This is a genomic window from Polaribacter sp. KT 15 (assembly GCF_900143115.1).
Taxonomy (GTDB): Bacteria; Bacteroidota; Bacteroidia; order Flavobacteriales; family Flavobacteriaceae; genus Polaribacter; species Polaribacter marinaquae.
This window is the reverse complement of the sequence record NZ_LT670850.1, coordinates 675,387-733,057: the sequence shown is the minus strand read 5'-3', so window position 1 is coordinate 733,057 and position 57,671 is coordinate 675,387. Positions and strand designations below refer to the sequence as shown.

General features: G+C 30.6%; 49 protein-coding genes, 1 tRNA gene and 1 pseudogene (2 of these 51 cut by a window edge). 29 read left to right on the top strand and 22 right to left on the bottom strand.

Annotation, left to right across the window (positions count from 1 at the left end; translation table 11 throughout):
* Positions 1-1,579, bottom strand: partial view of a M56 family metallopeptidase gene (locus B5464_RS03385; RefSeq protein WP_079737194.1) — the 5' portion only. The gene continues 545 nt to the left of window position 1, outside the view; 1,579 of the gene's 2,124 nt are visible here — the first part of the coding sequence; the start codon lies at positions 1,577-1,579; the stop codon falls past the left edge of the window.
* Entirely contained in the window at positions 1,576-1,947 is a 372-nt protein-coding gene (locus tag B5464_RS03380) for a BlaI/MecI/CopY family transcriptional regulator (RefSeq protein ID WP_079737193.1), read from the bottom strand. The genes B5464_RS03385 and B5464_RS03380 overlap by 4 nt, the downstream gene beginning before the upstream one ends.
* A 126-nt stretch (positions 1,948-2,073) precedes the next feature.
* Here B5464_RS03380 and B5464_RS03375 point away from each other — a divergent pair, with 126 nt between their 5' ends.
* On the top strand, positions 2,074-2,703 hold the full coding sequence (locus tag B5464_RS03375; RefSeq protein ID WP_079737192.1) for a peptidylprolyl isomerase: 630 nt from the start codon (positions 2,074-2,076) through the stop codon (positions 2,701-2,703).
* A 32-nt stretch (positions 2,704-2,735) separates the two neighbouring features.
* On the opposite strand, the gene B5464_RS03370 is transcribed toward B5464_RS03375, so the two are convergent.
* The 3 genes from B5464_RS03370 to B5464_RS03360 are packed head-to-tail and all read right to left on the bottom strand — an operon-like array spanning position 2,736 to position 8,109.
* A complete protein-coding gene (locus tag B5464_RS03370) occupies positions 2,736-4,373 on the bottom strand; it encodes a M1 family metallopeptidase (protein ID WP_079737191.1) in 1,638 nt (545 codons plus the stop codon).
* Positions 4,374-4,376: 3 nt separating this feature from the next.
* On the bottom strand, positions 4,377-6,704 hold the full coding sequence (locus B5464_RS03365) for a DPP IV N-terminal domain-containing protein (protein ID WP_079737190.1): 2,328 nt from the start codon (positions 6,702-6,704) through the stop codon (positions 4,377-4,379).
* A 16-nt stretch (positions 6,705-6,720) separates the two neighbouring features.
* On the bottom strand, positions 6,721-8,109 hold the full coding sequence (locus tag B5464_RS03360; RefSeq protein ID WP_079737189.1) for a dipeptidase: 1,389 nt from the start codon (positions 8,107-8,109) through the stop codon (positions 6,721-6,723).
* A 105-nt stretch (positions 8,110-8,214) separates the two neighbouring features.
* On the opposite strand from B5464_RS03360, the gene B5464_RS03355 reads away from it, so the two are divergent.
* Positions 8,215-8,296, top strand: a tRNA-Leu gene (locus B5464_RS03355).
* Positions 8,297-8,347: 51 nt separating this feature from the next.
* Here B5464_RS03355 and B5464_RS03350 read toward each other — a convergent pair.
* Together B5464_RS03350 and B5464_RS03345 are read right to left on the bottom strand one after the other, a co-directional pair.
* On the bottom strand, positions 8,348-8,791 hold the full coding sequence (locus B5464_RS03350) for a thioesterase family protein (protein ID WP_079737188.1): 444 nt from the start codon (positions 8,789-8,791) through the stop codon (positions 8,348-8,350).
* 66 nt (positions 8,792-8,857) lie between these two features.
* A complete protein-coding gene (locus B5464_RS03345) occupies positions 8,858-10,984 on the bottom strand; it encodes a carboxy terminal-processing peptidase (RefSeq protein WP_079737187.1) in 2,127 nt (708 codons plus the stop codon).
* A 225-nt stretch (positions 10,985-11,209) separates the two neighbouring features.
* Here B5464_RS03345 and surE point away from each other — a divergent pair, with 225 nt between their 5' ends.
* The 5 genes from surE to B5464_RS03320 are packed head-to-tail and all read left to right on the top strand — an operon-like array spanning position 11,210 to position 15,914.
* Positions 11,210-11,980 carry a 5'/3'-nucleotidase SurE gene (surE, locus tag B5464_RS03340; RefSeq protein ID WP_077809985.1) on the top strand — a complete coding sequence of 257 codons (771 nt, stop codon included), beginning with the start codon at positions 11,210-11,212 and terminating at the stop codon, positions 11,978-11,980.
* On the top strand, positions 11,968-12,255 hold the full coding sequence (locus B5464_RS03335) for a hypothetical protein (RefSeq protein WP_079737186.1): 288 nt from the start codon (positions 11,968-11,970) through the stop codon (positions 12,253-12,255). Before surE ends, B5464_RS03335 begins: the two co-directional genes overlap by 13 nt.
* 1 nt (position 12,256) lies before the next feature.
* Positions 12,257-13,366 carry a lipid-A-disaccharide synthase gene (gene lpxB, locus B5464_RS03330; protein ID WP_079737185.1) on the top strand — a complete coding sequence of 370 codons (1,110 nt, stop codon included), beginning with the start codon at positions 12,257-12,259 and terminating at the stop codon, positions 13,364-13,366.
* Positions 13,367-13,377: 11 nt separating this feature from the next.
* Positions 13,378-13,869 carry a C40 family peptidase gene (locus B5464_RS03325; RefSeq protein WP_079737184.1) on the top strand — a complete coding sequence of 164 codons (492 nt, stop codon included), beginning with the start codon at positions 13,378-13,380 and terminating at the stop codon, positions 13,867-13,869.
* A gap of 26 nt (positions 13,870-13,895) precedes the next feature.
* Positions 13,896-15,914 (top strand): ComEC/Rec2 family competence protein, encoded by a 2,019-nt coding sequence (locus B5464_RS03320; RefSeq protein WP_079737183.1) that lies wholly within the window; start codon positions 13,896-13,898, stop codon positions 15,912-15,914.
* Positions 15,915-15,916: 2 nt separating this feature from the next.
* On the opposite strand, the gene B5464_RS03315 is transcribed toward B5464_RS03320, so the two are convergent.
* The 3 genes from B5464_RS03315 to B5464_RS03305 form a co-directional block, all read right to left on the bottom strand.
* Positions 15,917-16,435: a DUF255 domain-containing protein gene (locus B5464_RS03315; protein WP_079737182.1), complete on the bottom strand. Its 519-nt coding sequence runs from the start codon at positions 16,433-16,435 to the stop codon at positions 15,917-15,919.
* Positions 16,436-16,540: 105 nt separating this feature from the next.
* Complete coding sequence (locus B5464_RS03310; RefSeq protein WP_079737181.1) at positions 16,541-18,055, bottom strand: peptide MFS transporter; 1,515 nt, start codon at positions 18,053-18,055, stop codon at positions 16,541-16,543.
* A 2-nt stretch (positions 18,056-18,057) separates the two neighbouring features.
* Entirely contained in the window at positions 18,058-20,277 is a 2,220-nt protein-coding gene (locus B5464_RS03305) for a S9 family peptidase (protein WP_172830852.1), read from the bottom strand.
* Between the two features lie 142 nt (positions 20,278-20,419).
* On the opposite strand from B5464_RS03305, the gene B5464_RS03300 reads away from it, so the two are divergent.
* The 6 genes from B5464_RS03300 to B5464_RS03275 all read left to right on the top strand — a co-directional run bounded on the left by B5464_RS03300 (position 20,420) and on the right by B5464_RS03275 (position 25,600).
* On the top strand, positions 20,420-22,147 hold the full coding sequence (locus tag B5464_RS03300) for a hydroxymethylglutaryl-CoA reductase, degradative (protein ID WP_079737179.1): 1,728 nt from the start codon (positions 20,420-20,422) through the stop codon (positions 22,145-22,147).
* Positions 22,147-23,076, top strand: a complete 930-nt coding sequence (locus B5464_RS03295) for a GYDIA family GHMP kinase (protein WP_079737178.1) — start codon at positions 22,147-22,149, stop codon at positions 23,074-23,076. Before B5464_RS03300 ends, B5464_RS03295 begins: the two co-directional genes overlap by 1 nt.
* 72 nt (positions 23,077-23,148) lie before the next feature.
* Complete coding sequence (locus tag B5464_RS03290) at positions 23,149-24,363, top strand: NAD(P)/FAD-dependent oxidoreductase (RefSeq protein WP_079737177.1); 1,215 nt, start codon at positions 23,149-23,151, stop codon at positions 24,361-24,363.
* A gap of 34 nt (positions 24,364-24,397) precedes the next feature.
* Complete coding sequence (locus B5464_RS03285; RefSeq protein WP_079737176.1) at positions 24,398-24,952, top strand: thioredoxin family protein; 555 nt, start codon at positions 24,398-24,400, stop codon at positions 24,950-24,952.
* Positions 24,953-24,990: 38 nt separating this feature from the next.
* Complete coding sequence (locus B5464_RS03280; protein WP_079737175.1) at positions 24,991-25,317, top strand: nucleotide pyrophosphohydrolase; 327 nt, start codon at positions 24,991-24,993, stop codon at positions 25,315-25,317.
* 1 nt (position 25,318) lies between these two features.
* A complete protein-coding gene (locus B5464_RS03275) occupies positions 25,319-25,600 on the top strand; it encodes a hypothetical protein (protein ID WP_079737174.1) in 282 nt (93 codons plus the stop codon).
* Here the strand turns inward: B5464_RS03275 and B5464_RS03270 are convergent.
* Together B5464_RS03270 and B5464_RS03265 are read right to left on the bottom strand one after the other, a co-directional pair.
* Positions 25,597-26,205, bottom strand: a complete 609-nt coding sequence (locus tag B5464_RS03270; protein WP_079737173.1) for a type IV pili methyl-accepting chemotaxis transducer N-terminal domain-containing protein — start codon at positions 26,203-26,205, stop codon at positions 25,597-25,599. The two genes, B5464_RS03275 and B5464_RS03270, sit on opposite strands and share 4 nt — an antisense overlap.
* A 94-nt stretch (positions 26,206-26,299) precedes the next feature.
* A complete protein-coding gene (locus tag B5464_RS03265; protein ID WP_079737172.1) occupies positions 26,300-29,404 on the bottom strand; it encodes a glycosyl hydrolase in 3,105 nt (1,034 codons plus the stop codon).
* A 54-nt stretch (positions 29,405-29,458) separates the two neighbouring features.
* On the opposite strand from B5464_RS03265, the gene B5464_RS03260 reads away from it, so the two are divergent.
* From B5464_RS03260 to B5464_RS03240, 5 genes are all read left to right on the top strand, one after another.
* On the top strand, positions 29,459-30,688 hold the full coding sequence (locus tag B5464_RS03260; RefSeq protein ID WP_079737171.1) for a 3-phosphoshikimate 1-carboxyvinyltransferase: 1,230 nt from the start codon (positions 29,459-29,461) through the stop codon (positions 30,686-30,688).
* Positions 30,689-30,760: 72 nt separating this feature from the next.
* The gene (gene queA, locus B5464_RS03255; protein ID WP_079737170.1) at positions 30,761-31,810 is read left to right on the top strand and encodes a tRNA preQ1(34) S-adenosylmethionine ribosyltransferase-isomerase QueA; all 1,050 of its coding nucleotides are present in this window, start codon (positions 30,761-30,763) and stop codon (positions 31,808-31,810) included.
* 119 nt (positions 31,811-31,929) lie between these two features.
* Entirely contained in the window at positions 31,930-32,970 is a 1,041-nt protein-coding gene (gene rlmN, locus B5464_RS03250) for a 23S rRNA (adenine(2503)-C(2))-methyltransferase RlmN (RefSeq protein WP_172830893.1), read from the top strand.
* 25 nt (positions 32,971-32,995) lie between these two features.
* Entirely contained in the window at positions 32,996-33,973 is a 978-nt protein-coding gene (locus B5464_RS03245) for a polyprenyl synthetase family protein (protein WP_077809967.1), read from the top strand.
* A 61-nt stretch (positions 33,974-34,034) separates the two neighbouring features.
* Positions 34,035-35,918, top strand: a complete 1,884-nt coding sequence (locus tag B5464_RS03240; protein ID WP_079737168.1) for a hypothetical protein — start codon at positions 34,035-34,037, stop codon at positions 35,916-35,918.
* Positions 35,919-35,924: 6 nt separating this feature from the next.
* Here the strand turns inward: B5464_RS03240 and B5464_RS03235 are convergent, their stop codons facing one another.
* The gene (locus tag B5464_RS03235; protein WP_079737167.1) at positions 35,925-37,433 is read right to left on the bottom strand and encodes a GH3 auxin-responsive promoter family protein; all 1,509 of its coding nucleotides are present in this window, start codon (positions 37,431-37,433) and stop codon (positions 35,925-35,927) included.
* Between the two features lie 82 nt (positions 37,434-37,515).
* On the opposite strand from B5464_RS03235, the gene B5464_RS03230 reads away from it, so the two are divergent.
* Genes B5464_RS03230 through B5464_RS03215 form a run of 4 tightly spaced genes read left to right on the top strand, consistent with a single transcriptional unit; the run spans position 37,516 to position 40,300 of the window.
* Positions 37,516-38,307 (top strand): DUF2797 domain-containing protein, encoded by a 792-nt coding sequence (locus B5464_RS03230; RefSeq protein ID WP_079737166.1) that lies wholly within the window; start codon positions 37,516-37,518, stop codon positions 38,305-38,307.
* Positions 38,308-38,317: 10 nt separating this feature from the next.
* Positions 38,318-38,899: a hypothetical protein gene (locus B5464_RS03225; RefSeq protein WP_079737165.1), complete on the top strand. Its 582-nt coding sequence runs from the start codon at positions 38,318-38,320 to the stop codon at positions 38,897-38,899.
* Between the two features lie 22 nt (positions 38,900-38,921).
* Positions 38,922-39,875, top strand: a complete 954-nt coding sequence (locus tag B5464_RS03220) for a carbon-nitrogen hydrolase family protein (RefSeq protein ID WP_079737164.1) — start codon at positions 38,922-38,924, stop codon at positions 39,873-39,875.
* A 2-nt stretch (positions 39,876-39,877) separates the two neighbouring features.
* A complete protein-coding gene (locus tag B5464_RS03215) occupies positions 39,878-40,300 on the top strand; it encodes a secondary thiamine-phosphate synthase enzyme YjbQ (protein WP_079737163.1) in 423 nt (140 codons plus the stop codon).
* Positions 40,301-40,303: 3 nt separating this feature from the next.
* Here the strand turns inward: B5464_RS03215 and B5464_RS03210 are convergent, their stop codons facing one another.
* From B5464_RS03210 to B5464_RS03185, 6 genes are all read right to left on the bottom strand, one after another.
* Positions 40,304-41,107, bottom strand: a complete 804-nt coding sequence (locus B5464_RS03210) for a Cof-type HAD-IIB family hydrolase (RefSeq protein ID WP_079737162.1) — start codon at positions 41,105-41,107, stop codon at positions 40,304-40,306.
* Between the two features lie 4 nt (positions 41,108-41,111).
* A complete protein-coding gene (locus B5464_RS03205; protein ID WP_079737161.1) occupies positions 41,112-42,140 on the bottom strand; it encodes a LacI family DNA-binding transcriptional regulator in 1,029 nt (342 codons plus the stop codon).
* A 66-nt stretch (positions 42,141-42,206) separates the two neighbouring features.
* Positions 42,207-43,595: a mannosyltransferase gene (locus B5464_RS03200; RefSeq protein WP_079737160.1), complete on the bottom strand. Its 1,389-nt coding sequence runs from the start codon at positions 43,593-43,595 to the stop codon at positions 42,207-42,209.
* Positions 43,595-45,085 (bottom strand): cellulose synthase family protein, encoded by a 1,491-nt coding sequence (locus B5464_RS03195; RefSeq protein WP_079737159.1) that lies wholly within the window; start codon positions 45,083-45,085, stop codon positions 43,595-43,597. Before B5464_RS03195 ends, B5464_RS03200 begins: the two co-directional genes overlap by 1 nt.
* Complete coding sequence (locus B5464_RS03190; RefSeq protein ID WP_079737158.1) at positions 45,085-45,777, bottom strand: glycosyltransferase family 2 protein; 693 nt, start codon at positions 45,775-45,777, stop codon at positions 45,085-45,087. Before B5464_RS03190 ends, B5464_RS03195 begins: the two co-directional genes overlap by 1 nt.
* Positions 45,777-46,238, bottom strand: coding sequence for a toxin-antitoxin system YwqK family antitoxin (locus tag B5464_RS03185; protein WP_231963639.1), 462 nt, complete (start codon positions 46,236-46,238; stop codon positions 45,777-45,779). The genes B5464_RS03190 and B5464_RS03185 overlap by 1 nt, the downstream gene beginning before the upstream one ends.
* A gap of 175 nt (positions 46,239-46,413) precedes the next feature.
* Here B5464_RS03185 and B5464_RS03180 point away from each other — a divergent pair, with 175 nt between their 5' ends.
* The gene (locus tag B5464_RS03180; RefSeq protein WP_231963638.1) at positions 46,414-47,283 is read left to right on the top strand and encodes a hypothetical protein; all 870 of its coding nucleotides are present in this window, start codon (positions 46,414-46,416) and stop codon (positions 47,281-47,283) included.
* A gap of 26 nt (positions 47,284-47,309) precedes the next feature.
* Positions 47,310-48,311 carry a fasciclin domain-containing protein gene (locus tag B5464_RS03175; protein WP_079737156.1) on the top strand — a complete coding sequence of 334 codons (1,002 nt, stop codon included), beginning with the start codon at positions 47,310-47,312 and terminating at the stop codon, positions 48,309-48,311.
* Between the two features lie 225 nt (positions 48,312-48,536).
* On the opposite strand, the gene B5464_RS03170 is transcribed toward B5464_RS03175, so the two are convergent.
* Positions 48,537-50,159 (bottom strand): 4Fe-4S dicluster domain-containing protein, encoded by a 1,623-nt coding sequence (locus B5464_RS03170; RefSeq protein ID WP_079738963.1) that lies wholly within the window; start codon positions 50,157-50,159, stop codon positions 48,537-48,539.
* A gap of 4 nt (positions 50,160-50,163) precedes the next feature.
* Entirely contained in the window at positions 50,164-51,513 is a 1,350-nt protein-coding gene (locus B5464_RS03165; RefSeq protein ID WP_079737155.1) for an NAD(P)/FAD-dependent oxidoreductase, read from the bottom strand.
* A 173-nt stretch (positions 51,514-51,686) separates the two neighbouring features.
* On the opposite strand from B5464_RS03165, the gene B5464_RS03160 reads away from it, so the two are divergent.
* The 5 genes and pseudogenes from B5464_RS03160 to B5464_RS03140 all read left to right on the top strand — a co-directional run bounded on the left by B5464_RS03160 (position 51,687) and on the right by B5464_RS03140 (position 57,057).
* Positions 51,687-52,556, top strand: a complete 870-nt coding sequence (locus B5464_RS03160; protein ID WP_079737154.1) for a transporter — start codon at positions 51,687-51,689, stop codon at positions 52,554-52,556.
* 27 nt (positions 52,557-52,583) lie between these two features.
* Positions 52,584-53,585: a glycoside hydrolase TIM-barrel-like domain-containing protein gene (locus B5464_RS03155; protein WP_154066921.1), complete on the top strand. Its 1,002-nt coding sequence runs from the start codon at positions 52,584-52,586 to the stop codon at positions 53,583-53,585.
* Positions 53,575-54,984, top strand: a complete 1,410-nt coding sequence (locus B5464_RS03150) for a hypothetical protein (protein WP_079737153.1) — start codon at positions 53,575-53,577, stop codon at positions 54,982-54,984. Before B5464_RS03155 ends, B5464_RS03150 begins: the two co-directional genes overlap by 11 nt.
* 43 nt (positions 54,985-55,027) lie before the next feature.
* Positions 55,028-56,260: a POTRA domain-containing protein gene (locus B5464_RS03145; protein WP_079737152.1), complete on the top strand. Its 1,233-nt coding sequence runs from the start codon at positions 55,028-55,030 to the stop codon at positions 56,258-56,260.
* A gap of 71 nt (positions 56,261-56,331) precedes the next feature.
* Positions 56,332-57,057: pseudogene (locus B5464_RS03140) on the top strand (metallophosphoesterase family protein).
* Between the two features lie 100 nt (positions 57,058-57,157).
* On the opposite strand, the gene B5464_RS03135 reads toward B5464_RS03140, so the two are convergent.
* A protein-coding gene (locus tag B5464_RS03135; protein WP_079737151.1) for a pyruvate carboxylase crosses the window boundary here: on the bottom strand, positions 57,158-57,671 show its end. 2,942 nt of this gene lie beyond the right edge of the window; only the last 514 of its 3,456 coding nucleotides appear in the window; its start codon lies off the right edge, out of view; it ends in the stop codon at positions 57,158-57,160.

Here is a 57,671-nt window from a genome sequence, read left to right as displayed (position 1 = left end):
TTTCTTCTTTGTTATAAGTGATTTTTAAAGCATTTACATCTTTTAACTTTAGGCGGATATCTTTAATTGTGCCAGTATTAGTTTCTTTTTCTGCTTTAATAGTTGTGGTTAAAAAAGGTATTTCTTTTGAAATGCTTTGTTTAGAACCTGGGTAATTTTTAATAATAGGAGCATCTATTAAGACATTTTTATTTTTTTTATCCTCTACTATTTCAATAATTTCTTTTTTGTAATTTTTTTTATAATCCTCAAATTCTTTAACTCTTTTTGCATTTTTAGCTTCAAAATATTTTGTAGTTTCTAAATTCGCTTGATTTTCTTGAGGAAAACGTTTGCTACGAGCATTTTTATATACAAAACTGTTTGAATATGTAGCAAAGTCTGTGTGCTTATAATTATTAAGTGTTTCATTTTTAACCACTTTTCCATCTAGCCAAACAGCAAATTTGCTATTGTCTTTTAAAGCTTCAAATTGTTTTTCTGTTGGAACAATCTTTTTTGATCTTAATGGAGGAGGTGGTATTAATCTTGCTTTTTCTTTTTCATTTAAATCATCATAAGTTTTCTTTATTTTATTTCCATTTTTATCTTTAAAAATAAAATGTCCGTTTCTATGAAAATACTTTTTATAGACTTCATTTTCTGTTATAATATTTTTTTTAGGTTGTTTTTCAAATACTTCAATAACCTCGATAATTTCTTCTTTTTCTTGTGCTTCAACTCTTTCTGCAAATAGAAAAACAAACCCTGCTAAAAGCGGAATTACCGCGAGCTTTTTAATCCATATTTTGGATTGTGAACTTTGTGTTGTCATCATTTTTAATCTTTTTTTAGTAAGTGAATAATTCAAATTACTGGCCAAGTAATATTCGTTGTTCCAAGCAGCTTTATTCAATAATAAATGCTGATATTGAAATGTATTTTTATGTTGATGTATAACTTTTTCGTCTGCTAAAAATTCATGATTTAATTGTACCGCTTTTTTAAGAAATATAAATAGCGGATTTATCCAAAATAGAATTTGTAAAAACTCAATTAAAAGTACATCAATGGTATGTTTTTGAGTAACGTGTGTTAATTCGTGTGTAAAAAGTTCTTCTTCGATATTGCCATTTTCATATTCTTTTTTATTGATAAAGATAGCTTTCCAGAAAGTGTGTGGTAAAATTTGATCATCAACCAAAACTAAGGTTGCTTTATTGTACTTTATTTGTTCATTCAGTCTAATTTTCTGAATTATTTTGAATAAATTTCTTCCAAAACGAATTAATAATAAAGAGGATATTAATAAGTAAAAGCTAACAAAGTATTTGGTATAATCGATTACTTCTTCAACCTCTATTGTTTCTAAAGTATCAGCACTAAATTCTGGTTGTTTTATTTTTATTAGTGTATTTGCTATGGCATCTGTAGGGACATAAGTGGTAATTGTTGCAAACGGAATTACTAAAGAAATTATAACGCCAATTAATAAATAGTACCTATTAAAATTGTGCATTTTTTCTTTTTCTAAAATAAAATGATAGAAACATAGCAGTAATGCTAAACAACTTGCAGACTTTATAAGATAGCTTATCATTTTTGTTGTTTTTTAATTTGACTATCAATTACTTTTTTCAAATCTTCTAATTCTTCTGTAGATAAATTGGTTTCTTTGGTGAAAAAGGAAGCAAATTGGCTCGCAGAATCGTTAAAGAAATTTTTTATCAATCCGTTTACATGGTTAGAAAAATAGTCTGTTTTTTTAATTATCGGGAAATATTCTCTTGATTTACCAAACAGTTTATAATCTATAAAACCCTTATCTGATATTCTTTTTAATAAAGTAGCAACGGTTGTAGTAGCTGGTTTTGGATCAGGGAAATCTTCTAATAAATCTTTTAAAAATGCCTTTTTACGTTTCCATAAATATTGCATTAATTGTTCTTCGGTTTTAGATAACTGCATACTCTGATTATTTTTTACTCTACAAACATAGAATAAAAAAATGAATTCTACAAACGTAGAGTTAAAATGGAGTGGTGCTTTTTGTTATATTTGTTGAATTACTTAGAGATATTCAAAGAAAAATAAATGAAAAATAAAATTATATTATTACTTGGTATTGTGCTTTTTACATCTTGTGCTACAAAAAAGTTTAAAGAAAGATGGTTAAAAAAAGAAGCACCAGAAATGTTTAAAGCAAGGTTTGAAACAACCCAAGGTAATTTTGATATAGAGGCAAAAAGAGCTTGGTCTCCGGCAGGTGTAGACAGATTATATCAACTAATTAAATACGAATATTATAAAGATGTTGCTATTTTTAGAGTTGTACCAAATTTTGTTGCTCAGTTTGGTATTCACAACGATTCTATAATCAATAAAAGTTGGTCAAATAAAGGTTTTGTTGATGAACCTGTGATTATGAAAAACGATTCTATGACAATTGCTTTTGCAAGAAGCGGAGTTGAAACAAGAACGAATCAAATTTTTATTAATTTAAAGAAGAATGCTAGATTAGATACAATAGAATATTCTGGCGTTAAAGGTTTTCCGGTAATTGCTAAAGTAATAGCGGGTAAAGAAAACGTTTTAAAGTTTTATGATGGTTACGGTGATAAATTAGGAAGACAACAAGGAAAGATAAATAAACTTGGTAATGCCTTTCTAAAGGAGAAATATCCGAAGGTAGATTATATTTTAAAAGCCTATTTAATAAAATAAAAAAAGCCGCATATTGCGGCTTTTTCTTTATCTTATTTTTTAACAGAAATATAAAAATTTGAATCAATTTTAAAATCAGTTTCTCTATCTTTTAAAATGATTTCTTGTTTTTCTGTAGAAGGATAAATCCACTTTTCTTTATCATTTAAATAAACTTTTAAGGGCATATTAAAATTATCTACAACATTAATCCAATTATAAGTTAGGGTGTTATTTTTAATTTTATAAGTCAGCGTCGGTATTTTTTTATTTCTTAAATATTGGTCAAAAAAAGTTTCTAAATTGATTCCTATTTCTTTACTTAAAAAATTTTCAATCTGTTTTGTAGTTACAGTTTGATGATAAAATACTTTATTCATTTTTCGTAAAATACTGCGCCATTTTTCATCATTATTAACTAATTGTCTTAAAGTATGTAACATGTTGCCACCTTTATTATACATGTCTCCAGAACCTTCTTTGTTAACATTGTATTTGCCAATTATTGGTGCTTTATTACTGATAGAATTTCTTAAACCAATTACATATTCTGATGCTGCTTTTTTACCGTAATAATAATCTATAAATAAACTTTCAGAGTAATTTGTAAAGCTTTCATGAATCCACATATCTGCAATGTCTTTATTTGTAATGTTGTTTGCAAACCATTCGTGACCAGCTTCATGAATTATAATAAAATCAAACTTTAAACCCCAACCTGTACCAGATAAATCTCTACCTAGGTAACCTTGTTTGTATTGATTGCCATATGTAACAGAACTTTGATGTTCCATACCTAAATAGGGTACTTCTACCAATTTAAAACCATCTTCGTAAAAAGGATACGGACCAAACCAATGTTCAAAGGCTTTCATCATTTTTGGAGCATCTTTAAAATGCTTTTTAGCTTTTTCTAAATTGTATTTTAAAACATAGTAGTCCATGTCAAGATCTCCCTTTTCACCATCAAAGACTTCAGAAAAATGTGTGTAATCTCCAATATTTACATTAACACCATAATTATTTATTGGATTATCTACGTACCAATTATAAGTAGTGTATTCGCCATGTTTTTTTACGCTTTCTAACCTTCCGTTAGAAACATCCATTAAATTACTTGGTACTGTAACACTAATTCGCATGTTTTCTACTTCATCATACATATGGTCTTTACAAGGCCACCAAACACTTGCGCCTAAACCTTGGCAAGAAGTTGCTACAAAATGATTACCATTTTTATCTTTTCTCCACGAAAATCCACCATCCCAAGGTGCTCTAATTGCTTCTTTAGGATTTCCTTTATAATGTACAATAATACTATCCGTTTTGCCAATAATTTGCTTTTTTAAAAGCTTTACAAAGTGAGCATTTCCATCATGTATAACTTCTAATTCTTTTTCATCTTGGGTAACCTTTGTAATCTTTAAAGGAGCCTGTAAATCTATTTGCATTGTATTATGAACACTTAAAACTTTATATTTTATGGTGTTTTTACCAGAAATAAATTTTTTGTCTGGATTTACTTTTACATCTAAATGGTAATACGTTAAATCCCACCAAATTCTCTCTAGTGTAATACTTCCTCTTAAAGTATCTTGCCTTGTAAAATTGTTTTTTTCGGTCATTAAACCTTGAGCTTTACAAGAAAAAAAGCTCAAAGAAAGAAAAAGAATTAAAAGTATTTTTTTCATAAATTATTTAATTTTAAAACCTTTTGCTGGTTTGGCATCTAATAAATGAGTTACAAAATAATCCCATCGTTTTCTAGTCATGTAGTTTGTCATGTTGCCATAACCATGCCTTTTATTCGGGTATAAAATCATATCGAAATCTTTGTTTGCATTTATTAAAGCTTCTACAACTAACATTGTGTTAGATGGCGGTACATTATTATCCATAGAACCATGGGTAATTAGTAATTTACCTTTTAAGTCTTTTGCAATTAATTGATTTGCCTGATTATCGTAATTTGTTGTTCCGTCTGCTTTACCTTCAATATTACCTTTTTGTAAAAGACCTTGCCATTTTTCGCCCCAATCTGCCTCGTAATTTCTGTTATCATGATTTCCAGCTCCAGAAACTGCAACGTCATAAAATTCTGGGTAAGCAAAAACTGCTCTTGTAGAGGCAAAACCACCACCAGAATGTCCCCAAATTCCAACTCTTTCAGTATCCATTCCTTTATATTTTTTTGCCAATTGTTTTATTGCAGTAATATTATCTGGTAAACCATTATCGCCCATGTTACCATAATATGCATCATGAAAAGATTTAGAGCGCATTGGTGTACCCATTGCATCTACAGCTACAACAACAAAACCTAATTCTGCAACAGCCTGAAAATCTCTCCAGACAGGTCTAAAACCGTAATTACCAACAGAACCAGATTGCGGACCAGGATAAATGTAGTTTAAAACCGGATATTTCTTAGATTCGTCGTAATGGCTAGGTAAACACATTATACCGTAAATATCTGTGTTCTCGTCTCTAGCTTTTACAGAAAATTCTACAGGTGCTTGCCAGTTTCTTTCTTTTAATTTAGAAATATCAGCAGTTTCTAAATCCATTATTTTTTCTCCGGAATTATCTCTCAAAACAGAAATAGGAGCAGAGGTTGTTGTAGAATAAGTGTCTACAAATAAACTATAATCGTTATTAAAACTTACATTGTGAGTTCCTTTAGAAGGAGTAAGATTCACCATATTAGATCCGTCAAAATTAATTTTGTAGTAGTAGTTATGATAAGGATTACCTTCTTCTTTACCTCCTGCAGAAAAGTAAATAACTCTATTTTTTTCGTCGATATTTTTAACTTGTTTCACCAACCAATTTCCTGTTGTAATTTGATTTTTTAACTTTTTAGTTTTTAAATCATATAAGTAGATATGTCCCCAATTTGTTTTTTCTGAATACCAAATAAACTCATTTGAATCAAATAAAACTTTCCAGTTTTCTGCGTTTACACCAGATTCGTAATAAGTATCTACTTCTTCTTTATGTATAGAAGTTACTTTACCTGTATTTGCATCTGCAATTTGTAAATGTGCAATTTTGTGATCTCTAGAACTAGAAACAAAAGCAAATTTTGTACCTTCTTTGTTCCATTGGGCATCTAACAATTCGTTATTTCTACCGGCAATATGGTCTGTAGTTGTTCCTCTTTGAAAATCTTTACCCATTTTTAGGCGAACCGTTTTGGGTTTGTTATTTAAATGGATGATTACACGTTCTATCGTAAAGATTTTTTCGTCGCCAGGTAACGGATGTTTCCATGCTTCTAATCTTGGGTGCCCCACATTGGTAGAGGTTAAATACATCATGCCAACGCCTCTTGCGTCTTGCTGAAAAGTTGCAATTTTATCTGAGTTAGGAGACCATTTTAAAACAGCGCCATCACTTTTAATCCAACCTGCGTTGTTTGTGGCGTAACCATAATCTTTTTCACCATCAAAAGTAACTTGGGTTTTTTTATTGGTTTCTAAATCTCTAATCCAAAGGTTATAATTGTCTATGTAAGCAACTAATTTCCCGTTTGGAGATACATGCTCATTTCTGCTATATTTTTTGGTGTTTCCTTGTTTTTTAGTCAAAGATTTTTCATCTATATTATAGCTGAATTTTTTATTAGAAGTAGAGAAATTTATATTTTCTAAATCTTCTGAAATAGTTACATTATAAATTGGTAAAGCAGTTGCTTTAATTTCTTTATCTAATTCTTCTGATAATAAAGAAGCTAAGTTTTCATGGTCGAATGCAGTTGCTTTCGTTTTAGAAGTTGCATCTGTTAAAACATATCGTTTACCATCTTCAGTATTTGTAGAGTAAATTAACTTATTACCATTTGCAAAAGAAACGTTAGAAACTTGGTTGTGCACAAGACGGTACAAACTTCTGTCCATATGTTTTGCTGCAGCTTCATATTCTGCAATAGTAAATTGTTTTTGTTCTTCGGTTTTAGAACAATTAAATAGTAATGCAGTAAAAATACTACAAACTAAAAATTTGGTTAAGGTAGATTTCATATTGAGTTTAATTATGTTAGTTAGATAATTCTGTAAAATATTTATAGAAATAAGGTATTGTTTCGATTCCTTTTAAATAATTCCAAACACCAAAATGTTCATCTGGAGAATGTATTGCATCTGAGTTTAAACCGAAGCCCATTAAAATAGTTTTGCTTTTTAGTTCTTGCTCAAATAAAGCTACAATTGGTATACTACCACCACTTCTTTGCGGTATTGGAGTTTTATTAAATGTAGTTTCGTAAGCTTTACTTGCTGCTTTATAAGCAATATTATCAATTGGTGTAACATAACCTTGCCCACCATGATGAGGTTTTACAACTACTTTTACAGATTTAGGAGCAATACTTTCGAAATGAGTTTTAAATAACTCGGTAATTTCCCTCCAATCTTGATTTGGTACCAAACGCATCGAGATCTTTGCATATGCTTTACTAGCAATTACCGTTTTTGCACCTTCACCGGTGTAACCACCCCAAATTCCGTTTACATCTAAAGTTGGTCTAATAGAATTTCTTTCGTTTGTAGAATATCCGTTTTCTCCATACACATCATTTATATCTAAAGCCTTTTTATAATCATCTAAAGAAAACGGAGCTTTAGCCATTTCTGCTCTTTCTGCTTCTGATAAATCTTCTACTTTATCATAAAATCCAGGAACCGTAATATGATTGTTTTCATCATGTAAAGAAGCAATCATTTTGGTTAAAATATTAATAGGATTTGCTACTGCGCCACCATATAAACCAGAATGTAAATCTCTATTTGGACCTGTAACTTCTACTTCTACATAACTTAAACCACGTAAACCTGTTGTGATTGACGGAATATCGTTTGCAATCATTCCGGTATCAGAAATTAAAATAACATCGTTTGCTAATTTTTCTTTGTTTCTAGGGACAAACCAAGCTAAACTTTCTGAACCAACTTCTTCTTCTCCTTCAATCATAAACTTAACGTTACAAGGCAAGTTTCCTGTTGATGTCATATACTCTAATGCTTTAACATGCATATACATTTGGCCTTTATCATCACAAGCACCTCTTGCAAAAATGGCTCCTTCTGGATGAATTTCTGTGTTTTTTATCACGGGTTCAAAAGGAGGTGAGGTCCATAATTCGATAGGATCTGCTGGCTGAACATCATAATGTCCATAAACTAAAACAGTTGGTAAATTTTTGTCTATAATTTTTTCACCATAAATAATAGGATATCCTGGTGTTTCACAAAGTTCTACTTTGTCGCATCCTGCTTTTTTTAAGCTTTCTAAAACAAAATCGGCAGTGTTTAAAACGTCTTTTTTATATGCGGTGTCTGCGCTTATCGAAGGAATTTTTAGTAAACTAATTAATTCGTCTAAAAATCTTTTTTTGTTGTCTTGTATGTATGTTTGAATTGTATTCATGAAGTTTTTTTTAATTTCTTACTCAAAAATAGAAAAATTATTATGAACAAGTTTGTAGTTTGGAACTATTGTTTATATTTGCATCCCGAAATAACGGGAAAAGTTGCAGGCGTGGTGGAATTGGTAGACACGCTAGACTTAGGATCTAGTGCCGCGAGGTGTGAGAGTTCGAGTCTCTCCGCCTGTACAAACAAAAAAAGCTGAAGTAATTTACTTCAGCTTTTTTTTGTTTTAAGAATTATCTAGTTAAAGAAATTACTTCAAAATCTTCTGCTCTTTGTGCGTGCTCGAACATTTCTTTTGTTTCTTCTGGCGGAGTTCTAAGTTTTCTCTTAGTTAAATCTATCCAAGCGCCATATACTTTTATAATCGCAGATAATTTACCTTGTTCATTAAAAACTTCGTGTACTATTTTCCAACGTTCGTTGTTTTCAGACAAACCTTGTAACTTAAGGTTTACTGTAATGTTTTCTCCTAAATGAATTTCTTTTCTAAAAGAGGTTTCTTCTGTAAATAATATCGGACCTAAATTATGCTTCGTAAACTCTTCGATAGAAAAATTGTATTTCGCAAAATAGCGTACTCTAACTTCTGCAGCATAATCGTTATATGCTGTATGTCTCATGTGTCTGTTTGGGTCAAAGTCAGACCACTTTGTGTTAAAAGTTACTTTAAAACTCATATGTTTATAATATAAAAATACCTGATAAACTTAATTTATCAGGTATTTAAGGTTAATTATTGATGTTTAGTTTTTTACAATTTCTGAAGAAGTTTTAACTTTTAAATCTTTTAAAACATTTAAAGCCTCAGAAACATATATATCTTTTGATAAGTTTTTATGCCACGCTTTTCTTTTATTAGCTAAAACACTATCTTTTTTAATTAAAGGTAATTCGTATTTAGGTGATTTAAAACTAAGATTAGATTCGTATTTAAAAACGTTTGCATATTTTTTAGAAGCATTTTCTACTACTTTACTTTCTCTAGAAAATTGCTTTAAATTTAAAGAATAGGTTGTGTCGTCTTGCTTTTCTTTTAGCCACTTTGCATAATCGTTTATCAATTTAAAATTAGCATCAGAAGCAATTCTATTTTTACTATTATTTACAACGTCTGCAAAGTTTTCGTAAGTATTTGTTTTTGTATATTTTGCTTGTGGTACTTTATCCCAAACAAGTGCGCCGTCTAAATCTCTTTCACCAAATTTCATATAACTATATCTATCTGGCATTGCAATATCAGAATAAACACCTTCTATTTGAGTAGAACCACCGTTAACTCTATAAAATTTCTGAATTGTCATTTTAATAGCTCCTAAATCTTTTTCGTACTTCGGATAAAAATTGTTGATAGGAATTACACTTTGTACGGTTCCTTTACCATAGGTTTGGTTTCCGCCAATAATTACAGCTCTTCCATAATCTTGCATTGCTGCTGCAAAAATTTCTGATGCAGAAGCAGAAAGTTCGTTTACCAAAACAACCACAGAACCATCCCACTGCATTTTAGGATCAACATCATTTTTAACGATTGGATCTTGTCCTCTATATTTTACTTGTACAACAGGTCCTTGTTCTATAAACAAACCAGCAATTTCTATGGCTGTTTTTAAAGATCCACCACCATTATTTCTTAAATCAATTAACAAGCCAGAAACATTTTCGCTTTTTAAACGCTCAATTTCTTTTTCCATGTCTTTTGCAGAGTTTCTTGCATTTGCATCAGAAAAATCAATATAAAATCTCGGTAAATCTATTAAACCATATTTTTTTCCATCTTTTTCTACAATCGTAGATTTTACAAATGTTTCTTCTAATTCTACAACATCTCTAATAATCGAAATTACTTTCGTAGAACCGTCGAGTTTCTTTTTTACCGTTAACCTTACTTCTGTTCCTTTTGGACCTTTTATAAATTTGATCGCATCGTCTAATCGCATACCAACAATATCTACTGGTTCTTTATCACCTTGTGCAACTTCTAAAATGATGTCGCCCGCTTCTAAGTCTCCTTGTTTCCAAGCAGGTCCACCAGATACTAATTCAAAAATTTCAGTATAAATTCCTTTTTTTAGTAATCTAGCACCAATTCCTTCTAATTTACCAGACATATCTTGGTCAAAACGCTCTTTAATTCTTGGCGCCATATATGTTGTATGCGGATCGAATGCACCCACAACACTATTTAAAAAAGTAGAAAACCAGTCTTCGTGTTCTAATTCTTCAATTCTTAAATAAAGTTCGTCCATGTTTTTAGAAACTTCTGCTCTTGCTTCTTTTTCTAAGGTTTTAAAAGATTTTTTCTTAAAATTCTTATCTTTCTTTATTTGAGATTCTTGCTTATCTAATTTGTCTTGTATTCTACTTAAAACGTTTAGTTTTAATTGTTTTCTCCAATAATCAATTAATTCGTTTTCATTTTTAGCAAAAGGCACGTTATCATAATCGATATCTATAATTTCGTCTTTTTTAAAGTTGAAAGGACTTTCTAATAATTCTGCGTAATAAGACTCAGCATTTTTAATCTTATCTAAAAAATTACTGTAAACAAGGTTGTAAAAAGAAACATCGTCTTTTAACAATTGATTGTCAATTTCATATTTATATTTCGAGAATTTTTTAATGTCTTTTTGAGTAAAGTATCTTTTATTTGGGTCTAAACCATCAATAAAACTATTAAATACTTGCTCAGAAAAATTGTCATTCATGTCTTTTACTACAAAATGACCTCTTGTTAAAATGTTTTTTAAAACATATACTAAGATTTTATCTTTTTCTGGATCTGGTTCACTAAACTTAGTATTTGCTTGTAAGCTACTAAATAGCATTAAAAATGCTAGAAACGATATTTTAATTCTAAATGCTTTCTTCATAAACCTTCTGTCGTGTGATGTTTTGTATAATTACTGTTGTGCTGCTACTAAACTACTAAAATAATGCCAAATATTTAAAGTTACTAACGCTAATGTTAATTTTTACTTTTAGCACTAAAATTTATTAGTTACAAATTTAACCAAATGTAAACGCTTAGATTCTTTACAAATTGTTAAAAAGAAACTCCTATAAATAAATTACATTTGTATTTAAATTTTACAATTATGCAAGAAAAGCCTTTAATTTTAGTTACAAATGATGACGGAATTACTGCTCCTGGTATTAGAGCATTGATAAAAATAATGAATAAAATTGGTGATGTAGTTGTGGTTGCGCCAGATAGCCCGCAAAGCGGAATGGGACATGCAATTACTGTTGATAATGTTTTAACTTGTAACCCAATTACTATAGATGAAGGGCCTCAATTAGAATATACTTGTTCTGGTACGCCTGCAGATTGTGTAAAAATGGCAATTAGCGAAATTCTAAATAGAAAACCAGATTTGTGCGTTTCTGGGATAAATCATGGCGCAAACTCTTCTATAAATGTAATTTATTCTGGAACAATGAGTGCAGCGATAGAAGCAGGAATAGAAGGTGTACCGGCAATAGGTTTTTCTTTGTTAGATTTTAAATGGCATGCAGATTTTAAACCATCAGAAGAATTTGTAAAAAATATTACTTTAAATGCTCTTTTAAACGGAATACCAGAAGGTGTGGTTTTAAATGTAAATATTCCTGATTTAAAAAAGGAAGAAATAAAAGGAGTAAAAGTTTGTAGACAGGCTAGTGGTTATTGGAAAGAAGATTTCGACAAGCGTAAAAGTCCTTTTGGTAAAGAATACTATTGGCTTTCTGGGCAATTTGTTAATAAAGATAAAGGGCAAGACACAGATGTTTATGCGTTAGAAAATGGATATGTTTCTGTAGTTCCTGTTCAATTTGATATGACAGCACATCATATGATTCAAAAACTAAATTCTTGGGAACTGTAAAAAAAGATATTTTAATAGGATTTTTAGTGGCCCTATTTGCCACTTTTGGTGGTGTTTTTTTGTATTTAGAATACTTTTCTAAATTTAGTTTTGATGATACCTTAAAAATGATTGAAGAAGGAAAGTTATATGGTAAAGTTTTGTCTTTAGCCGCAATACCTAATTTATTTGTCTTCTTTGTTTTTATAAAAAAGAAACAAGATCATAAGGCAAAAGGTGTTTTATTAGCAACAATTCTTATTGCGTTAACAACATTATTATTAAAGTTTTTCTAAAATGAAATATTATATAATTGCTGGTGAAGCTTCTGGAGATTTACACGGTTCTAACCTAATGAAAGAACTGTTGAAAAAAGATGCTGCTGCAGATATTCGTTTTTGGGGAGGCGATTTAATGAAAAATGTTGGCGGAACTCTTGTAAGTCATTATAAAGAAAGAGCTTTTATGGGTTTTTTTGAAGTTCTAAAAAACCTTTCTAAAGTTTTAGGATTTATAAAAGATTGCAAAAAAGATATTGAAAAATTTAATCCGGATGTAATTGTTTTTATTGACAATTCTGGTTTTAATTTGCGAGTTGCTAAATGGGCAAAAGAAAAAGGTTTTAAAACTAATTATTATATTTCTCCGCAAGTTTGGGCAAGTAGAGCAAGCAGAGTTAAAGATATTAAAAGAGATGTAGATCAATTATTTGTAATACTTCCGTTCGAAAAAGAATTTTACAAAAAATACGATTACGATGTTACGTTTGTTGGGCATCCTTTAATAGATGCAATTGCAAATAGAGAGCGAGTTTCTGAAAGAGATTTTCGTAAAGAACACAATTTATCTGATAAAAAAATTATTGCTTTATTACCTGGTAGTAGAAAACAAGAAATTACAAAAATGCTTTCTGTAATGTTGTCTTTGGTGTCAGATTTTTCTGAATATCAATTTGTAATTGCAGGTGCGCCAAGTCAAGATTTTTCTTTTTATCAGCAAATAATACAAGATAGAGAAGTAGCGTTTATCAATAACAAAACCTACGATTTGTTAAGTAATTCTTATGCAGCATTGGTTGCGTCTGGTACAGCAACTCTAGAAACAGCACTATTTAAAGTTCCGCAAGTTGTTTGTTATAAAGGTGGTTATATTTCTTACCAAATAGCCAAAAGAATAATTACTTTAAAATTTATTTCTTTGGTAAATTTAATTATGGATAAAGAAGTGGTAACAGAATTAATTCAAGAAAACTTTAATAAGAAGAATTTAAAAAAGGAATTAGATCTTACTTTACAAGAAGCATCTAGAGAGCAAATGTTTTTAAATTATTTTGAATTAGAAAAAAAATTAGGCGGTAAAGGAGCATCTAAAAACGTAGCTACGGCAATTGTAAATTCATTAAAATAAAAAGTTTGAAGATGAGAAATTGGTATGTTGTATTACTGTTATTATCTTTTGTAATTACGTCTTGTTCGTCAACTAAAAATGTAAGTAATTCAGCAAAGAAATCAGTAAATAAGCCAATTTCTAAAATAGATAGAGTTGTTGCCAATGCTTTAAAATACAAAGGTGTTAAATATCGATTTGGCGGTACAACTGCCAAAGGTATGGATTGCTCTGGTATTGTTTATGTTTCTTACTTAGACGAAAATGTACAATTGCCTAGAATTTCTAGAGATATGGCAAAAAGAGGAAGGAAAATTGCCTTAAAAAATGCCAAAAAAGGAGATTTGCTATTTTTTAAAACTGCAAAAAAAGGGAGAGGTATCAATCATGTTGGACTTATTGTAGCTGTTTCTAATGGTAAAATTAAATTTATTCATGCTACTACATCTAGAGGTGTAATTGTTTCTGATTTATCTCAAAAATATTGGAAAAACGCCTATGTTAAAACAAACAGAATCTTATAGTTTTTTTTTAGTAACTTGACGTTGCTATGAAAAGGTTAATTAAATACGTGCCTTTACACTTTTTGGTGTTTTTAATTTTAGGAATCTGTTTGCAGTTTTATTATGAAATTTGGCAATATGGTTTTCTAAAATTATCTGTTGTATTTAGTGTTTTTCTTGTTTTAAACATCCTTAATATTAAAAAGCAGTTAACTACAATAACTTCTTTTTTAATCTATTTCCTTATAGGTGTTTCTGTAACGTTTCTCAACGATTCTAGAAATTATAAAAATCATTACAGCAATTTTTATAAAGAGGAAGCGCAAGTTCTTTTAAAAATTACAAAGGTTTTAAAACCAGGAAACTATTATCAAAAATATATTGCTGAAATTATAGGTTTAAATCAGCATAAAACTAGAGGATTGGTTTTATTAAATGTTCAAAAAGATACTATAGATTTTAGAATTTCTATTGATGATCAGTTGTATGTAAAACCTATTTTTAAAGAGTTAATTCCGCCCTTAAATCCGTATCAATTTAATTATAAATCGTATTTAGCAAAACAAGGAATTTATCATCAAATATTTATAGAAAAAGAACAATACCAAAAATCGAATTTAGTAGAAACTTCGGTGGCTCGTTTTGCAGAAAAAATTCGGAATAATATTATTACGTCTTTAGAAAAAAGAAGTTTTAGTAATGATGAATTGGCTGTAATTAAGGCGCTTTTATTAGGTCAAAGACAAGATATTTCTAAAGGTTTATTAACAGATTATCAAAATGCAGGCGCAATACATATTTTAGCAGTTTCTGGTTTACATGTTGGTATTTTACTATTAATTCTAACTTTTATATTAAGACCAATAGACAGGTTTAAAAACGGTAAATATATCAAAGCAATAGGTATTATTGTTTTCTTATGGATGTTTGCATTTATAGCAGGTTTATCTGCTTCTGTGGTTAGGGCGGTTACTATGTTTTCTTTTGTAGCAATTGGGCAGTCATTTCAAAAGAAAACACTGATAGAATTCTCTTTAATTACCTCAATGTTATTCTTATTGCTTGTAAAGCCAATGTTTTTATTTGATGTTGGTTTTCAGTTGAGCTATCTAGCTGTATTCGGAATAATTTGGGTTCAACCAAAACTAGATTCTTTATATGTTCCAAAATATTATTTAGATAAAAAAATATGGCAATTGCTAACCGTTTCAATTGCAGCCCAAGTAGGTATTTTACCCATAAGTATATATTACTTTCAACAATTTCCGGGTTTGTTTATGCTTTCCAATATAGTAATCATTCCTTTTTTAGGGATTATTCTCGTTGCAGGAATCGTCATAATTATATTATCCATTTTAAATATTTTACCACAGTTTTTAGCTGATTTTTACGGAATAATAATTTCTTTAATGAATAGTTTTGTTCGCTTTATTTCTCGTCAAGAGCAGTTCTTATGGCAAGAAATTGCTATTTCATTTAAAACAATGTTAGTCTTGTATTTTATCATTTTTTCGGCTGTTTTCTTTTTATTGAAGAAGAATTCAAAACGCTTGGTAATCTTTTTAGTATCAATAGTATTGTGTCAAGGTATTTATTTTTTAGAGCACAAAAAAGTAAAGGAACAGAACGCTTTTATGGTTTTTCATAAGAGTAGATTTTCTGTTGTTGGAAATAAAATTGGAAAACAACTAAATATTCAGCATAATATAGATTCTGTTTCTGTAGATGATATTAAAGCTGTTAAACCTTTTATGCTTTTAGCAAAAATAGAGAAGATTAATAAAGGTGATTTTAAAAACTATGTAAATTTTAAAGGAAAAGATATTTTAATAATTGATAGTTTAGGAGTGTATCAATTAGAGAAAATAATTAACCCTATTGTGATTTTACAAGATTCGCCAAAAATAAATTTAGAAAGAATGTTGAAAATGCTAAAACCAAGTTTGGTTATAGCTGATGGCTCAAATTACAAAAAAGACGTGTTGTTTTGGGAAAAAGTATCTTTAAAATTAAACGTTCCGTTTCATTATACAGGTCAAAAAGGCGCTTTTATTTTAACTGATTAAAATTACAAGCTACTTTTAAAGTCTTTGTCGAAATCTTTCCAATTGGTAGTTTTGTATTTATCCGCAGAAAAATAAACTAATATTTTTTCAAACATTTCTTTTTGTTGATAACCAGGTATATTTTGAAGTAATTCTTCATCTTCGGATAGAAATATGGTTGATGGATACGATAGTTTTCCGTTCATTATAGTAGCTGGTAGTTGATGAAATCCTCTTCTGCCACTTTTTTGAAACTTAAACGTATGACCATTGTAGGTTATGTCTTTTTTCTCTTCTCCGTTTAGCTTAATTGCGTAAAAATTATCATTAATTATTTTGATAATAGTCTTGTTAGAATACGTTTCAATATCCATTTTTTTACAGAAACCACACCAATCTGTATACACGTCAATTAAAATTGGTTTAGGTGTTTTTGCATTTAATGTAATGGCTTCTTCAAAAGACAACCATTTAATTTTGTCTTGCGAGTGCATAGACAATGATGCTAATGTTAACGTTAAAAAGAAGATTAATTTTCTCATGATTTATTATTCGCAATTATAATACCAAACTTACAAATAAACTTTTAGGTATAAAAAAACCTCATAAACATAATTTATGAGGTTTTTTTTAAAGTATTTTTTTTATTAATGTACGTTACCCATTAATTTTTTCATTAACGGAGAAAACAATAGAACTACTGCTCCTGCTCCTAATGCATATAGTGCAATTAAATGGAAGCCATCAGTATATACACTTAGAGTGTCTAATGGATTAATAACTTGACCTGGAACATTTTCTATAGCTAGTTCTTCAGAAATAAAACCTACAATTTGAAATGCAAATGCAGAAGACAAGAACCAAACTCCCATCATAAAAGAAACAATGTTTTTTGGTGATAAATCTGTAATTTTTGATAATCCTACAGGAGACATAAACAACTCACCTACAGAAATTATAAAATACATTGCAAACAAATAATAAAAAGGAACCATTCCATTTTCGTTAGCACTTAAACCACTAATAGATAAAATGTAAAAACTTAAACCTGCAAATAATAATCCTAATCCAAATTTATAGGGTGTTCTTGGGTTTAAATTTCTTTTCGATAAATATCCCCATAAAAGAGAAACAGGAATTGCTAAAATGATGATAAACATAGAGTTTAGACCATTAGTTTGTCCTGCACTCATTATACCATCTAAATCAACATTTCTTGATGCAAAAAGTGTAATTACACTTCCAGATAATTCATGAAAACCCCAGAATAAAGTCATAAAAAAAGTAATTAATACTGCCATTATTAATTTCTTTCTAGCTTCATTAGTCTTTAAATTAAAAATAATATAACCAAGATAGATTAAAACTGCTACACCAATAAATTTAAAAATTCCTGTTACATAATTATCTTTCCATGAAGCTAATAACCAAGCTATAGCAGGTGCAGATAAAAAAGCAATAATTGGAATTAAAGTTTTTTGAGGTATACCTACAACTTTCTTTTCGTACACTTCTTCATTTGGCGGTAAACCTTTGTCTCCAAAAACATTCTTTTTAATTCCGCTCCAAAAGAAAATTAAACCAGTTAACATACCAATTCCAGCTAAACCAAAACCATAATGATAGCCATATTCAACAGCTAACCAAGCGCATAAGAAAGGAGCAACCATTCCTCCAATGTTAATTCCCATGTAGAAAATGGTAAAACCAGAATCTTTACGTACATCTCCATCTTTATAGAGAGCACCTACAAAGGTTGAAATGTTTGGTTTAAAAAAACCGTTACCAACAACAATAAAAGCAAGTGCTAAGAAAAACGCCATATCATTTTCTATAGCTAACACGAAATGACCTATTGTCATTAAAATTCCTCCTAAAAAAATAGAACTTCGCATTCCTAATATTTTATCAGAAATTTGACCACCAATTACTGTTGATGCATATACTAAAGAACCGTAAGAAGCATAAACTACTGCTGCAGCTGCATCTCTCTCTGCGATTGCTTTAAATATTTCGTTTACCATGTAAAGCGTAAGTAACGCTCTCATTCCGTAGAAACTAAAACGTTCCCATAATTCTGCAAAAAATAAGTAAAATAACCCTTTTGGGTGACCAAACATTTGTGGGTCTTCAGTAGCTGTACTAACTCCTTTGTCTAACATAATTATCCTTTAATTTTTGTTGTTGAATTTGATTTATTAATTAAATGCGTTTCTACAAAATTTGTCATTTTTGTATATAAATTTAAACGCGTATTTTTTCCTTTGTAAATGCCATGTGTTCTGTCTGGTACAATAAACATATCAAATTGTTTATTGGCATCAATTAGAGAATTTATCATTCTGTAACTATTTTGTACATGTACATTATCGTCTCCTGTACCATGAACTAGTAAGTAATTTCCTTTTAATTTTTCTGGATAATTAACAGGCGAATTATCATCATAACCAGCAGGGTTTTCTTGTGGTGTTCTTAAAAAACGTTCTGTATAAACAGTGTCATAAAATCTCCAAGAAGTTACAGGTGCAACCGCAATTGCAGTTGTAAAGATATCACTTCCTTTTAAAAGTGAATTTGTACTCATATGTCCGCCAAAAGACCAACCCCAAATACCGATATTATTTTCATCGATATAAGAGCGGTTTGCCAATTTTTTTGCTGCAGCAATTTGATCTTCAGTTTCATATTTAACTAAATTTAAATACGTAGATTTTTTAAAATCACTTCCTTTAAAACCTGTTCCTCTTCCATCTACGCAGACAATAATCATCCCTTTTTGGGCTAACATATTGTGCCAATAATCGTTACTTGCATTCCATTTATTAGCAACTTGTTGTGACCCCGGACCCGAATATTGAAACATTAATAAAGGATATTTTTTATTTTCATCAAAATCTGCAGGCTTAATCATCCACATATTTAAATCATTTCCATTAATAGAAATTGTAGAAAATTCTTTCGGACTCATTTTGTACTCAGATAATTCTTCTTTTAATTCTGAATTATCTTTGATAACCTTTAGCATTTCTCCTTCTGCTGTATATAAAGAATAAATTGGAGGAATTTCTGATGAAGAAAATGTATTGATAAAGTAGTTTAGATTTTTGCTAAAAGAAGCAGAATTTGTTCCTTTTTCATTACTTAAAAGTTTTTTATTTTTTCCATCTAAATCAATAGAATAAACACCTCTGTTGGTAGAACCATTTTCTACAGATTGATAATAAATTGTTTTTTTAGATTCATTGTAACCGTAATAATTTGTTACTTCCCAATCTCCTTTTGTAATCTGATTGATTAATTTTCCAGAGAAATCATAATGATAAATATGGTTAAAGCCGTCTTTTTCACTTGTCCAAATAAAGCTGTTATCATTCAAAAAAGTAAGATTGTCTGTAATATCTACATATGCCTTATCAGTTTCGTCTAATAACAAACTAGAACTACTTCTTAATGCATTTACTTTATGTAGTTTTAAATTGTTTTGATGACGGTTTAAAGTTGTTGCAACCAATACATTTGCATCATTAGACCATTTTATTCTTGGGATGTATTCATAATTACCTAAAGCAATTTTTTTGGTGTTTTTAGAAGATAACGTATACATGTGTAAAGTTACTTCTGCATTTTTTTCACCTGCTTTTGGGTATTTAAATACTTGCTGATTTGGGTAGTTTGCTGTACCAACCATATCCATAGAAAAAGTAGGAACATCGCTTTCATTAAAACGTAAAAAAGCTAAATATTTACTGTTTTTACTCCATTCGAAAGCTCTAACAAAACCAAATTCTTCTTCGTAAACCCAATCTGTAATTCCGTTAATTACATTGTTAAATTTACCATCTTTGGTTACTTGCGTTACTTTATTTCCGTTGGTAAGATTTAAAATATAAATATTGTTATTTTTTGCGTAAGCAATTTTTTTACTATCCGGAGAAAAAGTAGGCTCTTGAATATCTTTACCAATTAAAGTTAATTTTTTAGAATTAATATTATAGTAGTAAAATGTACCTGTAAAAGAACGTCTGTAGATTTTTTTAAAATCTGTACCTAAAATAACAGAAGATTCTTCTGAATTAAAATTATAAGAATCAAAACTTTTTAAATCCTTTAAACTAGCGCTATTTACTATTGTTTCTACTTTTTCTAAAGTTTTATAACTGTATTTGTCTACAGTTGTATTTCCTTCATCATCAGTATTTAGTAAAGAATAAAAATCACCATTCATAGAATTTAAAGCATTCATTCTTTTAGCCGAAAAAGTGCCATTCCAGATTTCTTCTAAAGTGATTTCTTTGTTTCCTGTTGTGTAATTAGTTGATGTTGTGGTTTTTTCTTTGCAACTAACAAGTAGAGATATAGTTGCTAAAATGAAGATTTTTTTCATTATAGACATCGTTTTAATAAAAGTTTGTCAAGTTTACGTAAAAATCCGCAAAAAATGTTTTAAAAATTGAGAAAACTTGAATATTGCATAATGTTTTAACGGATTGAATTATATTTGTTGCTGATAGTTTATAGCATATAAAATGAGTAAGAAAATAAAGGGTTTTTCTAAATTAACAAAAGAAGAAAAGATCAATTGGATTGTAGAAAATTATTTTAATAATAATTTAAATGTTGTTGATATTATAAAACAATATTGGAATTCTGATGTACAACTACAACAGTTGCACGACGATTTTATAGAGAATACCATTTCTAACTTTTATTTGCCAATGGGTGTTGCGCCAAATTTTCTTATAAACGATAAAGATTATGTTGTGCCCATGGTAACAGAAGAGAGTTCTGTTGTAGCTGCTGCTTCTTTGGTAGCTAAGTTCTGGAGTACAAAAGGCGGATTTAAAACAACCGTTTTAGGTACTACAAAAATTGGGCAAGTACATTTTATGTTTGCTGGCAATAAAGAAGATTTAACTTCTTATTTTAATAAAAATAAAACCGAATTGTATGCGGCAACTGCATCCATAACTAAAAATATGGAAAAACGTGGTGGCGGAATTTTAGACATACAGTTAATTGATAAAACAGATCAGTTAGAAAATTATTATCAATTACACATTACTTTTGAAACGAAAGATTCTATGGGTGCTAATTTTATTAATTCTTGTTTAGAAGCTATTGCTGCTAAATTTAGAAATGATGAAATTGAAATTGTAATGAGTATTTTATCTAATTACGTTCCAGAATGTTTAGTTAGAGCAGAGGTAAGTTGTAAGATTGAAGATTTGGGTGTAGAAAATCCGCAGAAATTTGCAGAGAAATTTTACCAAGCAGTTAAAATTGCCGAAGTAGAACCTTACAGAGCTGTAACGCATAATAAAGGAATTATGAACGGAGTTGATGCGGTTGTAATTGCTACTGGTAACGATTTTAGAGCTGTAGAAGCTGGTGTGCATGCGTATGCTGCAAAAGACGGAAAATATTCAAGTTTATCTCATTGTACGATAGACAACGGAATTTTTAGATTTTGGATAGATTTACCTTTAGCACTTGGTACGGTTGGTGGTTTAACTGCACTACATCCGTTAGCAAAATTATCTTTAGAGATGTTGCAAAAACCGTCTGCAAAAGAATTAATGCAAATTATAGCAACTGCTGGTTTGGCTCAGAATTTCGCAGCTTTAAGAGCGCTTACAACAAAAGGAATTCAGCACGGTCACATGAAAATGCATTTGCAAAATATCTTAAATCAATTAGGTGCTAATGCAGAAGAAAAAGAGATTATTGCAAATTATTTCGAAGGAAAAACAGTTTCGCATGCTGCGGTTGTATCTAAGTTCGAAGAAATAAAAAAAAAATCTATTAATTGGGTAGATTTTAAAAATGAATCTAGTTTAAGAGGTTTACTTAACAGTCTAGAAATAGAAACTCCTGCCGTTTTTGGTAAAATGAATGGACAACAAATGGTAGAACATTTGGCGTTGTTATTAAAGGTTTCTAACGGCAAAATAGATGCAGATTTTTTTGTTGAAGAAGAAAAATCATCTAGAAGAAAATCTTTTTTAGACACAGATAACGAATTACAAGTTGGTTTTAAAACCTCGATGCTATCAGAAGAACCAGTTCCTGCAAAGTTTTCTACCTTAAAAGATTCTATCGAAGATTTGATATTGCAAATAAAGAATTTTGAAACTCATTTTAAAACAAATGCAACAGAGAATCATCCATTTTTTGGAGAGTTAGATTACCAATATTGGTGCAAGTTTCATGTAAAACATTTTACACATCATTTTAAACAATTTAATTTAGTTTAATGAATTATTACTCAAACGGAAAACTGTTATTAACAGGTGAATATTTAGTGTTAGATGGCGCAAAATCTTTAGCGTTACCTACTAAGTTTGGGCAAGATTTAATTGTCGATCAAATAAAAGAACCACAATTAATTTGGGGAAGTTTTACAGATAAAGGAGAATGCTGGTTTGAAGCAGTTTTTGATTTAAAAAAAATGCGATTGGTTAATTGCACATTTAATTCAGAAAAAGAGGGTGGCGGAGATATTATTGCTGAAACATTATTAGGTATTTTAAGAGAAGCAAAGAAATTAAATCAAAATTTTTTAGAAGTCGAACATGGTTTTGTTGTAAAAACAATGCTTACTTTTCCTAGAAATTGGGGTTTAGGCACATCGTCTACTTTAATTAATTCTATTGCAAGTTGGGCAAATGTAAATGCTTTTGATTTGCTATGGAATTCTTTTAAAGGAAGTGGTTATGATATTGCTTGTGCTCAAAATAATACGCCAATTTATTATAAAATTAAAGACGAAAAGCCAGTTGTAGAGCAAATAGAATTCAATCCAGAATTTAAAGAAAATTTATTTTTTGTGCATTTAAATCAGAAACAAGATTCTAAAGAAGGTATTGCAAAGTTTAGAGAAAGTAATTTAAATTTTGATAAAGAAATTAAAAGAATTTCTCAAATTTCTGAAGAGTTTGTTAAATCTAAAAATCTACAAGCTTTCGAAAATTTAATAGTAGAACACGAAAATATTATTAGTAGTATTATCAAACTTACACCGGTTAAAGAAAAATTATTTCCAGATTATTTTGGTGCTATTAAAAGTTTAGGAGCTTGGGGTGGAGATTTTGTATTAGTTACAGGAAACGAAAAAACACCGGCTTATTTTAAAAACAAAGGTTACAAAACAATTCTTTCATATTCAGAAATGATTTTGTCATAGAATCATTTACATTAATTAAATACGTAATTCAAGTTTAATCACATAGATTTTTGAATATATAACAAATATAAAATGAAAAAAATAGTAATAATTGGTGGCGGTGCAGCAGGATATTTTACAGCAATAAATGCAAAAGAAAATAATCCTGATTTAGATATTACTATTCTTGAAAAAGGAAAAGATGTCTTACAAAAAGTTAAGATTTCTGGTGGCGGAAGATGTAATGTTACACATGCTTGTTTTGAACCTAAAGAACTGGTTAAATTTTATCCGAGAGGAGAAAAAGAATTGTTAGGTCCTTTTCATCAGTTTATGACAGGTGATACCTTTGAGTGGTTTGATGATAGAGGTGTTCCTTTAAAAATTGAAAATGATAATCGTGTTTTTCCAGAAGCAAATACAAGTCAGGCAATTATAGATTGTTTTCAAAAATCTGTGAGTAACTTAGGAATTAAAGTGTTGACAAATTCGGGAGTAAATTCAGTTTCTAAAGAAAATAACAAATGGAGTGTAAACACTAAAGAACAAGTTTTTGAAGCAGATCAATTAGTTGTAGCTGCAGGTAGTTCTAAAAAAGTTTGGGATTTATGCAAAACCTTAGATCATGCAGTGGTAGAGCCAGTTCCATCTTTGTTTACATTTAATATAAACGATAAAAGATTGGTCGATTTATTAGGGACTTCTGTGCCAAATGCAACTGTAAACATTATAGATTCTAAATTAGAAGCTTCTGGCCCATTATTAATAACGCATTGGGGTTTAAGCGGTCCTGCAGTTTTAAAATTATCTGCTTTTGGTGCAAGACTTTTAGCAGACAAAAATTACCAATACAATGTTGCTGTAAATTGGTTGTCTAGACCAACCGATAAAGTTTTAAATGTGCTTTTAAATTTAAAAAAGAAAGAACCTAGAAAAACCGTTATTTTAAAATCTCCTTTTACAGAGATTTCTAAAAGATTATGGGAGCGTTTTGTATTGTTTGCATCGATATCTAAAACTCAAAATTGGGCAGATTTAAGCAACGCACAATTAGAAAAGTTGGCTAAAGAGTTAACAAATGGTATTTACAATGCAAATGGCAGAACTACGTTTAAAGATGAATTTGTAACTGCTGGCGGAATCGATTTAAAAGAAATTAATTTTAAACGTTTTGAAAGTAAAAAGCATAAAAATTTGTTTTTTGTAGGCGAAGTTTTAAATATTGATGCAGTAACAGGAGGTTTTAATTTTCAAAATGCTTGGACAGGTGGCTTTATCTGTGCGAAAGCATTGGCAGAAGAAGAGTAAAATTTTATCAAAAAAAATCATAAAAAATTATAAAATGGCAAGAGCAGAATCTAACGAGTTTTTAATGGGAAGAATAGCGCCAGATTTTAACTTAATCAATACTGTAGATAATTCTTTTGTGAGCTTATCAAGTGCAAAAGGATCTGTTGGTACGGTAATTATGTTTATTTGTAATCATTGTCCGTTTGTGATTCATGTAAACCCAGAATTGATAAAAATGGCCAATGAATTTCAAGAAAAAGGAATTCGTTTTATTGCGATTAGTTCTAACGAAATAATAAATTATCCGCAAGATGCACCAAAGTTTATGAAAGAAGTTGCAGAGGATTTAAAATACCCATTTCCGTATTTATTTGATGAAACACAAGAAGTAGCCAAGGCATATGATGCGGCTTGTACGCCAGATTTTTATGTTTTTGATAAAGATTTAAAAGCAGTTTATCATGGGCAACTAGACGATTCTAGACCAGGAAATGGCGAACCATTAACGGGTAAAGATATTAGAGCAGCAATACATAATTTATTAGATAATAAGCCCGTTTTAGAAAACCAAAAACCAAGTGTTGGTTGCGGAATTAAATGGAATTAAATTAAAATTTAAATAATTCTTAAAAATTATAAGTAGAAATGAATATAGAAAACGCACAAAAACAAGTAGACGATTGGATTAAAAATCATGGAGTTCGTTATTTTAATGAACTTACAAATATGGCACAGTTAACAGAAGAGGTTGGTGAAGTCGCACGAATTATTGCTAGAAGATATGGAGAGCAAAGCGAAAAAGAATCTGATAAAAATAAAGATTTAGGTGAAGAGTTAGCAGATGTAATGTTTGTAGTTTTGTGTTTGGCAAATCAAACCGGAATAAACTTACAAGATGCTTTTGAAAAAAAGTTAGATATTAAAATCAAAAGAGATCACGACAGACATCATAACAACGACAAATTAAAATAAAATGAGTTTTTTTAAGAATTTTGTAGCTGGTGCTAAAATTGTTGCAGCTAAATTACAAACTAAAATATTTTGGATTAACTTTTTAAAAGTGGCGCTTCCTTTTTTTGTTTTAGTAACCATAATTAGTTTATTAATTAATAGTTCTAGTGCTATTTTTTCGGGGGATTTTGCTAAAGTGAATGCAACAAATTTTTCTGAAGGAAAATGGAAAAACTTTTGGGGTTTAAAGTTTTTTATTAGTGTATTTTACGGCATGTATGTAACGCTTAAAAAAATGTCTTAAACAATACTTTTAGTTTCTCTACCAAAAATAGGAATTATAATAAAAAACAAAACGTATAATAATAAAAGAAAAGAAGCTGCATGAAATAATAACTGCATTTGTTGTAGCTTATTAACTTTTATCTCAGACATTTTTTGATATTCTTCTACAATTTTATCCATAGAAACTAAGAATCCGTTTTCATTATCTCTAATTGTTTTTACTGATTTTACGAATAACGTGTCATTATGAATGTCGTTTAAAATAGCAGAAGATGCATCTTCTAAATTTTTATAATACGATTGGTTTTCTTTGTACAGATCGTTTAAATCTTGATTGTTGTAAAATTTTAAAACGATATTGTTGATGTAGTAATTTCCTATTTTAAAATCTTGATACGTTTCTCTAAAATCTAACATTTTATCTTCAAACGAATCTGTATTCTTAGCATTACTTGCAAAAAAAGCATCTTTTGTCAATTTTTGACTATACATTCTTTGCTTACCGGCTTTATTAATAATTTCGGCGTCGTAAGATTGCCTTTTGATGTCAAAGTGAAAGATAATTTGATTTGATACAACAAGTAAGGTAAAAAGTATAAAAGATAGGGTAACCTTTTTTTTCATTTCTGGGGATTTTGAATTGCAAATTAAATTAAAATAGTTTGAATAATAAAAAAAGCGACTATAAAGTCGCTTTTTTAAATTTTTATTATAAGATTTAGTCTAATTGTATAAGATCTATATCACTTTCTTTTACTCTTCTATTTAGCTCTTTGACGCCATTTGTAAATAAAGCATTTAGTTTTAATAATTCAGCATCAATTTCTTTAGTAATTTCATTTTTAAATTCGATAGCTTGTTGTGTAGGTGCATAATTACCGGTTCTAGTTAACGAATTTAAATGTGCTAATTTATTGTTTAGTCGAATAGGAAAGTTTAATGGATCTTGTCCGCTTTTAGATTTTGTTTGATATAGAGTTTCTTCAATTTTGGTAATATCCTTTACCAATTTGTCTGCAAAATCTAAAAGTTCTTTATGCTTTTTTCTGTCTTTAATAGATTTCTTTAAAGCACCAACCTGAGTTCTAATTTTCTTAACATTTTTTAAAGCTTTATGAATTTCTGTCATTTTAGCATTAATTTCATTAATAAAATCGAACTGAGCCTTCATTTCTTCTTCAGAAACTTCAGAAGAAGGGTTTCTTAAAATATTAAAATCTTTAGTTATGTTTTGGCTATTAACGGTTAATGTAACTTTGTATTTACCAGGTAAGGCCATTGGGCCATTTAAAGAAGCCCACCATAGAATCATACCTTTTACAGATTCTGCACCTGTGTACATCATATCCCAATAGAAAATATTATTACCATCTTTTACAGATAATTTTGCTTCTTTTTCTTTTGTATTTGGTTTAGTACTAAACTTTTTTATTAAGTTATTATTTGCATCTAAAAATGAAAGCGAGATGGTGTCTTTTTTATTTTCTTCTTTTATAAAATAAGAAACAGCAACACCACCTGGATGATTAGTGCCAGCAGTTCTAGAAGTTCTTCCTCTACCACCGCTCATATTATAAGCATCTTTTGGTTTGTAAAGAATTACGTTTGCGTTTGTATTTCTTTCAAGTTGATGTAGAGGTGTTAAATCATCAATAATCCACAGAGCTCTACCTTGTGTAGCTGCAATTAAATTATCGTTTTTAATAGCTAAATCAGTAATTGGTACAATTGGCAAATTTTTCTGAAAAGTTTCCCAATTTTTACCGTCATCAAAAGAAACGTATATTCCTTTTTCTGTACCTGCATACAATAAGCCTTTACGTTTTGGGTCTGCTCTTAAAGCTCTCGTAAAACTTTCATTTTCGATTCCGTTTACGATTAATTTCCAAGATTTACCATAATTCTCGGTTTTATAAATATAAGGTTTGTAATCACCAGATTTGTATTTAGTACCAACAATATATGCGCTTCCTTTGTCAAACGGACTAACTTCAATACAATTAATCATCATCCATTCTGGCATTTTTTTAGGCGTTACGTTAGTCCATGTTTCTCCGTTGTTTTTAGAAACGTGTACCAAGCCATCGTCAGATCCTGTCCAAATTAATCCAGGTTCTAAAGAAGATTCTGTAGCTGCAAAAATAGTTCCGTAGTATTCTACACCCGTATTATCTTTTGTAATTGGTCCTCCAGATGGTCCTAAAGTTTTTTGGTCGTTTCGAGTTAAATCCGGACTAATTAATTTCCAAGATTGTCCTTCATTTTCGGTAATATGTAAATGATTAGAGGCTGCATACAATCTCTTTTTATTATTTGGAGAAAAGAATATTGGAAAATTCCATTGAAAACGATATTTAAAATCTTCAGCACCATGACCCATTGGGTCGTCTGGCCAAACATTAACAGCTCTTGTTTCACCTGTTTTATGATTTTTTCTAGTAAGCAATCCTCCGTAACTTCCACCATAAACAATATCATCATTTAAAGGATCTACAGCAATGTGTGCACTTTCTCCTCCTGCAGTAGGTTCCCAATCAGAATCTGTAATAAATCTTCCTGCGGTTCTATGTGCAATTCTTATTGTAGAATTATCTTGTTGTGCCGCCAAAATTCTATACGGAAAATGGTTATCAGTAGTTACTCTATAAAACTGAGAAGTTGGTTGATTGTTCATTGTACTCCAGTTTTCTCCAGCATCAAAAGAAACTTGTGCGCCACCATCATCACCAATAATCATTCTTTGATTATCTTTTGGTGCAATCCATAAATCATGATGGTCTCCGTGTGGTGCATTGTATGTTTTATAAGTTTTTCCTCCGTCTGTAGATTTATGATAACGAACATTTAAAACATATAAAATGTCTTCATCTTGCGTGTCTGCATACAAACGTGTGTAGTACCATGCTCTTTGGCGTAGTTTTCTTTCAGCATTAATTAAACGCCAAGTATTACCTGCATCTGTAGATTTGTAAACACCACCTTTTTTGTTTTCTATTAAAGCGTAAACAATATCAGAATTTACAGGCGAAACAGTCACTCCGCTAATTCCCCAAATTCCGTCAGGAAGCCCTTTGTTTGTAGAAATGTTTGTCCACGTTTCTCCTTCATCGGTACTTTTCCATAAAGCAGAACCATCTCCACCAGAAGATAAACTGTACGGAGTTCTTCTGATATCCCATGTAGTTGCATACAAAATTCTTGGGTTATTAGGATCTATAATTAAATCTACTACACCAGAATTCTCATTAGAAAATAAAACTTTTTTCCAATTTTGACCACCGTCTATAGATTTATAGACACCTCTTTCTTGCGTTGGTTTGTATAAATCTCCCATAACTCCAGCAAAAACAATATTAGAATTTTTAGGATGAACTCTCATTCGCGGTATATGTCTGGCATTTTTTAAACCAATATGTGTCCAAGTTTTACCAGCATTTTCAGATTTCCAAACGCCATCACCAGAAGAAACATTTCCTCGAACCGTTTTTTCTCCCATACCTACGTAGATAACGTTGTTATCAGATTCAGAAACAGCAACAGCTCCTACCGAACCGCCAAAAAATCCGTCGGAAATATTTTGCCAAGTATTACCTGCATCATTAGTTTTCCAGACACCACCACCGGTTGCGCCCATATAAAATAGATTTGCCTTACCAGGTACGCCTGTTACAGCAGCGCTTCGACCACCTCTAAACGGACCAATATTTCTCCAAGTAATAGGATTAAAATTTTCGCTAGAAACTTTGTTAGCATTTTTTTGTGCATTAACTTTGACATTTACACACAAGAGCATGCAAACGACTAATAATAAGTGTTTTTTCATGTTGGTTAGTTGTAATTAAAGGTTTAAAAATAAGAATTAAAATCAGTTTTTAGAATGGACATATTGTTAAATGTTTTAAAGAATAGTAAAATAAATGAGGAAATCACAATTTCTGGTTCTAAAAGCGAATCTAATAGATTGCTTATTTTACAAAACCTTTTCCCTGAAATAACGATAAATAATTTATCAGATTCTGATGATTCTGTGCACATGCAACATGCACTTTCTACTGATAAAGAAATTGTAGACATTGGTCATGCAGGTACAGCAATGCGTTTTTTAACATCTTATTTTGCAGTTAAAGAAAATAGAGAAGTTGTTTTAACAGGTTCTGAAAGAATGCAAAACAGACCAATTGAGATTTTAGTAAATGCATTAAAAGATTTAGGTGCAGATATTAGTTATGAAGATAAAGTTGGATACCCACCAATACGTATTAAAGGAAAAAAAATAATAAAAGATAAAGTTGCAATTAATGGTAATGTATCTAGTCAATACATCTCATCTTTACTATTGATAGCATCAAAATTAGAAAAAGGATTAGAAATTGAATTGGTTGGTAAAATCACTTCGATACCTTATATAAAAATGACTTTAACGTTGCTAAATCAAATAGGAATAGAAACTTCATTTGAAGGGAATTTAATTAAAGTTTTGCCAAAAACGACTATTGATAAACAAACTGTTGTTGTAGAGTCTGATTGGTCTTCTGCAAGTTATTTTTATTCGATTGTAGCTTCATCGCAAATAGGGTCTTCAATAAAATTGTCTGCCTACAAGCAAGAAAGTTTACAAGGAGATTCTTGTTTAGCAGAAATTTACAAGCACTTTGGTGTAGCTACTAGTTTTTCTGATAATTCGATTACATTATCAAAAGAAAAAGTAAGCAGCAAAGAGGTTTTAGAGATCGATTTAAAAAACGCCCCAGATATTGCACAAACAATAGCAGTAACTTGTTTTTCTGAAAACATTGCGTGTAATTTAACGGGTTTACATACACTTAAAATTAAAGAAACCGATAGGTTAGAGGCTTTAAGAGAAGAATTAACAAATTTAGGTGCTTCAATTTCTGTGACTAATGAAACGTTACATTTAGAAGAAGGTTCTTCAATCAAAGAAAACATAGCAATAAAAACCTATAACGATCATAGAATGGCAATGGCTTTTGCACCTTTGGCGTTAAAAGTTCCTATTAAAATTTTAGATGCAGAAGTTGTTACAAAATCGTATCAAAAATTTTGGAAAGACATGCAACAAATTGGTATTAAGGTAGAAGAACTTTAAATTAATAGGCGAAACACTTGACAACGCCTATCTCTATATCGTATATTTGCATGTTTTAGAAGAAATACATATATGAAATTATCGCATTTTGAATTTGAATTGCCAGAAGAATTATTGGCAGTTTATCCTGCAGAGCACAGAGACGAATCTCGTTTAATGGTGTTAAATAGAGCAGATGGTACTATTGAACATAAACAGTTTAAAGACGTTATTAATTACTTCGACGAAGGTGATGTAATGATGTTAAATAATACCAAAGTTTTTCCTGCTAGAATGTTTGGTAACAAAGAAAAGACAGGTGCTAGAATAGAGGTTTTCTTATTAAGAGAATTAAATGCAGAAAATAGATTGTGGGATGTTTTAGTAGATCCTGCAAGAAAAATTAGAATAGGAAATAAATTATTTTTTGGTGAAGACGATAGTTTAGTAGCAGAGGTTATAGACAATACAACTTCTAGAGGAAGAACTTTACGTTTTTTATTTGACGGTTCTTACGAAGAGTTTAGAGCTAAATTATTAGAATTAGGACAAACACCATTGCCTAAAGAAATTAATAGAGAAGTAGAGCCTTCAGACGAAGAAAGATACCAAACTATTTTTGCCAAAAATGAAGGAGCTGTTGCTGCACCAACTGCAGGTTTACACTTTTCTAAACATTTATTAAAACGTTTAGAAATAAAAGGTGTTGATTTTGCAGAAATGACTTTACACGTTGGTTTAGGCACATTTAGTCCAGTAGAGGTAGAAGATTTGTCTAAGCATAAAATGGACTCTGAGCAAATTATTATTCCAGAAGCTTCTGCAAACATGATTAATAAAGCTAAGAAAGACAAAAGAAGAGTTTGTGCAGTTGGTACAACTGTTATGAGAACAGTAGAATCTTCTGTATCTTCTAAGCAAGAATTAAATGCTTTTGAAGGTTGGACAAACAAATTTATTTTTCCACCTCACGATTTTAGTATAGCTAATGCAATGATTACTAATTTTCATCCACCAAAATCTACTTTACTAATGCAAGCAGCTGCTTTTGGAGGTTATGATTTTGTAATGGAAGCTTACAAAGAAGCAATTAAAGAAGGATACAAATTCTCTACTTACGGAGATGCAATGTTAATTCTATAATATTTTTAATATTTAGAAATACAATATATTAAAACTGACACTTTTTTAAAGTGTCAGTTTTTTTATGCATATTTTTGCAACAGAATTTATTTTGAAATCATTTAATTTTTAATCCTTCTATTTTGAATAAAAAGAAAGACATAAGAGCCTTAACAAAAGAACAATTAAGAGATTTTTTTGTGGCAAATAATGATAAAGCATTTCGTGGTAACCAAGTTTACGAATGGTTATGGAGCAAGTCTTTACATACTTTTGAAGATATGACAAATATCTCTAAAGCTACCAGAGAAATGTTAGAAGAAAACTTTGTGATTAACCACATTAAGGTAGATTCTATGCAAAAAAGTAAAGACGGTACCATAAAAAACGGAATTAAATTACACGATGGTTTGGTTGTAGAATCTGTTTTAATTCCTACAGAAAAAAGAACCACAGCTTGTGTTTCTAGTCAAGTTGGTTGTAGCTTAGACTGTAAGTTTTGTGCTACTGCAAGATTAAAAAGAATGCGTAATTTAAATCCTGATGAAATTTACGACCAAGTAGTTGTTATCGATAAACAAAGCAGATTGTATCATAACAAAAAACTAACAAATATTGTTTTTATGGGAATGGGAGAACCATTAATGAACTATAAAAACGTATTAAAATCTATAGAGATGATAACGTCTCCGGAAGGGTTAGGAATGTCATCAAAAAGAATTACAGTTTCTACATCGGGTGTACCAAAAATGATTCGTAAAATGGCAGATGAAGAAGTTAAATTTAATTTAGCAGTTTCATTACACTCAGCAATAGACGAGGTTAGAACATCAATAATGCCTTTTAATACAAATTTTCCTTTAAAAGACTTAAAAGAATCTTTAGAATATTGGTACGAGAAAACCAAAAGAGCAATTACTTATGAGTATGTTGTTTGGGATGGCATAAATGATAGAAAAGAAGACATCAAAGCTTTGGTAGATTTTTGCAAATATGTACCATGTAAAGTTAATTTAATAGAGTACAATCCAATAGACGATGGTGAATTTCAACAAGCAAGTTCTTCAGCAATAAATAATTATATTTCTAATTTAGAAATGCACGATATTACAATAAATGTAAGAAGAAGTAGAGGTAAGGATATTGATGCGGCTTGTGGTCAATTAGCAAATAAATCTTAAATAGTAAAAAAACAATTTTCGACCTATGAATTTAGTGGAACAAATTAAACAACCAATCATAAAAGAAATGGAACTTTTTGAAGAAAAGTTCAAAGATTCTATGTTGTCTAAAGTTCCGTTATTAAACAGAATTACCTACTATATTGTTCGTAGAAAAGGAAAACAAATGCGACCAATGTTTGTTTTTTTAGTTGCTAAAATGGTTTCTGATGGTGGTTTTGATGAAAGAACTTATAGAGGCGCATCTGTTGTAGAATTAATTCATACAGCAACATTGGTGCATGATGATGTGGTAGATGATAGTAATAGAAGAAGAGATTTTTTCTCTATAAATGCCTTATGGAAAAATAAAATTGCAGTTTTAGTAGGCGATTTTTTATTGTCTAAAGGATTATTGCTTTCTATTGATAATGAAGATTTCGATTTACTAAAGTTGATTTCTATTGCTGTAAGAGAAATGAGTGAAGGAGAACTACTTCAAATTGAAAAAGCAAGAAAATTAGACATTACAGAGGCAGTTTATTTTGATATTATTCGAAAAAAAACAGCAACTTTAATTGCAGCTTGTTGTGGTATTGGTGCAGCATCTGTAGGTGTAAATCAAGATTGTGTGCGTAAAATGCGAAAGTTTGGAGAATACATCGGAATCGCCTTTCAAATTAAGGATGATTTATTTGATTATTCTGATGCTAAAATCGGTAAACCTACCGGAATAGACATTAAAGAGCAAAAAATGACTTTGCCATTAATTTATACTTTGAATAATTGCTCTAAAAAAGAGAAAGCATGGTTAATTAACTCTATTAAAAAGCATAATAAAAATAAAAAAAGAGTAAAAGAAGTAATTGCATTTGTAAAAGCAAATGGTGGTATCGATTACACAATCGATAAAATGAACAGTTACAAATCGAAAGCCTTGGCGATTCTTAAAGACTTTCCAGATTCAGAGTATAAAAACTCTTTATCAACTATGATTGATTATGTAGTAGAACGTAAAATATAGTTTGCTTATTCTAATAGTTTTGTTAAATTTGGTTTTATTGCTATAAACAGAATTTAATACTATGAAAATTTATCAAAGCCTTGTGCTTTTGTTTGTGCTAACATGTACACAAATATTACAATCTCAAAATTCTTTAGGGTTTACTTTTCCAGCTACTAACGCAGAGAGAAATCAAAAATGTAGTTATTTTACAAACGCTTTTAGACAAAAACCTAAAGAAGTTGGTTTTGGAATAAAAAGAGAAGGAAATAATTTATATTTTACTACTAATAATAAAAAATGGTTTACTGCTCTATTTAAAAAATCAGGAGATGGTATTGCTATTGATGTGGTTTCTAAGTCTAGATATAAATGTGAAAATGAATTAGATGCTTCTCAAATTAAAGGAACCGTTCTACCTGCAGTTTTTGCACAGAAACTATTAAGAGGTTTTAAAAAAGTTACTGGTACTAATAGTTTTAGAACATTAGTAGGTTCTGTACCTGCTGCTTTGGCAAAAGAAGAACTAGAGTTTAATATCTTATTTCTAAACAACAAAGCATTATGTAGATATCAAACTACTTACAATTTAGATTCTTATGGTTGGGATTTGTTAGATATGGGTGTTTATTTAGATTCATTAACCTATAAAGATAAAAGCATCAACACTTCAGATAAATTTATTACAAAATATAAAACTTTAAAGTTTGTAATACCTTTTCAAAAGAATAAATACGACTATTCATCAGAAGACATAAAGCCGTTATATGATAGTTTAAGATTAACAGATTTTAATATTAAAAAGATAAATATTAAAGCTTACGCATCGATAGAGGGTAGTTTAAAGAGAAATATAGAACTTCAAGAAAAAAGAGCCAATAGTATTGTAAAATCTTTACAAACTTTTCAAAAACCGAATATTGTTACAGAAATTTCTTCTTCAGAGAATTGGGTAGAATTCTTAAATGATATTTCTAAAACAAAGTATAAAAGTTTTAAAACTTTGCCAAAACAAACAATTAAAAATAAGGTTGTTGGCGAAGTGTCAAAAGATTTAGAAAAATATTTACAAAAGCATCGAAAAGCAGTTGTGATATTAGAGTTAGAACGAAAAGACAAGTATAAAAATATGTCGAAAGAAAAGTTGGTAGCAACATTTAACGATCTTGTTCTAAAAGAAAATATAGAAGAAGCTTTAGTAGTGCAGAATTCTATTTTTGAGAAACTTAAAAAAGAAAGTTCGCCAGATTTATTAAATACTTTAAATGTACCCAAACAAAGAAAATTTGTACCAATTCTTAATAAGAATAGTATTTATAAGTATATATTAAATTTAAGTTATGCTAAAATTGCTTTTGACGAACTTAAAAAAATCGAAAAGTTAGATCCTAAGAATAAAAACATAAAGTATAATTTGATAGTTGTAAAGTTTATCATTTGGAAAAATAATTGGGAAAAAATCGAAGCAAATTCGTTTAAACAAGAAATTTTAAAGTTAAAATCTTACGGAATCAAACAACATTTAATTGATAGAATGTTGGTGAATTTTCATATTGTAAAAGCAGAAAAAGATATGAGAGCTAGAAAGTACGATGAAAAAGATGCTTCTGTAGAATTTATTATTGATACATATGAAAACTTTAATTTATCGAATTACGATTATCTAAGTTTAGCACAATTTTTAACTTATTATGCAAACACAGATGAAGCTACAGAGGTTTTAGATGAAAAAGTAAAAACAATTACGATAGATGAAGATTTACTTTTTTATTATTTAAATTTAACAATAGTAGATGAGTACGCTGTAGATTCTCAAAATTACAGAACAATCATGTTAAATGCTATCGAAATGAATAGAGACCGTTTTTGTAAATTATTTAATTCTTCTTTAGAAGATGGTGTTACTTTTCAATTACTAGAAAATAAATATTTAAGAGCTACTTACTGCGAGAATTGCACTAAATAAATAGTTTTATAAACTTAAAAGCTCTTCTATAAACTCTCTAGAATTAGACAATCTTGGTACTTTATGTTGTCCGCCAAGTTTGTTTTTTTTCTTTAGCCAACTATAAAACAAGCCTTCTTTAGCCAAATGAACTTTAGGAGGCATTAATGTAATGTTTAAATAACGTTTAGCTTCGTAATCAGAATTTATAGACTTTAAAGCATTGTCTAAAACTTCAGAAAAATACCCCATAGATTCTGGTTTATTAATAAATTCAATAATCCATTCATGGCCACCTTTTTCTTTTCCTTGCATAAAAATTGGTCCAACGGTATAATCTGCAATCGTTGCAGTTGTTTTTTCACAAGCCAATTTAAGAGCATCTTCTACATTTTCGATATTTAATTCTTCACCAAAAACATTAATATAATGTTTGGTTCTACCTGTAATTTTAATTCGATAAGGTTCTAAAGATGTAAATCGAATTGTATCACCAATTAAATAACGCCATAAACCACCGTTTGTAGTAATAACCAGTGCGTAATCAATATCTTTTTTAACATCAGCTAAAGTAATTGCATTCGAGCTTTCACCTTTATATTCGCTCATCGGAATAAATTCATAGAAAATTCCGTAGTCTAACATCAACAATAATTCCTTCGAGTTATTTCTGTCTTGTATTGCGAAGAATCCTTCGGAAGCATTGTAGATTTCGTAGTATTTAAAATCGGATTTAGGGATGATTTTTTTGTATTGTTCTCTATACGGATTAAAGTTAACGCCACCATGAAAATATACTTCTAGGTTGGGCCAGACTTCTAAAATATTGTCTTTGCCAGAGCGTTCTAAAACACGATTTAAAAGAACCAACATCCAACTTGGTACACCAGCTAAACTTGTAATATTTTCGTTAATAGTTTCATCAATAATTGCATCCATTTTTGTTTCCCAATCGCTCATTAAAGCAACTTCTTGACTCGGTGCTGAACTAAAATCTGCCCAAAAAGGCATGTTTTCGATAATAATTGCAGACAAATCGCCAAAATAAGAACCATTGTCTTGGTAAACTTCCGAGCTGCCACCCAAACGCAAGCCTTTACCAGTAAAAAGTTGGGTTTTAGGGTTGTTGTTTATGTATAAACACAACATGTCTTTACCAGCTTTCATATGGCAATATTCTAACGCATCATCAGAAACGGGTATAAATTTACTTTTAGCATTTGTTGTACCACTCGATTTTGCAAACCATTTAATGTGCGATGGCCAAAAAATATTTTGTTCGCCTTTTCTACAGTTTTCTATAAGTGGCTCAAAGGTTTCGTATTTCTGAATCGGAACATGTTTAGCAAAATCTGCATGATTTTTAATAGAACTAAAATGATGTTCTTTACCGAAAGAAGTTTGTTTGGCAGTTTGAATCAATTTTAAAAGCAATTCATTTTGTACATCTTTTGGGTACTTTAAAAACAGTTCAATTTGGTGTTTTCGTTTCTTCAAAAACCAAGAAATTATAGAATTGATAATCTGAAAAGCCATAGAAATTCGTAAGTTTGTTTAGTACGATTTTTATGCAGTTTGCAATTTAAAATCGAAGTTTAAAAATACTAAAATTTGTGAGATGATTTACCAAGGAGTTTTAAAAAAAATGATGACCGAAAATGCAGAGGAAATTCAGTATTATTTAGATATGAAAACTGATTTTTTAAACATGAACCAGTTAATTAACAAAGAAATATCTTTAAGTTTTGTTACTTACGAGTGTTTAAATTGTGGTTTAGAAAAAACCATATATAGACAAGGTTTTTGTAAATCTTGCTTTTTTGAAACGCCAAATGCTGGTGATTGGATTATGAAACCAGAATTAAGTAAGGCACATTTAGATATTGAAGATAGAGATTTGGCCTACGAAAAAAAGGTGCAATTACAGCCGCATATTGTTTATTTAGCTAATTCTAGTAATGTAAAAGTTGGTGTTACAAGAAAACAACAAGTACCAACCCGTTGGATAGATCAAGGTGCGCATGAAGCTATAGAAATTGTAGAGGTGCCAAATCGATATTTAGCTGGTATTACAGAGGTTGCATTAAAAGAACATGTTGCAGATAAAACCAATTGGCGTAAAATGCTTAAAAATGATATTGAAGATGTAAACTTAGTCGAGTGGAGAGAGAAGTTAAAAGAGTTTATACCAGAGGAAGCAAAAGAATATTTTATCGAGAATAATTCTGAAACAAACATCAATTTTCCTGTACGTAAATATCCAGCAAAACCTAAAAGTTTAAACCTTATTAAAACGCCTAAATATACAGGTAAATTAGTTGGTGTAAAAGGGCAGTATTTAATCTTTGATGACGAAACTGTTTTTAACGTTAGAAGTAATGAAGGTCTCGTTGTAAGTATCGAGGTTTAAATTTGAATTGATGAAAAATTTTATAAACCTTGCTTTTTTACTTTTATTATTTGTTTTTCCAGTTTCTGGACAAGAGCTTTTAGAAGGACAAAAAAGATGGAGTGCAACCGAAAAATTATCTTTAGAAGATTATAGTATTAAAAAAAACTATAACGATGCTATTCTTAGTCAGTTTCTAATCTCATACGAATCTAAAGGTTTTGATTTTTTTAAAAAAAATCTGAATAGTAGAGTTGAGAATATTTCTATTGGGAAAGGTTCTTATATAGATACTACAAAAATTAATAACATAGAGAAGCAACTAGAATTTCAGCAATTGCAGTTCGATTTAGCAGAAATACAAGCAAGAAAATTTAGAAAAAGGCTTTTTTTGGGAAAAAAGAAGTTAGTTAAGGGATTCGAAGTGATGAAATTAATTAGTAATGAAATATCGAATGAGTTTGCCGAAATTCGAATGAGATTCATAAATGAAACAAATAATGGTAATAATTTAAAGGTTTTAGAAGTTTGGAAATCGAAGGTGAAGAGTGAGTTGAAGGAATTAAATGAATTTCGCTTTGAAAACAGAAAGAAAATAAAAAAACGAAACTAATAGTTTACGATAATCAAGAATTATGAAAAACAATTTACTAAAAGTTGCATTGGCACAAATTTCACCGGTTTGGTTAAACAAGGAAAAAACAATCGAAAAAATACAAAAATCGATTGTAGATGCTTCAAAAGAAAATTGTGAACTCATTGTTTTTGGTGAAGCTTTGCTACCAGGATATCCGTTTTGGGTTTCTTTAACAGATGGTGCTGCTTGGGATTCTAAGGTTCAAAAAGAAATTCATGCACATTATGTTAGAAATTCAATTACGATAGAAAAAGGCGAATTAGATACTATTTGCGATTTAGCTAAAGAATATAAAATTGCTGTCTATTTAGGAATTATGGAACGTGCTCAAAATAGAGGCGGACATAGCATTTACGCTTCTTTAGTTTATATCAATGCTGATGGAATTATAAAATCTGTCCACAGAAAATTACAACCAACTTACGAAGAACGTTTAACTTGGGCGCCAGGAGACGGAAATGGTTTACAAGTACATCCGTTAAAAGAATTTACCGTTGGAGGCTTAAATTGCTGGGAAAACTGGATGCCTTTACCTAGAACTGCTTTATATGGTTTAGGCGAAAATTTACATATTGCTGTTTGGCCTGGTAGCGATTACAATACAAAAGATATTACACGATTTATAGCAAGAGAATCTCGTTCTTATGTAATTTCTGTATCTAGTTTAATGAGCACAAAAGATTTTCCTAGAGAAACACCGCATTTAGATAAAATACTAGAAAAAGCACCTGCTGTTTTAGCAAATGGAGGTTCTTGTATTGCAGCTCCTAACGGAGAATGGTTGGTTGAACCTGTTTTACATAAAGAAGGTTTAATTATCGAAACCTTAGATTTTAATAGGGTTTTAGAAGAAAGGCAAAACTTTGATGTTGTTGGGCATTATTCGAGACCAGATATTACCAAATTACAGGTAAACAGAGAAAGACAAAGTACTGTTTATTATAAAGATTAAGTATGATTTTTGAACAAAAGGAAATTCGACTAAAACCTTATGTAAGAGGTTTTCATTTAATTACGGATATAATTATAGCGGAATTTCCGGCATTTAGAAAAATTGAAAAAGGAATTTTAAAGATATTCATAAAGCATACATCTGCCAGTTTAACGATAAATGAAAATGCAGATGGTACAGTAAGATCAGATTTTGAAAAACACATAAATATTTTAGTTCCAGAAAATGCGGCTTATTACGAACATATTTACGAAGGTAGCGATGATATGCCGGCACATATTAAAGCATCACTTTTAGGCTCTTTTGTAGAAATACCCATAACCAAAGGAGTGTTAAATTTAGGTATTTGGCAAGGTGTTTACTTAGGAGAACACAGAAATAATGGTGGTTCTCGTTCTATTGTTGTAACAGCTTTTGGTGTTTAATGGTTAAGCCTTAACTAATTTTTCTAAAACACTTTCTACTCCAAAATTATCATTACTTGTAGTTGCATAATTTGCAATTTCTGTGATGTCTTTATGAGCATTTTCCATAGAAAAACTAAAAGCGGCTTCTTTTAGCATTTCAATATCGTTATGGTAATCACCAAAAACCATGGTTTCTTTTTTAGAGACATTTAATAAGTTTTGCACTTGTCTTAAAGCATTGCCTTTATTGGCTTTGTCTGTAGAAATATCTAACCAGTTTTGACCAGAAACTTTTAAAAGATATTCATTTTCTAAATGTTTTATCGCTGGTAAAATATAAGCTTCTGATGATTTAAAGTTATACACCGCTATTTTTAAAATAGGAGTGTGTTTTACAACATCTAATAAGTCGTCTACTTTGTTATAATTATGGTAATATTCTTTAAAATAACCAATAAATCGCTCGTCTTTACTTTCTATAAAAGCAGCGTCTTTGGTACATAAAACAAAATTGGTATCTTCTATTTCTCTTAAAATCGGAATAATTTTCTCAATCTTAGAAGCTTCTAAAGATTCTTGTAGTAATATTTTATCTGCTTTTTTTGCTATTGCTCCATTTTCTGCAATAACATAAATATCATCTTTAATTGCAGCTAATTTATCTACAATACTGTGATATTGTCTTCCGCTAGCGGCACAAAATGTGATGTTTTTTTCTTGTAGTTTTTTAAAAAGGTCGAAAAATAACGGACTAACTTCTCCTTTTGAGTTTAGTAGTGTTCCGTCCATATCAGAAACTACTAGTTTTACCTTACTTAAATCCATTTATTTAAGATTTTTTAGTAGAGTTTCGTTCTACTAAATCTGTTTTAATAATTACCGTTTTAGGTTGGTCTTTAGGAGCCGCTTTGTTTTCTAATCTTTCAATTAATAGTTTTGCTGCAGTTGCACCCATTTTTTCTCCGTGCTGACTCACAGTAGTCATTTTTGGTTGAGAATGTCTCGCTAAAATTCCGTTAGAAAAACTAACAACAGCAAAATTTTCGGGTACTTTTAAACCTTTTTTCTGTGCAATTTTCATTGCCGCAATTGCAGAAGATTCGTCTGTAGCAATCACTGCATCTATTTCATTTGCATCAAAAATAGGAGCTAAAATACTTTCGTATTTTTTATAATCTTCTTCAATAATATTTATAATTAGTTTATTATTCACCGGCAAACCAGCTTTTTCTAAACCTTTTAAGTAACCTTGATGTCTTTTTTTACCAATTTCTAAATTGCTAATTGTAGAGATAAATGCAATGTTTTTACTACCAGCTTTCGCTAAGTATTTTACAGTTTTAGAAGCACCTTTAAAATCGTCTGTAATAACTTTATCACAATTAATAATTTCTGCAACTCTATCAAACATTACAATGGGTGTGCCGTTGTCTAAAATATCTTCGCAATGTTTAAAGTCGTTTTTTAACACGGTTTCTTCTGCCAAAGAAAGTATAAATCCATCGATACTTCCGTTAGAAAGCATTTCCATAGTTTCTACTTCCTTGTCATAAGATTCGTTAGAAATACAAGAAATAATTTTATAGCCTTTTTCGTTGGCAACTTTTTCGATACCATTAAATACTTGTGCAAAAAAGTAGTTTAACATATTTGGTATAATTATACCAATTGTTTTTGTAGACCTGTTTTTAAGACTTAACGCATTAAAGTTAGGTTTGTAGTTGTTTTCTTTTGCGTATTTCTGAATTTTTTCTTTAGTACTTACGCTAATTTCATAACTGTCGTTCAGCGCTTTAGAAACCGTTGAAATAGATACACCAAATTGTTTAGCTATGTCTTTTATTGTAAGTCTTTTCATATATGATAAAAAATTAGTGACCAAAATACAAAAAACTCAGTAGATAAGAAGAAGTTCGTTGTAATTTTACAATTTCTTCATTTTATAGTCTTGCCAAAGTTCGTAACTTATAAAAGAATAAAGCACAAAATACTCTAAGAAAACAATAGATAAGTTTTCTTGCCAAGGTGTATTTGCATAGGCTTGATACGTTAAAATTATTAGTAAAGACCAAACTACCGGAAACTTGTATTTTGTAAATACACTTAAAATTAACGGAGTAGAAACGTACCAAGGATGCACAGTTGTTGCGGTAAAATAATAAAAACACAAACCAAATAGCATCGCAGTAATTAACTGAATGCTGCCTTTATTTTTTCTGAAAAAAGTTACATACAGTAAAAAAAGAATTGTTAAAACAGGTGTTATTTTACCAATGATAGCAATTTCGTTGTAACCTCTAAAAAGGTAGCCGATTTCTCGAAAGATATAGTAAAAACTCGCATTAAATTCAAAGTTACGAAACCACAAACCAACCGAATTAGAATAGTTATCAATTAATTCTGATGAGAAAAATGGTAAGAATAACAAAGCCGTTACAAGTAAAATGATACTATTAAATGCTATGAATTTTAAGAGCCCTTTAAAATTGATTTTAAAACCCAACCAGTTTTCTTTTGCTTTAAAATTAACTTTACTATGTACAAACCATTGAAAAAATAATGGTAAAAATAACAACGGAATTAATTTTACCGAAACCGAACATGCAATTAATATGGCTGCAAAAATCCATTTTTGTTGCTGCAATTTATACAAGGCCCAAACTAAGAAAAAGAGCATTACCGATTCGAAATGTAGATTACCAGTCATTTCTATAATTATAAACGGATTTAAGACATACCAAAAAATGTTTTTAATTGGTAAGTTTAGATTTTGCAGAAGTTTTTTTCCGAAGTATAGAATTCCTAAATCTGCTAAAATAATTAGCGTTCTTAAAACAATTACAGATCCGAAGATGCTCTTACTAGCAAATAGTGCAGCAATTAAAAAACATAACTGATTTAATGGTGGGTAATTGGTGAAATGACTTCCGTTTAAAGAACCCATACCAGTATACAATTCTTTGGCATCTGCAATGGGCTGTATGTTTTGTTGGATAAAAGTTTCTGGTAAAGATAAATACGGATTAAAGCCGTTTAGTAGCATTCTTCCATCCCAAATAAATCGATAAAAATCTTGTGATAGATTCGGAATCGAGAATAGAAAAACCAAGCGAAATACAATGGCAATTGCAGCTAATGTTTCAAAAGAAGTTTGTTTGTTTTTTATCAGTATATAAAAACCGGTAAACAAAGAAAACCATAAAAAACACACGGTATAAAAAGCAGTTCTTTCAATAAAATATGCAAAAAGAAAATAAGCAATTATACTTAAACAAACAGCAAATGCTGTGGTGTATTTTTTTAAAAAAGCCATTATGCTTTAGAAAAAACAGATTTAAAAAACACGTAGCTAAAACCTACAAAAAGCATAAAGTGAAAAGGAAACAACCCGAAATCACCACCTTGATTTCCTACTACAAATGCACTGTACATTCCAAAAACAAAATAAATAGCTAAAATGCCTTCTAAAACAACATGAATAGAAGGTTTCTTTTTGATGTATTTATTGTTTTTCCAACCGTCTTTAATTGTTTTAATATTAAATTTAGGAGTTCTCACAAACTCACTTTTCTTACCTAAATGCCCTTCTAAAACCGCAATAGTATTGTGTAAAGAAAACCCCATTGCAATAGAGAAAAAGGTAAAGAAAGCACCAATATATTTTATGAAATTTTTAAATCCGCCGCCATAAATATTCTTGTACATATGCCAATAACAGATAAAAAAGATAAGCGAACTTACTACAAAGAAGCTCATTACATAAAAGTAAATTTTAAGATGCTCGTATTCGTTTTTAATGTATAACATAGGTATACTTAAAACAGCAACTAAAAAAATACAGGTAAACATAGAGCTGTTTAGTAAGTGCAATAAACTGTGAACTTTAGTTTTAAGAGAAACATTGTCACTTTTTATAACACGTTTCATCATTTTTTGAAAATTCTCTGCACCACCTTTGTTCCATCTAAATTGTTGTGATCTAGCTGCACTAATAATTACTGGCAATTCTGCTGGTGTTTCTACATGTTCTAAATATTTAAACTCCCAGTTTTTCAATTGTGCACGGTAACTTAAATCTAAATCTTCGGTTAACGTATCGCCTTCCCAATTACCAGCATCATAAATACATTCTTTACGCCAAACACCAGCAGTACCATTAAAATTGATAAAATGGCCTTTGCTATTTCTACCAACTTGTTCTAAAGTAAAATGCGCATCTAAGGCAAAAGCTTGTATTTTTGTAAGTGTAGAGTAATTTCTATTGATGTGTCCCCAACGAGTTTGCACAACACCAATGTTTTCATTTTTAAAATAAGGTACAGTTTGTAATAACCAATCTTTTTGAGGTAAAAAATCCGCATCAAAAATGGCTATGAATTCTCCTTTGGCAATTTTTAGACCTTCTTTTAAAGCACCAGCTTTAAAACCTTGTCTGTTGGTTCTTCGAATGTGTTGTATATCTATTCCTTTATCTTGAATTTCTTTGATATGTTTTGCTGTAGTTTCTACAGATTCATCTGTAGAGTCATCTAAAACCTGAATTTCTAATTTGTCTATAGGGTATTCAATTTTAGCAATATTCTTTAGCAAGCGTTTCATTACATACAACTCATTGTAAACAGGCAATTGTATGGTAACAAACGGAATTTCTTTTGGGTTAGAAAAATCTAGTTTTTCTGATGTGTCTTCTTTCTTTCTTGCTTTTAAGTAATTAAAAAGTAAATTTAATTGAGCTATTGCGTACATTAAAATAAGCAAAAGAGATATAGAATAAATGATAATTACGATGTATTCTAAAACCATTATTTAAAACTGTATTTGAAGATCCAACCTAAAATTTTTATGCCCGCAAATATACTACCTTTTACGGTTCCTGAAACTTTAGAGACACCTATTCTGTTTCTATATTTCATAGGTATTTCTACATACGTTAGTTTTTGTTTTAATGCTTTTAACTGCATTTCTACTGTCCATCCGTAGGTTTTATCTTCCATTTGCAATGCCAGTAACTTATTGTATTTAATAGCCCTAAATGGTCCTAAATCTGTAAAATTAGCATTAAAAAATAGTTTCATTAGGCTTGTAGCTAGCCAATTACCAAATATTTGTTGCGGCGTCATTGCACCTGTTTCTCTTAACTCTTTTACTCTTGCGCCAATTACAAAATCTAAATCTTGTTGCACTATTGGTGCAACTAATTCTGTAAGTTGTTCTGGATAATCAGAGTAATCTCCATCTAAAAAAACAACAATTTCTGGCTTTATTTCTTGTTTAGAAATGTAATCCATTCCTTTTAAACAGGCATAACCATACCCTTTTTTGTTTTCTGTTAAAACAGTTGCACCAGCTTTGGCGGCGTTTTCTTCAGTTTTGTCGGTTGAGTTATTGCTAACTACAATAATTTCGTCTACTATTTTGGGAATGTCTCTTATAACGTTTCCTATAGAATCTTGCTCGTTATAAGCAGGAATGATTACTTTAATATTTAAATTCATTAAAATTTTGCGTTCGGATTGTCTTTCTTAAAACTATAGTAAGAAGTCCATTCTCCAATTTTTTTATTAGACTTGTAGCGTTCAGATTTTTTTAAACGGTTGTTGTAGTATATTAGCGAATAACCATCTTTTAGGCCATTCTTATACTGAATTTTTATTTTTTTGTTTTTAGAATAAAAAATCCACCAGTTACTTGCTTTATTGTTTTTATAACCACCTTCTTTAAGAAGGTTATTATTTTCGGCGTAAAAATACCAATAACCCGTTTTTTTACCACTATTAAAATGACCTTTTTTTTCTATGGTTCCGTTTGTGTAGTAAAAAGTCCAATAATCTGTTTTCTTATTGTTTATCATCCATCCTTCGGATGTTAAATTTCCTTGATTATCGTAATTCTTAATAAATTCTTTTTGATTAAAGCCCGTTAGAAAAAATAAAATTGTTAGGTATTTAAAAAGCATACTATTGGTTATGTGTTTAAGTTGTCGTTATAAAAAGTGTAAACTTTCAGGGGTTACTTTATATACGTAAAATTTTTTTTTTGGTTTTTTTTAAAAAAAAATAAAACCGCACTTCTTTTTTTCTCGTAGGTATGGTGTCACTAACAATTAAAAAACAAACATTATGACAAAAAAAATGAAAACACTTTTAGGTTTATGCCTTTTAGTATCGAGCTTTACAATAGCTCAGAGTCCGGTAAATGGTTTTATGAAAAAATCTGGTGAAGGTTCTGTAGTCGTTTCTTATTCTAAAGAAAATTACAGCAAAGTATTTTTAGTACCCAATGAAATTGATGGCGTACCTGTTTTTAACGATGTAAGTATTAGTAGTATTTCTTTATTCGGAGAAATTGGGGTTTCAGACAATTTTAATATTGTATTAAATGTGCCTTACATTAAATCCGAAGGAAATGCATCTGATGCAGTTTTAGAAAACAACGGTTTTGAAAATGTAAGAAAAGGAGTACAAGATTTAAAAGTGTATGCTAAATACAGATTACACACTTTAAATTTTGAAAACAGTAGTTTAGATTTTATTGGTGCAGCTGGTATAGAAACACCAATTGGTAATTACAGTGCAAACGAAGGTTTACAATCTATTATTGCAATAGGTAACGAAGCAACAACCTACAATGCTTTTGGTATTGCTACGTATAAAATGAACTCTGGTTTTTTTGCAACAGGGCAGTTAGGATACAGTGTTAGAGGTAACGATGTGCCAAATGCTTTATTAAGTGAGTTTAAATTAGGGTATGCGGCTTCTAAATTTTACGTAGATGCTTTTATAGCAAACCAATTATCAGATGACAGTGGTGTAGATATTTTAGGCGAAGGGTTTACAGGGTTTTTTCCTGCAACACGTGTAAATTATACAAGAATTGGTATCAACGCATTTTATCCTTTTACAGATTCAATTGGTATCACTGCGGGTACAAACACGTATATCTCTGGTAGAAATTTAGGAAAAGCTACAGGATCTTACGGTGGCGTTGTCTACTCATTTTAATTAAAAACTTAATAAAACATACAATCATGAAAAATTTATACAAACTAAAATATATATTTATTACAATTTTAACAGTAAGCTTAGTGTCTTCTTGTCAAACCGAATCTAGTTTCGAAGATGAATTACCATCAATCGCAAATATAGCGGTGTCTAATGCGGACTTTAGCACTTTAGAAGCGGCAGCAGTTGCAGGTGGTGTTGCAGGAGTTTTAAGTAACTCTAACCCAAATGATGCAAGCGGAGCATACACTGTTTTTGCACCAACTAATGATGCATTTGCGCGTTTAGGATTGAATGAAAATACACTTGGCGTTCTTCAAAAATCATTTTTAACAAACACTTTATTGTACCACGTTTCTAACGGAAACTTAGCAGGAAATACAATTAATGATGGCGGTACTTCTACATCTGCACTTTCTTTAGATAGAAGATTTATCGAAAGAGGAGAGGATACTTACATTAACGGTTCTAAAATTTTAGCTACAGATGTTACTGCAAGCAATGGTACTGTGCATGTAATTGATAAAGTAATGATTGCTAGTGGTGCAGATATTGTACAAACTGCAATAGCTTTACAAAGTGCAAACGTATTTACTTCACCAGAATTGACATATTTAGTAGAGGCTGTAGTATATGCAGAATTGGCAGAGGCTTTAACAGCATCAGAAGGGAGTCCTTCTTTTACAGTTTTTGCTCCAACAGATCAAGCATTTATTGATTTAGGTGCTGCCTTAGGATTGACATTTACTTCGCCAGCAGATATCCGTCAATTACCAAAAGAAACAGTACAACAAGTACTTTTAAATCATGTTATTGCCAACGATGGTAAATTTACTTCAGAATTAAGTGCAGGTACTGTAACTCCTTTAGGTGGAGACGATTTAACATTAGGTGCTTTTACAAACGGAACACTTACTGTTACAGGTGCTGGAAACGGAGGGGAAGTTGCAAATATGGGAATTCCTGATGTACAAACAACAAATGGTATCGTACACGTAATCGATAGAGTATTGTTACCAAACCTATAAAAACTTTTTTAGTTTTTTGATTTGAATTTATAAGCCACAAATTTTATCTGTGGCTTATGTTATTTTAAAAGGTTTATAGTTGATGCAACTATTTAAGCTGAAGAGTTAAAACGATATACTAATCAACATAAAGATTCTATCATCCTTCAATTTAAGCTTTAAACAACCACAAAAAAAGGACGCCTAATAGCGTCCTTTTTTATATTAAACTTGATATGTTGGTAATTATTTCTTGTTTACTAAATCCATTAAATCAACATCGTTTCCTAATAAAACATCAGTAGGATTTATTCTTCCTTCTTCCGGACCGTTTTCTAATTTTAAAACACCTCTTGGGCAAACTGCAGAACAAACACCGCAACCTACACAACTAGAACGTACAATGTTTTCTCCTTTTTGGGCATAAGCTCTAACATCGATACCTTGCTCGCAATACGTAGAACAATTTCCGCAAGAAATACATTGACCACCGTTAGTTGTAATTCTAAATCTCGATTTAAAACGTTGCACAAAACCTAAATAAGCTGCTAATGGGCAACCAAATCTACACCAAACTCTATTACCAAAAATTGGGTAAAAACCAGTACCAATAACTCCCGCAAAAATAGAACCGATTAAAAAGCCATAAATATCTTGAATTGTTTGTGTTTGAATGCCTAATACTTGTCCTTCGTTTGTAAAGAAAGTGTACAAAGCAAAACCAGTCATCACTAAAACAAATATTAATACAGAATGAATTACAATGCGTTCTACTCGCCAAGAAAGTAAGGTTTTACTAGACAATTGTCTGTAAGGATCTCCTAGCGTTTCTGCCAATCCACCACAACCACAAACCCAAGAACAATACCATCTTTTTCCGAAGAAATATACCATAACCGGCACAACTACAATGGTAAGTACAACACCCCAAACTAAAATGAATAAACCTAAACCACCGCTGGCTAATAATTCCTCTAAATTCCATTTAAAAAAGAAATCATAATCTAAAGGAAACGCATTTTTAAAGTCGTACCATGGTTTTTCGAATCGCACTAAAATTTCTGGAATCAAAAAAGCAAATACTATTTGAAAGAATAAAACAGATGTAGTTCTTAATATTTGGTATTTATTATGGCGATATTTAATGTACATTCTAACAGCCATTACTGTCATTACAACACAATATAAAAATCCGTATAAAAACCATTGGCTTGCAGGGTTACCGCTTATAAATTTACTAATAGGATCTACCAAATACACCCAATTTACAATGTAATCTGGATAGAAGTATAGCAGTATGTAAAAACTAACTAGAAACACAAAAGCAAACCAACCAATCCAACCGCGATTGGTAGCAGCACTTAAAAAGATACCATCATTTTTAATACCAGGTTTTCCTAACAAAATTACATCTGGTACAATAAACATAAGTGCACCTATAATACCCAATCCAAAGGTTAAAAACCATGCCCAACCCGTTTGTTGTGCCGCAAAACCTTTACCAGCCTTTTTGGCAAGTGTATAGCTAAGACTGTGTGGTTTACCAGAGATTTTATATTGAAACTGAGCTCCTTTTTTCTCCCAATTTTTAGCTGCATCGTATTTTGCAATTAAATCATCGTAATGTTTATTAGCATTTGCATATGCTTTTCTAGTACGGCTAGAGAACTCAAAAATAGACAAGTTGTCTTTGGTTACTACTGCTTGTTGCAGTTCTTTGGCAATTACTTCATTTTTATAGTTTTGATCCTTTAAAAAAGTATCAAGTTCTGTTTGATTTAAATTAAAATCACCTGTAAAAATTAAGGCTATAAAGGTGGCTAAACCTATAAGAAAAAGTAGTAATCCTGTTTGTTTTATTGCTTTCATCATCTTATGCTTTGCTAAAAATTCTTTTCCAGCTTTTCTTTTGTAGTTGTATATTGGTGTTGTTTTCTTTGTTGAATTTTGCCACAATTTCTTTTTCGTGAAGGTTGTAAAATTCTGGGTCAAAATTAGCGTCTGCTAAGAATTCTAAAACATGTGATATGTTTTGCTTTTCTGTAAGCCATTTGTCAAATATTTCATGGCGCATTCGAATACCAAACGTATTAATTCCTAAGAATTGTTTAGAATCCTTGTCAAAAGAAATGGTAATGCATTTATTTTCAGATGGATGTTTCCATTGAAAATACGCTTCGTTTTCTTTCTTATTTCTTTCGCTAAACACCCAACCATATGTTTGATATTCAATGTCTAAAAACTTTGCAGAATTAAACCAATGCCCTGGTTTGTATGCTATTCTATTGCCACAAATAGTTTCTGCTAAGGTTTCTCCCATCATCCTACCCGTGTACCAAACTGCTTCAATATTTCTTCTTTGTCCGATGGCTTCGTGTTGTTCTGCACAATCGCCAATAGCATAAATATTAGCCACATTGGTTTCTAAAAAACGATTTACTTTTACACCTCTACCAAGTTCGATATTAGATTTTTTTAAGAAATCTATATTTGGGGTAACACCAGCAGTTAAACCAACAACATTACAAGCAATTTCTTCGTCTGTTTCTTCAATAATAATAGAAGTTACGCGTCCGTTTTTATCTGCTTTAATTTCTTTTAAGTTGGTGTTTAAACGCAAATCTATGTGGTGTTCTTTAATATGCTGATTTATCATTTCAGATTCTTGAGCAGGCAAAACACCGTTCCAGAAACTGGTTTCTCTCACTAAAAAAGTAACTGGTATTTTTCTACTGCGTAGCATTTCTGCCAATTCAATACCTATCAAACCGCCACCAACAATTACGGCTCTATTACACGCTTTATTATCTGGTGCAAGTTGTTCTAGTTTTTCTAAATCTTGTTTGTGGTACATGCCAATAACACCTTCTAAATCTTGCCCAGGCCAACCAAACTTATTTGGTTTAGAACCTGTAGCAATAATTAATTTATCGTAGGCTAAAATTTCACCAGAAGCAAATTCAATATTACTGTTTTCTGTATGTACTTTTGTTACCAAACCTTCTTTTAAGGCAATGTTGTTTTTATCCCAAAACCAATTTTCATAAGGTTGTGTATGTTCAAATTTCATGTGCCCCATGTACACATACATTAAAGCAGTTCTAGAAAAGAAATATTTGGTTTCTGCAGACACAATGGTAATTTGTTTGTCAGATTTTTTTCTAATGTGTCTTGCTGCAGTTACACCGGCAATACCGTTCCCAATTATTACAATATGTTCCATAGTTGATTGATTGTTGCTTTTATGTCGAAGCTAAAGTTAAGAACTTAAAACCGAAACTTCATTTTAATTAAATTTAGAATCATTATAAATAGATTTTCTAGAAAATGTTTGTAAGTATCTAAAAATTGTAAAGACTTACTTAAAAAATTTACCAACATTAAAATCAACCAATAATGAAAAAAGTTTTAAGTAAAAGTTTGTTTGTAGCCTTTTTAGCTATAGGTTTACAAGTGCAAGCGCAAGAAAATGATGCACCTGCAAAAAGCAATGTACAAACGTATACGCCATCAAAATTATTAAACAAAGGGCAGTGGGATATTAAGTTTTTTAACAATTTGTATACAGAAACCAAAGGGAAGTTTAACGGAGTAAAAGCAGACAAGGCAAGAGAAAATTATTTTACATCAACGTTAGAAGTATTTACGGGTGTTTCTGAAAATAATAGAATTAATGTAGGTGTATTGTTAGAGTATCGTTCTAATACAATTGGCGGTAGAAGTGCAACGGCAGTTTTCGATTTAGGTAATGATGTAACAGCAAGAAAAGGGCTTTCTTCTTTTGCGCCAGCAATTAAATTTCAGCCATTAGAAAATGTAGGAAACTTTTCGATACAATCTGCTTTTCACATTCCGATTATAGAAAACGAAACAGAAAATGGTGTTTTTTTAGATCAAACGGCGTACACTTTTCAGAATCGTTTTTTTTATGATTACACACTACCAAGCGGTAACTGGCAATTGTTTACAGAGTTAAATACCGAGTATAATTTTGGCGAAGAAGATAGTTTTGCAAATAAGACGTTTTTATTAGCACCCGGAATTTTTATGAGTTATTTTCCTTCGGATAAATCTACTGTTCTAGGTTTTGTGCAACACGCGCAACGTTTTGGCGATTTTACACAAGATTATACCGCGCTTGGTTTTGGTGGAAAATACCAATTAACAGATTTGTTAAACTTAGAGATTTTGTATAGTAAATTCATACGTGGTAACGATACTGGTTTAGGACAAAGTTTTAACATTGGTTTAAGAGCGCTATTTTAACAAAAAGAAGTATTTTTATGGAGATTTATGAAAACAAAAAAACTCCTATTGCTCGTAGTAATTCTTTTAAACTTCTCTTGCAAAAGTCAGTCTAAAAAAATAAACGGAGTAAGCTTTGTAGCGTCAAGAGATACTATTAGCACACAACATATTACACCAGTTTTAAAGGCACAAAGCAATTATGTTGCTTTGATGCCTTTTGGCTTTATAAAGAATTTGGCAACACCAACTATTACGCATAACACCAAAAGGCAATGGTTTGGCGAAACAGAAAATGGTTTGTTGCAATACGCAAAACGTTTTCAAAAAGAAAATGTGCGCATTATGGTAAAACCACACATTTGGGTGTGGCGAGGAGAATTTACCGGTAATATAAAAATGGATTCTGAAGAAAATTGGCAAGTTCTAGAAGATTCTTACACAGCTTTTATTTTAACCTACGCAAAAGCAGCAGCATCTTTAAATGCAGAAATTTTTTGTATTGGTACAGAGTTAGAGCAATTTGTTGTGAATAGGCCTGCATTTTGGCAGCAACTTATTCAAAAAATAAGAGCAGTTTACAAGGGTAAATTAACCTATGCTGCCAATTGGGATGAATACTCGCGAGTACCTTTTTGGAAAGAAATCGATTATATCGGTATAGATGCCTATTTTCCTGTAAGCGATTTAAAATCGCCAACAGTGGCAGACTATGAAGCGGGTTGGCAACCGCACAAACAAGCAATTATAAAACTTCAAAAATCTGTAAAGAAACCTGTTTTGTTTACAGAGTTTGGGTATAGAAGCGTAGACTTTAATGGTAAAGAACCTTGGGACTCTAATAGAATAGAAGGTTCGGTAAATTTACAAGCGCAAGCCAATGCGTTGCAAGCAATTCACAATCAATTTTGGCAAGAAGAATGGTTTGCTGGTGGTTTTATATGGAAATGGTTTCATAGACACGCTAACGTTGGTGGCGAAAAAAACAATAGATTTACACCGCAAAATAAACCAGCAGAAGAATTAATTAGAAAATTATATGGTCTTTAAAAAAATAGCATTTCTTTTTTTATGTTTGGCAATTGTTTCTTGTTCAGAAGATACAGACATTACCATACCAAGAACTTTACAAGAATACATTACAACCAAAGCAAATGTTACCGAAAAAACAGTAGTTGCTTGTGCTGCAAGTGCAGTATCTAGCACAAATACCACCTATATTTTTTATTATCCAGAAGAAGGGGCAACAGATATTCGTTATTACGAATTAACATCGCCAGATGCAGACAAAGATAATTTCGAAAATTACAGAAGAGAAAGTTTAGATAGTGAAGCTGTTTTTGGCGGTAAATTGGGGCGTTTTACACGTTCTAGCGACATAGAATCTTGGTGTTTGGTTACCTATGTAAAAGAAAACGAACTAAGAATTTCTGAACCTATAAAAATTAACAATCAATCTAAAGCTACAGAATATTCTAATGATGTTCAAATAGGATACAAATCTACCGTAGAACCTAATTTTACATGGAATGATGGCAAAATCGATGAGAATGTTATTTATTTTGAAGTAATTTCTGATGAAGAAAATGAGTTTATTTCTGGTACATATACCACAGAGAAGTTTTTTCAGTATTATGATGAAAGCAATGTTTTAGCATCGCCAAAGTTAAATGAAGCTGCACCAAAAGATTTGGTAGAAGATGAGATTTATAATTTTACCATGATGGGCGTAAGCGAAGATAATTGGGTTAACCTTATTATAGAAGATCAATTTATACCGCAAAACCTATCAGAATACATTGCAAAGAATTCCGATAAAACAACGCAAGAAGATGCAATTGCATTTGCAGGTTCTGCAAACGGTAATGCGGCGCAAACCAATATTTATTTTTATCCGTTAACTGGTGCATACGATTATCGTTATTATGAAACCGCAGATACTACTGTAGATCCTCTAGATTTTAGCAATTATACAAGAAGAAACTTTACAAGCGCAGCACAGTTTGGTGGTAAGTTTAGACGTTTTACAAATGAGGTTACTACAAATGTATATTGTTTGGTTACTTATCTTTTAGACGATACATTGTATATTTCTAAACCTATAAAAACAAAAAACGCAACCAAGCAAACCCAATGGTCTACTGCTGTTGATATTGCATACCCAAACACATTAGAACCTGTTTTTACTTGGCAAGATGGTACGTTTACAGATACAGACAAATATTTTGAAGTACTTACGTTAAATGACGATACTTTTATAACAGGTACTTATACAAAAGACAAGCAGTTTGCGTATTATAACGAATCGAATATTATAGTTGCAGATAATATTCACACAAGTACACCGCCCGCTTTGGTGTTAGACGATTCTTATAAATTGTACATTTATGGTTTAGATACAGATAATTGGCTTAACTTAGTTATTCAAAATACATTTATAGCTCAATAGCGTGATTCAAAAGAGTTTCTTGTTCTTATTTTTTAGTTTTTGCATGCAAGTAACATGTGCGCAAAAAACAACAATTGCTTCTCTAGAAATAGTTGGGCAAGACAAAATTAAAACAAGCTATTTAAAAAAGATAATAACCACAAAACAAGGCGAAGTATTAGATTCTGTAAAACTGAATCAAGACATCACATTTTTAAAAAGATTGCCTGCTGTAAGTCATGCTTATTTTACAGTAACTCGGTTGCCCAATTTTAAAAGCCATGTAAAAATTGGCATAGAAGAGAATTTTACACTTATACCAAGTTTAAATTTCTGGACAACCACCAACAAACAATTCGCTTACAAACTTGGTTTGTACGAGTATAATTTTTTAGGAAACAACACTACGTTTGGTGGCTTTTATCAAAATAATGGTTTTCATTCTTATGGTTTTACCTATCGCGCACCCAATTTGTTTTCTAAAAAATGGGGATTGGCAATAAGTTTTAAAGACTGGAAAAGTGAAGAGCCGTTGTATTTTGGTGAAAAAACAGCCAATTACTTGTACAACAATACTTCGATAGAGTTGCTAGGTTTGTATCAACTAAATTTAAAGCATCGCATCGATTTCGGAATCAGCTTTTTTTCAGAGAAATATAAATATTTGTCTGGTGAAACAGCAGCCGGTGTACCATTGACGTTAGATTTAGATAAAAAACTTTTAAAACTGGTGTATCAATACAATGGTTTAGATTATTATTACCAATACGTTAGCGGTTTTAAAAGTGTCTTATACACGCAATATGTTACTACGCAAAACGATTTTCAAAATGATTTTTTAATTGCTTGGAACGACTTTTTCTATTACAAAAGAATTGGTGCTAAAGGCAATTGGGCAAATAAATTACGTTTGGGTATTGCTTCTAATGAGAATTCACCTTTTGCGCCCTTTGCTTTAGATAACAATGTAAATATTAGAGGTGTTGGTATTTTGGTAGATAGAGGTACTGGTGTTGCGGTTTTAAATTCTGAATATAGACATACCGTTTACGATAAAAAGTGGCTGGCAATTCAAACAAATGTTTTTACAGATGCAGGTACATGGCGAGAACCAGGCGGACAATTAAGCGACCTTTTTAAACAAGAAAAATTAAGAGTATTCTCTGGGATAGGGCTGCGTTTTATCAGTAAAAAAATATACAATGCTACTTTTAGAATCGATTATGGTTTTAAAGTCTACGATACAAAAAATACGACAAAAGGAGGGTTGGTTTTTGGTTTAGGGCAGTATTTTTAACCTTAATTTAAAGCAAATACTTAAAAAGTTAGCTAGAATCGTTTAGTTTTGTTTATTAAACAATACAACAAATGAGCACTTTTGCAATTGGAGACATTCACGGCGGTTTAAAAGCCCTAGTACAAGTATTAAATAAACTAGAAGTTACCGAAGAAGACACACTTATTTTTATGGGAGATTATGTAGATGGCTGGAGCGAGTCTGCACAAGTAGTTTCTTTTTTAATCGAGTTGTCAAAAAAAATCAACTGTATTTTTATCAAAGGAAATCATGATGTTTGGTGCGAAGAATGGTTAAAAGATGAAACTGTTAATCCTACTTGGTACATGCATGGTGGTAAAGAAACCATCGATAGTTATGATGGTTTTACCGCTGCAGAAAAAAGTGAGCATCTAACATTTTTCGAAAACCTATCGTTATACCATTTAGACGACGCAAATAGATTGTTTTTACATGCCGGTTTTACATCAATGCACGGTGTTGCTAAAGAAATGTTTCCTGGTAATTTTTACTTTGATAGAACTTTGTGAGAAATGGCTTTGGCAATGGATGTTACCATCGATAAAAACAACCCAACGTATCCGAAGCGATTGCAACATTATGCAGAAATTTATATAGGACATACACCAACAACTAATTTCGGAATACCGACACCAATGAACAGAGCCAATGTATGGAATGTTGATACAGGTGCTGCTTTTAAAGGAAAGGTGTGTGCGATGAATATTGATACAAAAACGTATTATCAAAGCGATAATTTACCGGGTTTGTATCCTGATGAAAAAGGGAGAAATTAAACACTAGCTACCAAATAAATGCTGATTTACGTATAAATTAAAAAGCCCGCTATTGCATAAAAACAATAACGGACTTCTAACGTGAACTATTAAAAAAAAATTAACTTTCTAGTTTTAAGACCAAGTCTTCAGAATTTACAAGCGTGCCTTCTTTTAAAATAATGGCATCTATAGTAGCATCTTCGTTGGCTGTAATGGTGGTTTCCATTTTCATGGCTTCAATAATAAATAAAGGCTGATTCTTAGCAACTTTATCACCTTTCTTCACCAAGATTGTAGATAATAAACCCTGTAAAGGTGCACCAATTTCGTGTGCATTTTCTTTAGCTGCTTTTATATTTTGTACAGTTTCTACTTTTACAGAGGTATCTTTTATTTGCACAGATCTTCCTTGTCCGTTTACCTTAAAGTAAACAGTTACCAACCCCTCTTCATTGGCTTTACCAATAGAATCTAGGGTGATTAATAAGGTTTTTCCTTTGTCTAACTCAACTATAATTTCTTCGCCAACTTCCATTCCGTAGAAAAAGTTTTTAGTTGGTAGGTTAATCAAACTATCGTACTTTAAATGCTTGTTGTAAGCATCTGTAAATACCTTCGGATACAATTTATAC

Bases quoted from the DNA above. Each gene is read 5' to 3' on its own strand.
- B5464_RS03195 (WP_079737159.1), bottom strand. From the start codon at position 45,085: ATGGTTTTAGAATACATCGTAATTATCATTTATTCTATATCTCTTTTG.
- B5464_RS03185 (WP_231963639.1), bottom strand. From the start codon at position 46,238: ATGCTTTTTAAATACCTAACAATTTTATTTTTTCTAACGGGCTTTAAT.
- B5464_RS03350 (WP_079737188.1), bottom strand. From the start codon at position 8,791: ATGAGTTTTAAAGTAACTTTTAACACAAAGTGGTCTGACTTTGACCCA.
- B5464_RS03345 (WP_079737187.1), bottom strand. From the start codon at position 10,984: ATGAAGAAAGCATTTAGAATTAAAATATCGTTTCTAGCATTTTTAATG.
- B5464_RS03215 (WP_079737163.1), top strand. From the start codon at position 39,878: ATGATTTTTGAACAAAAGGAAATTCGACTAAAACCTTATGTAAGAGGT.
- B5464_RS03285 (WP_079737176.1), top strand. From the start codon at position 24,398: ATGGCAAGAGCAGAATCTAACGAGTTTTTAATGGGAAGAATAGCGCCA.
- B5464_RS03235 (WP_079737167.1), bottom strand. From the start codon at position 37,433: ATGGCTTTTCAGATTATCAATTCTATAATTTCTTGGTTTTTGAAGAAA.
- B5464_RS03375 (WP_079737192.1), top strand. From the start codon at position 2,074: ATGAAAAATAAAATTATATTATTACTTGGTATTGTGCTTTTTACATCT.
- B5464_RS03300 (WP_079737179.1), top strand. From the start codon at position 20,420: ATGAGTAAGAAAATAAAGGGTTTTTCTAAATTAACAAAAGAAGAAAAG.
- B5464_RS03325 (WP_079737184.1), top strand. From the start codon at position 13,378: ATGAGAAATTGGTATGTTGTATTACTGTTATTATCTTTTGTAATTACG.
- B5464_RS03295 (WP_079737178.1), top strand. From the start codon at position 22,147: ATGAATTATTACTCAAACGGAAAACTGTTATTAACAGGTGAATATTTA.
- surE (WP_077809985.1), top strand. From the start codon at position 11,210: ATGCAAGAAAAGCCTTTAATTTTAGTTACAAATGATGACGGAATTACT.
- B5464_RS03305 (WP_172830852.1), bottom strand. From the start codon at position 20,277: ATGAAAAAAATCTTCATTTTAGCAACTATATCTCTACTTGTTAGTTGC.
- B5464_RS03240 (WP_079737168.1), top strand. From the start codon at position 34,035: ATGAAAATTTATCAAAGCCTTGTGCTTTTGTTTGTGCTAACATGTACA.
- B5464_RS03270 (WP_079737173.1), bottom strand. From the start codon at position 26,205: ATGAAAAAAAAGGTTACCCTATCTTTTATACTTTTTACCTTACTTGTT.
- B5464_RS03265 (WP_079737172.1), bottom strand. From the start codon at position 29,404: ATGAAAAAACACTTATTATTAGTCGTTTGCATGCTCTTGTGTGTAAAT.
- B5464_RS03380 (WP_079737193.1), bottom strand. From the start codon at position 1,947: ATGCAGTTATCTAAAACCGAAGAACAATTAATGCAATATTTATGGAAA.
- B5464_RS03210 (WP_079737162.1), bottom strand. From the start codon at position 41,107: ATGGATTTAAGTAAGGTAAAACTAGTAGTTTCTGATATGGACGGAACA.
- B5464_RS03315 (WP_079737182.1), bottom strand. From the start codon at position 16,435: ATGAGAAAATTAATCTTCTTTTTAACGTTAACATTAGCATCATTGTCT.
- B5464_RS03145 (WP_079737152.1), top strand. From the start codon at position 55,028: ATGCAAGTAACATGTGCGCAAAAAACAACAATTGCTTCTCTAGAAATA.
- B5464_RS03320 (WP_079737183.1), top strand. From the start codon at position 13,896: ATGAAAAGGTTAATTAAATACGTGCCTTTACACTTTTTGGTGTTTTTA.
- B5464_RS03150 (WP_079737153.1), top strand. From the start codon at position 53,575: ATGGTCTTTAAAAAAATAGCATTTCTTTTTTTATGTTTGGCAATTGTT.
- B5464_RS03365 (WP_079737190.1), bottom strand. From the start codon at position 6,704: ATGAAATCTACCTTAACCAAATTTTTAGTTTGTAGTATTTTTACTGCA.
- B5464_RS03280 (WP_079737175.1), top strand. From the start codon at position 24,991: ATGAATATAGAAAACGCACAAAAACAAGTAGACGATTGGATTAAAAAT.
- B5464_RS03275 (WP_079737174.1), top strand. From the start codon at position 25,319: ATGAGTTTTTTTAAGAATTTTGTAGCTGGTGCTAAAATTGTTGCAGCT.
- B5464_RS03160 (WP_079737154.1), top strand. From the start codon at position 51,687: ATGAAAAAAGTTTTAAGTAAAAGTTTGTTTGTAGCCTTTTTAGCTATA.
- B5464_RS03205 (WP_079737161.1), bottom strand. From the start codon at position 42,140: ATGAAAAGACTTACAATAAAAGACATAGCTAAACAATTTGGTGTATCT.
- B5464_RS03310 (WP_079737181.1), bottom strand. From the start codon at position 18,055: ATGTTAGACAAAGGAGTTAGTACAGCTACTGAAGACCCACAAATGTTT.
- B5464_RS03180 (WP_231963638.1), top strand. From the start codon at position 46,414: ATGAAAACACTTTTAGGTTTATGCCTTTTAGTATCGAGCTTTACAATA.
- B5464_RS03370 (WP_079737191.1), bottom strand. From the start codon at position 4,373: ATGAAAAAAATACTTTTAATTCTTTTTCTTTCTTTGAGCTTTTTTTCT.
- B5464_RS03165 (WP_079737155.1), bottom strand. From the start codon at position 51,513: ATGGAACATATTGTAATAATTGGGAACGGTATTGCCGGTGTAACTGCA.
- B5464_RS03290 (WP_079737177.1), top strand. From the start codon at position 23,149: ATGAAAAAAATAGTAATAATTGGTGGCGGTGCAGCAGGATATTTTACA.
- B5464_RS03190 (WP_079737158.1), bottom strand. From the start codon at position 45,777: ATGAATTTAAATATTAAAGTAATCATTCCTGCTTATAACGAGCAAGAT.
- B5464_RS03175 (WP_079737156.1), top strand. From the start codon at position 47,310: ATGAAAAATTTATACAAACTAAAATATATATTTATTACAATTTTAACA.
- B5464_RS03200 (WP_079737160.1), bottom strand. From the start codon at position 43,595: ATGGCTTTTTTAAAAAAATACACCACAGCATTTGCTGTTTGTTTAAGT.
- B5464_RS03245 (WP_077809967.1), top strand. From the start codon at position 32,996: ATGAATTTAGTGGAACAAATTAAACAACCAATCATAAAAGAAATGGAA.
- queA (WP_079737170.1), top strand. From the start codon at position 30,761: ATGAAATTATCGCATTTTGAATTTGAATTGCCAGAAGAATTATTGGCA.
- B5464_RS03225 (WP_079737165.1), top strand. From the start codon at position 38,318: ATGAAAAATTTTATAAACCTTGCTTTTTTACTTTTATTATTTGTTTTT.
- B5464_RS03260 (WP_079737171.1), top strand. From the start codon at position 29,459: ATGGACATATTGTTAAATGTTTTAAAGAATAGTAAAATAAATGAGGAA.
- B5464_RS03360 (WP_079737189.1), bottom strand. From the start codon at position 8,109: ATGAATACAATTCAAACATACATACAAGACAACAAAAAAAGATTTTTA.
- B5464_RS03155 (WP_154066921.1), top strand. From the start codon at position 52,584: ATGAAAACAAAAAAACTCCTATTGCTCGTAGTAATTCTTTTAAACTTC.
- B5464_RS03170 (WP_079738963.1), bottom strand. From the start codon at position 50,159: ATGAAAGCAATAAAACAAACAGGATTACTACTTTTTCTTATAGGTTTA.
- B5464_RS03230 (WP_079737166.1), top strand. From the start codon at position 37,516: ATGATTTACCAAGGAGTTTTAAAAAAAATGATGACCGAAAATGCAGAG.
- B5464_RS03220 (WP_079737164.1), top strand. From the start codon at position 38,922: ATGAAAAACAATTTACTAAAAGTTGCATTGGCACAAATTTCACCGGTT.
- lpxB (WP_079737185.1), top strand. From the start codon at position 12,257: ATGAAATATTATATAATTGCTGGTGAAGCTTCTGGAGATTTACACGGT.